Below are 57,671 nucleotides of genomic sequence, written 5' to 3'. Positions count from 1 at the left end.
GCTTCGTGTATGCCACTAGCTGTTGTCCCATCAAGGTATTTAGCGATTAAGGGGTAAAAGTGAAACATGGAAAAGGCTTTTTGCGCCAAGAGAATCTTGCAGCCTGCTTCTTCTTTGACACGGGCCAAAATTTCCAAGTTTTGACGAAGTAAGTTTTCTTCAACCACAAAGGCTGGGGTCGGGACCTTGTCAACCGACCACTGAATTGTCGCCTCTGTCATCTAGTCCACCAAGACTGGGTTAAAGTCTTCTTGCCATGGCAAGCCCCACTCGTTCAAGGCTTCCATGAATGGATCCGGATCCAACTCTTCCACGTTGAAGACGCCTGGTTTTTGCCACTGGCCATTTAACACCAACATGGCACCAATCATGGCTGGAACGCCGGTGGTATAGGAGATGGCTTGTGACCCTACTTCGGCGTAACATGCTTGGTGGTCGCAGACATTGTAGACATAGTAGGTCACGTCCTTGCCGTCTTTCTTGCCTTGGAAGATACAGCCGATATTGGTTTTCCCAACGGTTCTTGGGCCCAAGCTAGCCGGGTCTGGCAGCACCGCTTTCAAGAATTGAAGCGGAATGATTTCCTTGCCTTCGTACATAATTGGCTCAATTGAGGTCATGCCAACATTTTCCAAGCACTTGAGGTGGGTCAAGTAGGATTGGCCAAAGGTCATGAAGAAGCGGATGCGCTTGATACCCTTGATGTTTTGAGCCAGAGATTCCAACTCTTCATGGTAAAGGAGGTACATGTCCTTCTCGCCCACTTGGTCAAAGTCATAGACACGCTTGATTTCCATTGGCTTTGTTTCGACCCACTCGCCATTTTCCCAGTAACGGCCATTGGCAGAGACTTCGCGAATATTGATTTCAGGGTTGAAGTTGGTCGCAAATGGGTAGCCATGGTCACCGCCGTTACAATCCAAGATATCGATGTAGTTGATTTCATCGAAGTAGTGCTTTTGGGCATAGGCCGAGAAGACACCCGTCACTCCTGGGTCAAAACCAGATCCCAAGATGGCTGTGATCCCCGCTTCTTCAAAACGTTTTTTATAGTCCCATTGCCACTTGTACTCGAACTTAGCCGTGTCCTCTGGCTCATAGTTGGCCGTATCCAGGTAGTGGGTCTTGGTCGCCAAGCAAGCATCCATGATGGTCAAATCTTGGTAAGGAAGGGCCAAGTTGATGACGATGTCTGGCTGGAAATCGTTGATCAAAGCGATCAATTCGTCCACATTGTCCGCATCCACTTGAGCCGTTGAAATCTTGCAACCTTGGCCGTCTAATTTTTCTTTCAAGGCATCGCATTTGGACTTGGTCCGTGAGGCGATACAGATTTCATCAAACACCTTGTAGTTTTGAACACATTTGTGGACCGTTACGCTGGCAACCCCGCCAGCTCCAATAATAAGGGCTTTACTCATTTTCTTTCCTTTCTAATTTCTCTATTTGTAGAGATAGAGCATGATTTCACGCAAGAGCTTGCAGGCCAGAGCTGTTGATTGGCCAGATTGGTCATAAATCGGGCAGAGCTCATTCATGTCTGCTGCCACGATATTGAGTTGGCTGATTTTTTCAATCGCAGCCATTAGCTCGGTAAAACGAACGCCTCCGGCTTCTGGTGTGCCGGTTCCCGGAAATTCAGAAGGGTCTAGCACATCTAGGTCCAGGGTGAAGTAGACTGGCTTGTCTTTCAGCTGTTCCACCACTTCTGCCAAGCCATCAAAATTAAACTTCTGCAGGTGGGTATGTCCCTTGGCCCATTCAAATTCTTCCCGCTGGCCAGACCGAATGCCGAATTGGAATATCCGCCCGTCACCCAGCATGTCCCAGCAGCGCTTGATGACACTGGCATGGGACTCACGTACCCCCAAGTAATCCTCCCGTAGGTCCGTGTGGGCGTCGAATTGAATCAAATGAAGGTCAGGATATTTTTCCAACATAGCCTTGACTGGCCCAGCAGTGATAGAGTGCTCACCGCCAATCATGATGGGCAATTTGCCATCGCCTGCAATGGTCGCAACTTGCTCTTCCAGCATCTTGAGGGTCTCGGCGGTATTGCCAAAAGGCAGTTCGATATCCCCTGCATCAAAGACTGCAATGTCTTCTAAATCCTTATCTTGGTAGGGACTGTAGGTCTCAATCCCAAAGCTTTCATTGCGAATAGCCGTGCTGGCAAAGCGCGTTCCTGGCCGAAAAGAGGTCGTACTATCGTAAGGGGCCCCGAAAATCACCATCTTACTGTCTTCATAAGTAGCTTCGCAGCCAATAAAGGTCGTCACATTAGGTTTCACTGGTCAACATCTCCTTGATATAGTTTGGTAGGTAAAAGGCGCCGACATGGATGTCGTCATTGTAGTACTGGGTGGCAATGGCAGAGCGACTTGCAAGTTGGGTACTCTCCTTGGGATTGATGCCCTTGGACGAAAAACCGACCAGAAGATAGCCTGCCGCATAACTCGGTACACTGGTCAGATAGACCGTATTGAGAGGAAAGACAGCCTTTAAGCGGTCACTGATGTGGCGAAAAGCTGTCACATCTTCTTGATAAAAACTATTAGCCTGCTGGCTAATCAGAATGCCATTTTCTGTCAGAGCATTGTAGCAATTGCCATAAAATTCCCTGGTAAAAAGACTTTCGTTTAATCCGAAAGGATTGGCTGAGTCTACAATAATCAGGTCATAGGCATTTTCCTTACGGCGGACAAATTTAAGGGCATCTTGAATATAGAGATTGACCCGCTCATCCTGAAAGGCCATCTTACTTTGAGGAAGGTATTGCTGACAGACTTCTACTGCACGCTGATCCAACTCCACCACATCGATGGTCTCGATCGCATCGTATTTCTCAAGCTCTGTTAAAACCCCACCGTCCAATCCTCCAATCACTAGGACTGATTTGATGTCTGCCTTTGTGTTCATGGGGACATGGACCACCATCTCGCTATAGAAAGACTCGTCCTTCTCTGTTGTAATCAACTCCCCATCCAAAGCCAAAATACGACCATATTCTTTTGAATCAAGGACAGCAATATGCTGGTACTCACTGTGTTCACTGTAGACTTCCCTCTCCACATTGATAGACAATTTGACATTATCCTGATGAAAGTCTGAAAACCATAAATCCATTGTCTAGCCTCCTAATCTTCTTTGACCACATTGATCTGATTGACCTCTGTATCTTCTGTCCCCATCAGGAAACACCCCTTTGCTTTGGCATACTGAATATGCTCAATGACTTCTGCTGTTATCAGCTCCCCAGGTGCTACAATCGGTATTCCTGGCGGATAGCACATGACCATTTCACCCGAAATCCGTCCCTGACTTTCTTCTAGTGGCAGACTAATTTTTTCAGCATAGAAGGCCTTTTGTGGCGAAATCATTACATCGGTCTTTGCGATATCAAAGATGAGGAGCCCTTTCTTTTCCCGTTTGAAACGACGTCGGATTTCAGATAAGGCACTGACCAAACGCTCAATATCATGGATCCTATCCCCTACGGAAATATAGGCCAAGATATTGGCTGTATCGCCAAATTCAACCTGAATATTGTACTCATCGCGGAGCAGGTCATAGACTTCAATGCCTGTTAAACCAAGATTTGTTGTCTTGATGCAGAGCTTGGTCGTATCAAAATCATAAATGCCATTTCGGTCGATAATTTCCGTCGAGTAGGCATAGTAATCGCCGATTTCATTGATTTCGTCTCTCGCATATTGGGCTAGTTGATTGACCTTTTCAAAAATAGCTTCTCCATTAATAACGAGATTCCTACGTGCCAAATCAAGACTAGACATGAGCAGGTAGCTAGCAGAGGTCGTCTGGGTCAGGTTGATAATCTGACGGACATACTCCGGATTGACCTCATTGTTGACCAGTAGGAAAGACGATTGAGTTAGCGACCCACCTGACTTGTGCATGCTGACTGCTGCCATATCGGCGCCCGCATCCATCCCTGAAATGGGCAAGCCTTTTCCAAAATAGAGATGGGCACCGTGGGCTTCATCTGCCAGTACCAAGAGTCCCTTTTTGTGGGCCAAGGCTACAATGCGTCTCAAGTCAGAACAAATCCCATAATAGGTTGGATTATTGACCAAAACCGCCTTGGCATCTGGATGCTCTTCGATCGTTTTTTCCAATTCAGCCAAAGGCATCCCTGTCGAAATTTCTAATTCTTGTTGAAGAGGTGAGGTCACATAGACAGGTATCCCCCCGCACATCACTAGGGCGTTGATGACTGACTTATGCACATTGCGGGGAAGAATGATTTTGTCACCTGCTTTGATCGTCGCAAAAATCATGTTTTGGACAGCTCCCGTTGTCCCGTTGACCATAAAGAAGGCATGCTTGGCCCCAAAAGCTTCTGCCGCCAATTCTTCTGCTTCCTTAATGACCGACACAGGATGACCAAGATTGTCCAGCATTTTCATAGAATTGGCATCCATGGACACCGCCTGCTCCCCTAAAAATGCCGTCAATTCTCGACTAGAGCGCCCTCTCTTATGCCCAGGTACATCAAAAGGAACCACTCTTCTCTCCTTTAATTCCTTAAGAGCCTCAACAATAGGCATTCTGTCTTGATTTTTCATTTCCTCTCCTTTCACCACAAAAAAAACCAAGCATGGCAAAGCACACTTGGATAGTATCGGTTATCATCTACTAAAAAGGCGTACCGATAGCTTAATAAAGCCCAGTTTTTCCGCATCTTATTAGTGTAGAACGTTAGAGTCTATATAGCATGTCTTACTTTTACTACTCTTACCAATCGTTTTCACAAGCGCAATGGTTTGCCATTACGTTATAAAAAATTTGAGTCGATAGCCGTAGCTATCTCTTCAATGGGCGCGAAGCCCCTCTACTAACATCAAATCTGTTCTTTTCACAGTCCCAGCTTGGTTTTAAGCTTCAGCTCACTGGTCCTATTTATCAAAACAGCAATAAGTTTGGCAAAGTAAAACTCGCCTCTCTCGTTCGCAATCTTAACTGCAAGAGTATAGTAACATAAATAAGGTACCATTTCAAGCTTTTATCCTCTATTTTATTATTTTTTGTATCACTTCACTTTTTTTGACCCCAGAAAATCCCCTTATCCAAACAACTAAAATGATGACACTAAACCAAACAGAAGAATAAAGTGTGCTACACTAAAGAAAATTTAGAATCAGAATTAAAGAGATGACAACCATCGTAAAGGGAGAGGTCGGCTATGACTATCAACTCTTGAATCGTACGTTACCGTTTTCTGAGCTACCTATTACTATGTGACAGTATTCTGCTATTTTTCAAACATCTTGAAAAATAGTTAACCCTGCCTATTTAATAATTGTTTAATAAGGATTCGTTTTTCATTGATAGTTGCTCCGCTCTAAACATACAGCCAATCTTTATAGAATAGCATTAGTATCCTTAGTCGCACGTATTCTCGAAATTATTAAAGTTGAATAACTGTAACTAGTCATCTCTTCAAAACTGATTTGATCTAGAAGGCATCCCTGTACCGTGCTACTGGTGATTCTTTACCACATCACCTTAAAATTACACATAAAACGGGGTCCCAAAACTTGGATCCCCGTTTTATGTGTAATTTTTTAGTTTACAAAATCAAGCAATGCCAAGAAGCTGTCTGCTTCAAGAGATGCACCGCCTACAAGAGCACCATCTACGTCTGGACAAGCCATGTAGTCTGCAATGTTTTCTGGTTTAACAGAACCACCGTACTGCACACGCACTTTATCCGCCACATCTTGGCCAAAATCATTTGCCACTACGTCACGGACAGCCTTACACATTTTTTGAGCGTCATCTTGTGTAGCAGACTTCCCTGTACCGATTGCCCAGATTGGCTCATAAGCAATGACAGATGAAGCAACCTGTTCTGCTGTCAAACCTTTGAGGGCCGCTGACACCTGTGCTCCCACAAATTCAACAGCTTTACCAGCTTCATACGTTTCCAAAGACTCCCCACAGCAAATGATTGGTGTCATACCATTACGGAAAATAGCATGCGCTTTTTTGTTAATGTCTTCGTCTGTTTCTTTGAAGTAATCACGACGTTCAGAGTGACCGATAATCACATACTCCACATCAAGAGCCGCAATAGTTGCTGGGCTATTTTCACCCGTATAAGCACCAAAATCTTCAAAATAACAGTTTTGTGCAGCAACCTTAAGTTCAGAACCTGACTTGCGAATGCCTTTTTTCATACCTTCCAAGAAAATCGCAGGAGATCCAATAACAGTATCTACCAAATCTTTTGATGGAATCTTTGTTTGAATAGCTTCAACAAACGCACGCGCATCCTTGTGCGTCTTGTTCATTTTCCAGTTACCAGCAATAATGGGTTTACGTGACATTTCACATACCTCTTTTTCTTTTTATAGTTACCTTATCATTTTACCATAAGATTATCTAGAAATAAAGCCATTTGCGGGTGGTTACTCCAGTTTCAGAAAATTTTCTTCTAGAGTCTCATTCGCACACCTGATCTGCTTATACGTCAAAAAAATGAGGGGGATAATTTCCCACCTCATTTTCTTCTAACGGCTTGAAATACCTTTTTTAAAGCTTTTCCAAAGACCGATGTCATCGGTTTGCAGGATTAGACCTGCATAGGATTTCCCGATGTAGTAAACTAACCCAAAGGAAACAGCAATCAAGATGGCTAAAGAGCCCCAAGCCTCAGCTGTGGAAGCAAAGCCATTGATGACCCGAATCGGCATAAAGAAGGTTGATAGGAAGGGAACAAATGAACCCACCTTCATGATCAGGTTATCACTGCCAGATTGCCCCAGGAACATAGCCCCAAAGAAGGCCACCATAATCACCATCATCACTGGTGACACTGCTTTTTGGACATCCTCCATCCGAGCGACTAGCGACCCACACAGGGCTGCAAATACTACATAGATGAAGAGGCCAAAAATAACAAAGAGCAAGGTATTCAGCGAGAGGTTACCGACTACACTCTGAATCATGCCTAAAAACCCAGCGGAAGCCAGATACTCTTTCGCTAACTGGAAGCCAATGAAGCCACCAACCACATAAATGCCGATATGGGTCGCAATTACAGCCAAGATGCCTAGGATCTTGCCGTAGAAATAAAGCGGTGCAGGAACACTAGAAAAAATAACCTCCATGATTTTGGTTCCTTTCTCACTAGCTACTTCTTGTGCCGTCTGGCTAGAGTAAGTAATCAGAATCATATACATGAAGAAAACTAAGCCAAAATAAGTCACATACTGGCCCAGCTTTTCAAACTCCTTGCCCTCAACGATTTCTTCTGTGAAGTTGAAGGTGGTCGCCAGCGTAGCTACCTGATCAGGGCTGAGGCCAGCCCTTTCCTGATTGAGTTTGTTTTGAGCATTGGTTAAGGCCTGAGTCAGAAAGAGTTTGTCATTCTGAGGCATGATCTCATTGCCATGATAGTTTGCCTGAAGTTGTCCATCTACTTCTTCTACTATCAGATAAGCTGCTATCTCCTCATCCTCCAATGCCTGTTGGGCTGAATCTCGGTCCTTATATTGGTCCGTATAGCCTCCAAGAGCCATCATATCGGATATCAGTTGCTTATCGGAGCTAATCAGTGCCGTTTGACTAGATAGATTACTTTCAGCAGATGATGCGCCTAACATCCCACTCAAAAGACTAAGTCCGATAAAGAGAAAGGGAGCCAAGACCATAAAGAGAAAGGCTAAGGATTTGACCTGTCTCAGGTAGGTTTCTTTCATTACAATTAAAACTTTTTTCATGCGTCAACTCCTGACTTAATTTTGAAGATTTCATCGATGGTTGGAGCCTGCTGGTCGAAGGTCGAGATATAGTGCCCCTGTGTCAAGCGGTCAAAAATCTCTGAACCTGCTCTTTCGTCATCCAAAATCAAGCGCCACAATCCTTGATTGGTCCTAGAGACATGGGTCACATGTGGCAAGCTTTCCAGAGCTTCCCGACTCCAATCACTGGCCACAAATAATCTCGTCTTGCCAAAGCTATTGCGGACCTCTTGGATGGGACCATCTACAACCACCTGTCCATCACGGATCATTACGACCTCATCGCAAAGTTCCTCCACATTAGTCATCACATGGTCGGAGAAAATAATAGCTGCGCCTCGCGCTTTTTCAGCCAAGATAACTTCTTTTAGCAGAGCTGTGTTGACAGGATCGAGCCCACTAAAAGGTTCATCTAAAATGATCAAATCCGGCTCATGAATCAGGGTTGCGATCAGTTGAACCTTCTGTTGATTCCCTTTTGACAAGGCCTTAATCTTATCGGTCAACTTGCCCTTGACCTGCAGGCGTTCCATCCAAAGCGGTAACCGCTCGGCAATGTCCTTCTTGCTGAGGCCTTTAAGAGTCGCCAAGTAAGTAACCTGGTCCTTGACAGTTAGCTTGGGCATAAGGCTTCGCTCCTCAGGCAAATAACCGATGCGCTCAAAGGTCTCCATTGTGATATCTTTACCATCAAAAGCAATCGTTCCCTGACTCTCTACAAACTTCAAGATAGAGTGAAATAGCGTCGTCTTACCAGCCCCATTTTTTCCAATCAAACCAACGATATGTCCTTTAGGCACCTGCATATCAATGCCATGCAAGACCTGGTGACTACCATAGCTCTTCTTGACTTTTTCTAATGTCAGCATAAACTCCTCCTATAAATATTGTATTAATATATATATATATTACCATTGTAGCACTTTTAAGAAGAAATTTCAAGATTTTATGAAACCATTTTCCTAACTGTCTAGATTTTGTTATAATAGAGGCATGAAAACCTATGAAAAAGTTTACCAACTCCTATCGACTACGACAGACTACCTCAGTGGCGAGCAACTTGCTGAGCAACTCAATCTTTCACGGACCAGCATCTGGAAAGCCATTCAACAGCTAGAGAAACAAGGCTTGGTCATTGAATCGACCAAGCACTTGGGCTATCGCCTACGGGAGGGAGATCTGTTACTGCCCGATGAACTCAGTGACCAATTAGGCCTTGAGGTGGTCTACACCCAGGACAGTCAGTCGACTCAAATGGATGCTAAGAAAGGCATCGAGGCAGGCCATGAAGGCAACTGTCTCTATCTTGCTCCCAGCCAGGGCGGGGCCAGAGGTCGCTTTGGTAGGGCCTTCTTTGCGCCTAAACACGGTGGCATCTACATGTCCCTCCACCTAAAACCTATGCTGGCCCATGCAGAACTGCCTTCCTATACCCTCCTAGTTGCAGCTAGTATTGTCAAGGCTATCCAAGACCTGACTGGCATTGAAACCCAGATCAAGTGGGTCAATGACATCTATCTAGGACAAAAGAAAATTGCTGGAATCTTGACAGAAGCCATCACATCTGTAGAAACAGGAGTCATCACAGACATCATCATCGGTGTTGGTTTAAACTTTCTGGTCAAGGCATTTCCAGAAGAACTGGCAAATAAGGCAACCAGTCTTTTTGAAGAAAGACCTAACATCAGCCGTAACGACCTCATCCTTGCCATCTGGAAAACTTTTTTCGAGACCCCTGAAGATACCCTCATCCAGTTCTATAAGGAACATTCTCTTGTTCTCGGCAAAACGGTTACCTTCCAAAAAAATGGGCAGTCCCTCACTGGCCGAGCCACCGCACTCAACGATCAAGGGCAGCTGCAAATCATCTTACTAGATGGGCAGGAACTCTGGCTCAATAGCGGTGAAATTAGCCTGACTTCTTGGACAAATGAAAACAAACCAGACTAAGAAAACCCTGGTTCGTTTTTATTATTCTCTTAAGCCTTTACACCAATAGGAAAATCGGCAAATGAGCCGGTTCTTTTCACTCAATAGCGACATTGCATAACCATAACGGGTATATACTAAAGAAAGTACCAATAAGCCCTCTACATGATCCCATTAGTTGAGCGCTAAATATATAGAGCATCCAAAGTAACTTGAGGTGAGCGCATGTTGCTATTCAATCAGTCACCTGTTTTTGAGAAATTCCTGATCCCATGCAATAACACGTCTTCGAAAACCAATTCTGTGAGTCACAGATCGAATGCAGGTGTTAGGAGATAGAAATGAACCAATTATATCCAAGCTTTTATAAATTAACTTCCCAGATGCCGGTAGAACCACCTCAGGAACGTTTCTATGGCTACATCGCCCCTATTATTTAGTTTTTCAACTTGGCTTCTATAGCTCTGATCCACTTGCTTAATTGATAACTCACTCGGAGATTACGAGCTAAGATAGCTCCCCAAAAGATGGCAAAACCAAATCGCCCCGCCATCAGTGCCTCATTGAAAAGATAGGTTGCAATTCCTGTTGACAATGCTAGGAAGATAAATTGATAAAACGGCAAATAGATTTTCATAGTCTTATTATACACTAAAATTTGAAACCGTGTGGTCTTTTTCTCTCAGATAATCTTGATGGCTCGAAAATAAACTGTTACTAAGAAGCCTAATCTATATAGAGCAATAATGCACTCTTTCAAACCATTAACCCACTATGCAAAATAACTTGGACAAATAACGGAAGAGGCATGGTAACGTCCTCCCAGCAACACGAAACAAATAGCAACGTATTCTAATCAAAACCACTAGCTAAAAAATAAGTCTGGCGATAAACGGAAAAGCTCCCAATAGAATTGTAACATGAGGCTTAGCCCCCCACAAATTTAAGCCAATACCCCCATTAACAGAGGCCTCCAAACGATAGATCAAAAACAAGATGAGACAGCTCTTCTCGCCATCATTAGCTAATCTTCGGGCAAACAGTGATCGGTGTCTAATCGCATTTCTGCATCGGAGGTTTCGGTCATGGAGCTGATAATAGGCGCCATGAACTTAGCGACATTCCCCATCGGTCTAACTTCTAGGTTTTGGAAGGCTAGGTTGTCGCAAGCGACATGGTTCCTGCTAGAAACCTTTCAGAAGTCTTTATTTCAGCAGTCATTCTCACACTAAGAGTAATCTTCTAAAATCTTTTGAGTCGACTAAAAGGATGAACCGCCACTGACCTGATAAACTGGTATAACTCATCATCACAGACCTTCTTATCAATGGCAAGGGCCGTATTTCTACCTAAAATCAAATAAAGACCTTTCCTATCCTCAAGTAGACCACGAAATTCTGTGTATTCGTGTGTTATTTTGCCTCTTTTTGAAAAAATCTCAAGATAGTTGTCATAGAAGCAAATGCGTTGCTTTAAGTCATGATACAGCGGATTTTTCCTATAAAACATTTTAAATTGCCAATGCCATATAAGGCAACTCCAAAACTGTTTCAATTTCAAACAAGCGCATTGGGGAGGCCTCATTGGTATTCTATGTTCCATTATTATACCAAAAACCCAGCCATATAGCTGGGTTGGGCTGTATCCTTATCGCACCTCTGCACCGAGTGTGTTGGTCAAAGAGCTAGTGATTTTATCCATAAATGTAGCGACTTCCTCGTCCGTTAGGCTGGCTTCTGGGTTTTGGAAGGTCAGGTTGTAGGCCATGGACTTGGTGCCTGCTGGCAGCTTGTCCCCTTCATAGATATCAAAGAGTTTGATGGCTGTCAGGCGTTTGACCTTAGCTGCTGCGATGGCTTCTAGCACTGCTTGGTGGCTAGTGGCTTTTGGCAAGAGCAGAGCGATGTCACGGCTAACAGCTGGGAACTTGCTGATGTCTGTAAAGATAGCCGCTTCTGGCAGGGCAGCCTCGATCGCTGTCAGGTTGAGCTCAGCCACATAGGTCTCAGGAATATCATAGGCCTTGGCCGTCTGCGGGTGCACCTGACCGATAAAGCCAATGCTGGTGCCATCTGCCAGCTGAATCTCTGCTGTCCGACCTGGGTGCAGGCTAGCCGGCTCTGCCATTGGCACATAAGTCACCTCAAGTCCTAGCTTGGCAAATAGCATCTCCAAGATCCCCTTGGCATAGTAAAAATCGACTGGCACAGCTGGGGTCTGGAAGTCTTTATCTGCCACTAGTCCTGTCAGAGCAAGGGCGAAACTATTGATTTCCGTTGGTAGGTCTTCCTGTGGGTTGCCAGTCTGGGCAAAGGTCTTGCCGATTTCATAGAGGGCAAGGTTCTTATTCTTGCGGTTAACGTTGTAGGCGACGATGTCGAGCATACCAGAGACCATATTTTGACGCAAGACAGAACGATCGACCGTCATCGGCCACATGAGTTCTGTCTGGGCAGTCGGTGCTGGGGTAAAGGCTGTCGCCTTTTCTGGCGTAGTCAGGGCATAAGAGATCACCTCAGTCAAGCCTGCCCCCTCTGCCAAGGTCCGCACCTGACGACGGAGGCGCTGAGTCATCGTCAACTCGCCTGCTGTCCCACCTGTCTCAGGCAGAGTAGTTGGGAGCTTATCATAACCGTAGATACGGGCAATTTCCTCGACCAAATCCGCCTGAATGCTGATGTCCCAGCGGCGTTTTGGCACACTGACCGTAAAGCTGTCGGCTGATCCTTCTAAGCCAAAGCCCAACTGGGCAAAGATAGCCTCAATGTCAGCATAGGTCAAGGCTGTCCCTAAACGACTATTGACATGGGCTAGGGAGCTGGTCACGGCAACTGGTGCAGTGTCCAAGTCACCAGCTGTCACACGACCCGCTGTCGGCTGACCACCTGCTAGCTCTTGCAAAAGCGCTGCTGCCATGTCCAAAGCTTCTGAAACCGTTGCGACATTGACACCTTTTTCAAAACGTGAAGAGCTTTCCGAACGCAGGTTGAGCCTACCAGAGGTCTTACGGATGGACTTGCCATCAAAGACTGCCGCTTCAAGAACGACATTGGTTGATTGGTGATCAATCTCTGTGGCTTGACCACCCATGACACCTGCTAAGGCAACCGCTCGGTCATTGACCGAAATCACGATATCGTCAGTCACCAGCTCACGCTCCTCACCATCAAGAGTGATGATGGTCTCACCGTCCCGAGCCTGACGAGCCACGATGTGGTTGCCGTCAAACTTATCCAAGTCAAAGGCGTGCATGGGCTGTCCGTAATAGAGCAGAATGTAGTTGGTCACATCGACCACGTTGTTGATGGGACGAATACCAGCGTTCATGAGCAGGTTTTGCAGCCATTGCGGGCTCGGGGCGATGGTCACATGTTCCACGATACGGGCTTGGTAGCTCTGCACCTTGTCCGTCTCGATAGCTACCGAAAGCTTATCGGCAGTCTGAACTTGGCTTTCGCTCAGCGATTTTTCCAAAAAATGCACCGACTTACCGTAAATCGCTGCTACTTCGTGAGCAACGCCTCGCATGGAGAGGGCATCGGCACGGTTAGGTGTGATGGAAAGCTCGATGATGGCGTCGTCCATACTCAGATAAGGAAAGACAGAGCGACCAACTTCAGCCTCCTCTGGCAAAATCTGAATACCATCGGCGAACTCCTTGGGCACCACGCTGTCGGAAACGCCCAACTCCCCCAGAGAGCAAATCATGCCAAGAGACTCCAGCCCACGGATTTTGCTCTTTTTAATCTTGTAATTATCAGCAATACGAGCCCCTGGAAGAGCCACCATGACCTTGATGCCTGCACGGACATTAGGCGCTCCACAAATGATTTGGCGGGGTTCACCATCACCAGTGTCCACCTGACAGAGGTGGAGATGGGTGTCAGGCACATTCTCGCAAGAGAGGACATGACCGACCACGATATTGGACAGACCATCAGCAGGCGTCGTCACTCCCTCTACTTCGATACCGGTCGTTGACATTTTTTCGGCTAATTCAGCGACTGGGACATCAATGTCGACCAGCTCTTTTAGCCACTTGTAAGATACTAACATGGGTTCTTCTTTCTGTTTTTTCTTTTTTTGATACTTTTCTTAGGTGGCACGGACGCAAGCAACCGCCTAAAGGCGTTTCATTGCTAACTTCGGAGCCTAAGGTCTCCGAAGTTCCGTCGCGATATCGGTGAGTTCTCACCGATATCACTCTTGCCACAGCGAAAAGTATCAGTTGGCGAGCTAACGCTCGCTTTTTTGCTGAGCAATAAGCGTATTTTCTGCAACAGGCTCGCTTCGCTCGTTTGTTATTCTTGATATGGGACTGGATACACCACTTCAAACTCTTCGCAGACAATGTTTGACTGACCGTTGAAGACAAGTCCTGCTTCTTTGTAATAAGGTTTGAAAAAGTCTTCGTGAACTTGTCGCCAGTAGGCTAGACTGCGGTCGCCCTCGCCTTCTTTGTAGGCATGCTCAGCGGTCACCTCATCAAAGGGCGTGACATAGACCTTGATCACTTTGATCACACAGACAGCATTGCCTTGACCGTCTAAGACAACATCATAGCTGCCTGCTTCTGGCAGAGGGTCATTATCTAGGGCATAGAGGTCATAGCCAGAGGCGGTAGCGGTTTTGGTACCGTCTAGGACTAACTGAGCGAGTTCATCTGGCAAAACGCCGAAGGCCCAAGCCTCATAGTCATCTCCTGCTTGAGGGTTAACTGTCTTATATTCTTTCCATAACTGTTCTGGGGTCATTTGGTAATCCTCCGTTTCATCAGCCAGTCGGTATCAATCTTGTCTCCGACAGGAAATCGGTGCTCTGAAAATTTTTCAAAGCCATACTTGGCATAAAAGGTTTGAGCCTTGTAGTTGTGCTCCCAGACACCGAGCCACACCCAATCCACTTGGCTGTCTTTTGCTGCTTCTAAAGCATAATCAAAGGCTTCTTTACCTAAGCCTAACCCTTGATACTCTTGGAGAACATAAATGCGTTGAACTTCCATGGCTTGATCCAGAACCTGTTCTGTCTGGGCAGCTTTCCAGTTGAGTTTGAGATAACCTGCAATTTGATCATTGATCAAAATAAAGTCAACTTCTGTATCAGGATCTTTCAGTTCATCCTCCAAGACAGGCAAGGCATAGGCCTCTTCAAAAAAGGCTTGTAACTGCTCAGGACTATTGTCATGACCAAAGGTCTCCGTAAATGTCTGCTCCGCTATTTCCTTTAAAATATCAACCTCGTCTAATCGAACAGGCCGAATACCAACTGTTTTGACCATGAAACTTTCCTCCTACTTAAACTGCTCCGAGAAGCGGGCGTCGCCTTGGTAGAAGCCACGGATATCGTTGATGCCGTAGCGCAACATGGCAATCCGCTCCTGACCAAGACCAAAGGCAAAGCCAGAATAAACCTCGGGGTCAATGCCACTCATCTCCAGCACACGCGGGTGAACCATACCAGCCCCCAAAATCTCAATCCAGCCCGTCTTTTTGCATACGTTACAGCCGTCACCGCCACATTTGAAGCAGGACACATCGACCTCAACCGACGGCTCTGTAAATGGGAAGTAAGACGGGCGCAGGCGAATCTTGCGGTCCTCACCGAACATCTTCTTGATAATCATCTCAAGCGTGCCCTTGAGGTCACCCATGGAGATGTTCTCACCGACCACGAGCCCCTCAATCTGATGGAACTGGTGGCTATGGGTCGCATCATCAGTATCACGACGGAAAACCCGCCCCGGTGAAATCATCTTGAGCGGTCCTTGACTAAAGTCATGCTGGTCCATGGTTCTGGCCTGAACAGGGCTGGTGTGGGTGCGAAGCAAGATGTCTTCGGTGATGTAGAAGGTGTCCTGCATGTCTCGAGCTGGGTGGTCCTTAGGCAGGTTCATCCGCTCAAAGTTATAATAGTCCTTCTCCACCTCATACCCATCGACAATCTGGAAGCCCATACCGAGGAAAATGTCTTCAATCTCCTCGCTGGTCTGGGTCAAGACATGACGATTGCCCTGCTTGATCGGGCGACCTGGCAAGGTGACATCGAGGCTTTCAGCAGCTAACTTGGCTTCAATGGCTGCCTCCTCCAAGAGTTTGGCAGCGTCGTCAAAGGCAGCTGTCAGCACATCACGCACCTCATTGACCATCTTACCGACAATCGGCTTCTGATCGTTGGACAAGTCTTTTAAGCCTTTCAGCAATTCGGTCAGGGAGCCTTTTTTCCCAAGAACCTGCACCTTAAGGTCTTGGAGGTCCTTGACATTCTCGTGCCGAATGTCCTTGAGTTTGGCAACGGTCGTCGCCTGTAAATCTTTGAGTTGTGTTTGTAAATCCATAATTTTCCTTTCTATCATTAAACTGGTCCGGTTGGTAAGTAAAAACGGTGAAGCTAGGTCATAAATGCTATCTCTTGAAGATGTTTTAAGAACACAGTTGACAATTAATGTACAGGATTCCCAATAAACGATCTCGCTAAAGAGTCGCGACTATCGGCAACTTGGGTCCTTTCGCTCCTTAGCTATCTGCTCACGTTCGACTTTCAAAGCTCGTACCTTCCACAATCGCTTCTCTGACTGTGGAAGCCTTTTGGGGCAGGACGACGAATTTTAAGGTTCTGTCTCACTCCCCAAAAAAACGTGCCAATACTCCTCTATCACTAGCGGAGCGTTGACACGCGGTACCATCCGTTTTTATCTGCTCGGCGCAGACCTTAATTAATAACCTTATGCTGAGTGAATTCAGTAAAGTTTCACTGGTTGAGCTTGCAGTCATGACTCAACTCCCTGGACAGTTTCCCTAAACATACTAGTCTCAAAGGTTGTTATTCAATTGTTTTTTATTTTAGCAAAAAATAATCAAAGTCGCAAGTCCTAGGCCAGGCTTTGACACGGCGCATGCAGGATGAAAATACATCCCCCTCTTCAAATCACATACCTTTTAGAACATTTCGTGAAAAGAGTTTGCTTTTAGTCAATCATCTGCTCATTTCGTTAGAATTATACCATAATTTTCATCTTAAAAACTAAACCGACATCTGAAACTTCACTGACCGAAAACTGAATTTTCTTTATCCCTTTGCTGTTCAGGAGTTGAGTCCTTAGCCTTCTCAACATAATCCATTCGTCATGCAAAATGGCTTTAGAGGAGCATACTGTTTTTAAAAGTACCAATTGTCACCCGTGTGAAAAAATGCACCCGGCAAATATCCCAATGCAGTAACCAATAGCTAAAGAATGAGGCAATTGAAATAGTCTTAAAACCAGACCATAACGGTCACTATAGCATTTAATGGTATTTAGTCACTTCTCCTGTTTCGTAATCTAAACTGAGACCATTTTGAACATTAGGAACAAAAACATTAAATTCAAGGCTACCATCCGAAGACTTCGCTTCTAGTTGACGACCAACAGCAACAAGGTCGTCCGCATCAGCATAAATTAAGGTTACTCGCATACGCACTCGTTTATTTTGATCAAGGACTTTGCGCACCAACGTCTCATAGTAATTTTGTCCAGTTGAATACTCTTCATAAGCCTGATTAGACCATGACGTTTGAACGGCTATATTTTTAGGATTAGCAGTTGATGCATCAAACTCTTTCAATCCACCAGCTAAGGCATAACCGATTAAATGTCCTCGGTCTACCGCATGATCATACTCTCCCTCTAGCCCATGAACTTGATCCCAACCAGCAGGTGTCCAATCCATTCTTCCAGAACCATTTTGCTCTCGCTTTTGGTATTGCCGGGTAGCTTTTGAAAGCAAGGCATTAGCTACGGTAGGAACTTCTTGGCCTTCAATTATCTTGGTTTTATTATCTACATAAGGAAGAGAGGACACTTCCGCATCTAAATCCGTTTTATTTTGGTTGAGGATAAATGCGCCCGAACCGTTCCACTGAATTGGCTGGGGTAATTGAGCACGAACTTCTTCGACCAAGACAGAGCTAGCTAAGCATTCGTCCGGTGTCTCCTGCCAAGATGACGTCTGATAGACAGGAATAGTCACATCATAGTGGGGGCGATGATCAGTGAGAATGCCCGTTTCCTTGACCCCATACCCTGATAGCGCCAAAACAAGGGCCAATAAAGCACCCCAAAGCGTTTTTGGTTTCTTTGTTTGTTTCATCTTTTCTCCAATGAAAAAGCAGGCTTAGCCTACTTTCCAGTAAATTTACCAATCAATTCCTGCCATTTTGCAGGCGATAGGATAGACCACATGGAATCACCATCTCCAATGACACCATAACCGACCATCAGACCAACAGCAAATAGCAAACAGGCAGCTAAGACGATTAAAAGAAGGATGATCAGCTGTTGAACAACGTATTGACTACTTTGACGACTAGGCTTCATTCGTTTCCTCCTGCGACATTCGTCTGATATCTGCTCCTAGTTGAGCTAATTTTTCATGAAAACGGTAATAACCGCGATCCAAATGAATCAATTTCCCAACCCGTGTCTCCCCTTCTGCTACGAGGCCGGTCAAAATGAGAGCTGCTGACGCCCGCAAATCGGTTGACAGAACTGGCGCTCCTTGAAGAGGACTCCCACCATGAATCAAAGCTGTATCTCTTAAAATCTCTGAATGCAATCCCATCCGACGCAGTTCTTCAAGATGTTGAAAACGGTTCTCAAAAACTGTCTCAATCATGGTCGATTCTCCCTGGACAACAGCCATCAAGGCAGTCATCTGCGCCTGCATATCGGTCGGAAAACCTGGATGAGGTTGTGTTTTGACCGTAACAGGTTTCAACTTTGTGACATCCGACTGTATCCGAATCCCTTCAGCTTCTTCCGTGACATCTACTCCCATCTCTAGCAATTTAGCCAGTAACGGACGATTGTGTTCCCATACAGCATCTTTAATCAAAACATCCCCACTGGTCATAGCAGCAGCTACCATAAAGGTTCCAGCCTCAATACGGTCTTGAACCACATGATGTTCAGCACCATGCATCCGCTCCACGCCTGCTATGGTCAGGGTATCAGTTCCTGCTCCCTTGACCTTGGCTCCCATCTTGTTGAGAAGGTTTGCTAAATCTACTATCTCAGGCTCACGAGCAGCATTTTCAATAGTGGTAACTCCTTGGGCTAGAGTAGCTGCCATCATAAGATTCTGGGTCGCTCCTACACTTGGAAAATCCATATAGATATAGGCACCTTTCAGGCCATCTGTCTTAGCTTCAATATAGCCATGCGTCTGATGAATGGTCGCTCCCATGGCTTCTAAGCCTTTGAGGTGAAGGTCAATCGGCCGAGACCCAATCGTACAGCCCCCTGGCATGGATACCTTAGCATAATGATTACGTGCCAATAAAGGGCCTAATACCACAATTGAAGCCCGCATTTGACTAACATAACGATAGGGCGCTTCTCCATGCAGTGGCTGAGTCGCATCAACTATAATTTGATTCATGGCCTCATCAAAGACGACCTCGGTGTTAAGGCCACGTACTACATTGTTCATGGTGAAAACATCCGACAAAATAGGAACATTTGTCAGTTTTGTTTGCCCCTCACTAGCTAGAATAGTTGCTGCTAAAATGGGTAAAACTGCATTTTTGGCCCCTTCAATGGTGACTTGACCAGATAAGCGAGTTGCACCACCTGTGATTAGTATTTCTTCCATTTCTGATTCCTTCATCTCTCATTTCATCATACATTCTAAGGTTTTCCATAGCCATCAAAATGTTAGATTAATCTTTTACTAAAGAAAAGCCACTGTTAAACTGCGCCCGATGCTTAACAAATCCAGAAGCAAATGGCTCACTAAAAATCCCAATCCCATACTGAATAAAAGGACCAAGAGCCTTAAGCGCCCAATGTTTTCAGCATGGATTTTGGTAAACTTAGACCAATCCACCACTGTTGTCAACAAGTGATAGGATAGAGCCACACACAGTATATGGCTAGTTAACATTAAGGTTGTGGTATACATGATTTGATTATACCAAAAACAGAGGCAAAAGGCTCACATTTACTTCCAAAGCAATGATAAAAAAAATCTGGCCCACCCCAGATTTTTTTTATCATCGTAAATCAATGTGTTTGCTTAATTTTTCCATAAGAATGGCGCCCACCATCAGAGAGCCGAATTCGCCAAGACCAGTCGTTAGCCAAGTCACGAAAAATGGGACTTGGTAAAGGTAATTCAACTCCCAAGCAATAGTAAACATGCTCAAGGAAAAGAATAGCGCAAAATAAAAGAAGGCTTTATTGATCAGACCATTAAAAAGATAGGTCTTCATATAGCGCTCAAACAGAAAAACACCCAGAGTCAGAAAAACCAACGTTGAGGCTCCACCGACAACCATATCTATCCAACCATAACCGATAAAATTAGCAATCATACATCCTAGTGTAACTCCGCTAATGTACTTTTTGTTATAAAAGGCTGTAAAGTTCATCATTTCTGAAATTCGGAACTGGTAAGCCCCAAAAGAAATAGCATTCAGAGGAGGGGTCAGCGTCAACACGATGTAGATCGCAGCAACCATTGCTATTTGAGCAAGATCAAGTGGTGTCCATTTCTTCATATAAAAACTCCTTTGGCGGCTTTACCGCTTGTAATATGCTTGACAAAAGGTAGGAAGTGTCAAGGGTTGTTCTAAAACAACGTTCCTAGTATAGCATAATATCTCAAAAAATGGTAGACTAGTCCCACGAAAAATCCATTAAAAAACGAACGGTTCGCTTATTTATTTTTAGCAACTTGACAAAATTGGTTTTTTTACCATAATCCTGGTTCTACAAATAACCTATGAGCCTCTTTTTGCTGCTCTTGTTGCGAATATCACAGCCATCTTATTTGCTTTTGTGGTTAACGACAAGTTTATCTTCACGCAACAAAGAACTAGCTGGCCAAGTCGGTTGATGAAATTTCTTTAGCGCGCATTTCTACCGTTCTTCTTGATCTGTTCTTAACCCTTATTTTGACGAAAGTTTCCCCAGAACTTATCGGTCAGTATGTCAATCATAGCCCTAAAACAATTGATGATGTGGTTTCTCTTATCGGTCTGTTTTTTTCTTCATTAGCCTCAATTATCTGTTGAGCAAACTCTTTATTTTTAAAGATAGTCAACCTCCTGGGGCCACCAGTTTCAGCTCGAGAACCATAAAACGCTTTCGGGTAACCATCAGATTTCTATGTCACAATTTACCAAATAGCACTAAGCCCAGAGCAATCCAAAAGCAGGACTTGCTCGTCAAGCCTAACTTAAGCAAAAACACTCCTTGAGCTGTCTCAACAAGGTTCAAGGAGTGTTTCATTATAGTCAAAAAAAACTTATTGGATAGAGGTTAGGCCTTTTATTGAGGGGTCGAAGCCATCCAATCTTTAGGGACACCAAGGAAACCTTAGAGATTAAGATCACTCGTCAAACCAACGCCTAGTAGAGGTGGTATAATGATGGCCGCTTCCATTTTCACTTATCTGTCTGACACGCTATGTCTATTGCGGGCGCATAGAGGAATTGTCTGAGTTAGAATAATCCAAAATGCCACTAATATTCAAACATGATAAGGGACTCCATACACTTACCAATTCATCAATCTCGGTGAAGACTAGCTTAAATGCTCCTCTCTTTTAGAAAAGACCCGTAATGTTTCCCGATGCATCAATATCAATCTTTTCACTAGCAGGCACTTTAGGTAGACCTGGCATGGTCATGATAGTACCCGTCAATGCGACGATAAAGCCTGCACCAGCAGACACTTTTAGGTTACTGATTTTAACCGTGAAGTCCTCGGGTGCTCCAAGTAGCAATGGATTGTCTGAGAAGGAGTATTGGGTCTTAGCCATACAGATGGGATAGTGGCCAAATCCAAGTCTCTCCAAGTCAGCCAACTCTTTCTTAGCTGTCGGACTGAGTTTTACGCCTTTTCCGCCGTAAACTCTGGTGACAATTTTATTGAGCTTGGTCTCGATAGAATCTTCGCTATCGTAGACAAAGTTGACGTTATTTTTGCCTTCGGCCAACTTGACGACTGCTTCTGCCAAATCGCGGCCACCTGCTCCGCCATTTGCCCAAACATCAGAAATCACGACTTGGGTACCGCGTTTGGCACAGGCATCATACACAGCTTGCAATTCTGCTTCTGTGTCCAGCGGAAACTTGTTAATCGCCACAACTGCTGGCAAACCATAGACGTCTTGAATAGTCTTCAGGTGTCTTTCTAGGTTTGGTAGGCCATCAAGGACTGCTTGCACATTTTCACTACCAAGTTCTGTCTTAGCTACGCCACCATGCATCTTGAGAGCACGAATGGTCGCCACAAGGACCACAGCTGATGGACGAAGTCCTGACAAACGACACTTAATATCAATGAATTTCTCAGCACCAAGGTCCGCGCCAAAACCAGCTTCTGTGACCACATAGTCCGCATATTTGAGGGCCAATTTAGTCGCCAGCACACTATTACAGCCATGGGCAATATTGGCAAATGGACCACCGTGTATAAAGGCTGGTGTGTGCTCCAAGGTCTGAACCAAGTTTGGATTGATGGCTTCTTTGAGAAGAACCGCCATAGCTCCTGCCGCCTTCAAATCACGAGCGGTCACAGGTTCCCCCTGGTAGTTGTAGCCAATGATAATCTTTTCCAACCGTTCTTTCAAATCAAGGATATTCTCGGACAAGCAAAGAATGGCCATGATTTCCGATGCAACGGTGATATCATAGCCATCTTCCCGTGGCACACCATTAGCCTTGCCCTGTAACCCATTGACAATGTGGCGAAGCTGGCGGTCATTCATATCTACGACCCGCTTCCAAGTGATCCGACGACTGTCAATTCCAAGGGGATTTCCGTGGTGAATGTGGTTGTCAATCATGGCAGCAAGTAAGTTATTAGCCGCACTAATCGCATGAAAGTCTCCTGTAAAATGAAGGTTAATATCTTCCATTGGAACAACCTGAGCACGGCCTCCACCTGCTGCACCACCCTTAATGCCAAAGACAGGGCCTAGAGATGGCTCACGCAGTGCAATGGCCGCTTTTTTACCAATATGGGATAGGGCATCTGCTAATCCCACAGAGGTCGTTGTTTTTCCTTCACCCGCTGGTGTGGGCGAAATAGCTGTCACCAAAATCAATTTCCCATCTGGCTTATCTTTAAGGGCTTCTAGCTGATCTAAGTCAACTTTAGCCTTGTATTTTCCAAAAAGTGATAGATTTTCTTCTGAGATTCCGATACGTTTGGCAACCTCTACAATAGATTCCATTTCAACGGAATGCGCAATTTCAATGTCTGATACCATATAAGACACTCCTATCTGTAAACTCTTTAAACAGGCCTGATAAATGCCTCTACTAAAACGATACCTTCTCTCCACAGGGTTGCCTTTTACTTGTCATCTGCCATAAAGGTTCAAGCCTTAACCCCTACTAGAGCCATAATGACATCACGCCAGTCCTCCTTGGCTAACAGATGGCTCAACTGTAAAAAATAACTGGAAACAGCTAGATTTTTTCCAAAACACAAAAAGGACTCATCTTGGTTTTTCTGTCCTCCAGAATCCTAAAATGGTTCCTTTTCTGCAAGTTAGACATACAGCAGTCTAAGACCTTGTACTAGTCATGCGCAACAGTACACTCGTCCCAATGGTCCTCGTGCTTGTGGTGCAAATGCCCATCGTGCACATAGTCTACATGGTCGCCGTGTTGGATGGCCTCATGACCACATCCTTCTCCATGTTCATGGTCATGGTTTTCATGGATAATGTGATCAGCCGTCTCTACCACATGGGCTTCATCCCAATGACCATCATGTTCATGATGAATATGTCCATCGTGCACATAGTCCACATGGTCCCCATGTTGAATGACCTCATGGCCACACCCTTCTCCGTGCTGATGAGGATGGTCCTCATGTGTATGATGTTCTCCGCCGTGATGTGACATAAGTTTGTCCTCCTTTTTTATATGTCCTAATACTCTTATTATATCATTTCTACAGGGGATGTCTAGACATTTCCTAGAGTTAACCCAGGATATCAGCACGAAGAAAATGTCTGCAACTATTTTGGAGTCGCTCGTATTTGTCAGAAATTTCCCTGAAACGAACTTGGGGTAGTCGAAATTTTAGCCATTGCAATCACATTATATAAATTTCACCCCCAAAACTCATCTTTTGTCTGAGATTTAGCCTTCTGAGAACTAATTTTTCTGCTTACTTTGGCTCTGTAGTGTTAACGTCCTACTATATAATATTCTTTTTACAAACCTAACGGACCACCTCCACTGACCACTTTCTTAATCCCTTAAATCGGATGGCACCATCTTGATCAGTTCGGTAAACCGTCATGTTTTGGTTGGCAAATCGCTCCAAGGTCTCCTTGTGGGGATGTTTATAGCGATTGTTTTTTCCCGCAGAGACTAGCGCAATTTTAGCATTGATATGGTCTAAGAACTCAGGATAGGAGGAGCCTTTAGAGCCATGGTGTCCGGCCTTGAGGACATCAACTGGAAGACTAGGGTAGCGTTCAATCAGGTCTAACTCTCCCTCTTCCAAATCCCCTGTAAAAAGGAAGTTGGCTCCTAGGAGTCTCCCATAAAGAACCAGGGAATCATTGTTGCCACCATCACCTGTCTCCCAAGGGTAGAGCACTTGTAGTCGACTGCCCATGATGGGCAAGCTGTCGCCAGCTGTCAGCACGCGCACCTTGACCTTGAGTGCTTTCAGACGGTCGACAAAGTCCGCATTGGTCAAGCTCCCCTGGCTGACTAGGATTTCTCCAATGCTCAACGCCTTAGCAACTTCCTCTAAATCCCCTACATGGTCCGTATCGGTATGGGTTAATACCAGCTGGTCAATCTTTCCCACCCCTCGGCTATGGAGGTAGGGAATTAGCGTTCGTTCTGCATTGCTGGACACCTGCTTTTGGCGCCAGTCCTCCTCAGGCTCAAAACTCACCCTTCCGCCCACATCGATCAGAACTGTCTTTCCTCTTATATCTCGGAGAAATAGACTATCCCCTTGACCGATATCCACCACGGTCACCTCATTTTCCAGCGGGTGTTTGGTGAGGAAAAATAGCAGAGCAAGTAACAGGCTGAGCCCAGCCAAGACTTTTGTCTTCTGGTAATGGTCATAGACCAGCCCCAGTCCTAACAAAAGGGCCAGCAATATCAGTAAACTTGGTTTTCCAAGCACCAGCGGTCGCAGATTCAAAGCCCCTAACCAGCTGATGATTCTTTCTAAGACTTGAAACAAGCTATTCAGCTCTGCTATTGTCCAAAAAGGAGACAGCAAAAAGAGCAGGCTCAAGAGCGGTAAGAAGAGACTGTCAAAGAGGATAGAAAAGGCAAAGGTCAAGAGAATGGAGAGAGGTTGAAAGCTGGCAAAATACCAAATCAGCAAGGGCAGGATCCCTAGAGATAGGGCCAGGGACTCTGTTAAGGTTCTTCTCCAGCCCACCAGGTGGTCAAAGTCCATCAGGGTCAGAATAAAGGCATAGGCAAAGCTCAAAACCCCTCCTGCCGTCAGCAGGAAATTGGGCATGACCAAAAAGCTGAGCAAAACGGTCAAGCCTAGATTATCAAAACCTGATATGCCTTGATTGGCCAAGAGCTTTTGCAAGAGGCTCCGAATCACCGAGGCAGAAAAACCTGTCAACCCCGCATAAACAACAGAAAAAGGCACCTGCAAGATATCAACTAGCTCTTGACGTATACCGCATCTAAGCAGGCCCCTGCGAAACCTGTCCACAAAGAAGCCCACCTGCATCCCAGATAAGGCAAAAAGGTGAATAATGCCTAGACTAGAGTAGATGTCCCCCATCTCTTCAAATTCCTTGTCCAGATCGCCAAAAAGCAAGCCTGTCATGTAGTGCCTCATAGGACTTGGAAACTTCTGTCGGATGTAGACTAAAGCCGAACGCCGCCACTGCGATAGCCAAATCAAGGGATTGAGGGACCGTGACTTTCGAACGTTCTTGATTTCTGCAATCGAAACCGTCGCATAAATTCCTTGGGTCTCCAAATAAGCCTTGTAGTCAAAACCTTGGAAATTACGGCGACCCTCCGCCTCTTTCAACTCCCCTTCTATGGTCAGATCAACCGCCTGAGTCAATCCTTGAAAAAAGGTTTGCTCCTCTTTAGATTTTAACTTGTAAAAGGCTTGGTAGAGCTGGCCATCCTGTTTTCCTCGAAAGGACAAACTGTCTCCATTGATGCGAATGGTATCTGGGATGACCTGCAACTGTTCAATACGGTCTGGGAGAGCTTGCTGCTTTTGCCCCTTTTGGTAAGCCTGACCCACAAAAAGAATCAGAAAAGGAAGAACAGCGGCTAGCAGAAAACGATTGGCCTTCTTGCCCCCTTTCCAATAGAGTCGCCCCAAAACTAAAAGCGCTAGAGTCAGCGTCACAGGGCCTGGAAAGGCTACAAGGTAGTAAAAAACGATCAGAACAAGGGCCAACTGAACCGGAGCCAGGTCCCAGCGCTTAATCCACTGTGACATAGCTTCTGAGATTTTCCAGGGTCTTGTCACCGATACCAGACACCTGATTGAGGTCATCGACCGTTTTAAAGGGACCATTGGCTTCACGGTAGGCAATAATATCCTGAGCCCGCTTGGCCCCAATCCCTGAGATGGTCTGCAGCTGACTAGCATCTGCTGTATTGAGATTGACCAAATCAGCCGTTTCCTTATCTGATGTAGATGGGGCTACTGAAGCAGCCACCACACTAATGGCTTCTTCCTTGGTCGCTACATAGACGACTGCTTCATCGACCAACTTCTGGGCGAGATTGATGGACTTGGGATCAGCCTGCTCTGTCAAACCACCAGCTAGGTCAATCGCATCTGCCACACGACTGGTTGCTGACAATTCATAGAGCCCAGCTTGCTCTACAGCACCTTTGACATCAACCATGATGGTTTGGGGCTTTGACTCAACCTTGTCCGAAGCCTTTTCTGCGATCGGCACCTCATCTTTTGAAGAAGCCTTGGTGCTAGCCAGAGTCAAGACATCTGGTACCTGCTCTGCCTGAGCAGGTTGGTAAACCAGTAGCAAACCACTACCAATAAGCAGGCCCATGACCCCTAAACTGATCCACACCTTGTACTCCTGCCATTTAGCCATCATATTTTCTTTCATATAAGCCTCCTTAACTTCTAATTCGTGGAAAAACGTCGAAAGAAAAGCCAATTGCTAAAAAGAGCTAAAACGCCATTTTTGATTAGAATATGACTCTCCTAAACCCTTCATTTCTGTTATGTTATGAGGCATACGGGCACTCGTTGACCCTGCATCCCCAAAAGAGGCGCGGCCTGTAGCCTCGAAAAGGAGGCTGTGTTAATCTCTTTTTCCGATCCTTAAAAAGTATCTTTTGACGGATTTGTCTCCATTTTCTTCTAAGAATGCTTTTTTTTTGAGCTTTTGTGATATACTAGTCTTGAAAGTAATTAACCAGTTTTGTATAAAGCCGTATAGAAACCGACTCATCCTCCCACGGATCCCTTATGATTTGTTCTCAACATCAACTTTAAAAGAAGGTTTAGCCATGCTAAAAAACATTAGAACACTGGGAAAAACCTACAGCAACCACTTGATTGCTGTGCCCTTACTCATTTGGATCGGGCTATTGCTTCTGCCAGGCCAGTATTTAGGTGACAATTATATGATCCGCAACACCTATATGCTTCAGGTACTTCCGGTTATCGGATGGCTTTGCCTGGGCTTGGGGCTGATTTGCCGTAGTATCAAGTATCTCATTTTCGGCCTGCTCTTCATTTTTGCTTTCTGGGTGACTATGGGACTTGGCTATCTGATTTTAGGCGCTTAATTCAATATAAAAACACCCCTCTCGTCTTGGTCAACCCAATTGGAGCAGGGGTGTTTGCTTTTTAATCGATGTTACGGTGTTTATCAGGGTCCCAGACAAAACTAGCAAGCCAGCTAAAAAGTGCTGTCAGAACGGCCACGATAATAGCCATCAAACCGGCCGGAATCCAAAGCAGCCACATCAAAGGATTTGGTTTCTTGTTATCGTGGACAGGAACCATTTCAGCATCCAGAGCGTCAAAACTAGCTTGGATACGGCGTGTTACTTCTGCAATCCCTTCATCGTTCATCCGTTTGATATCCGAGATGTCAATCGGTTCACCAAAGTTCATGTCAATCCGTTCGCGCTTCAACAATCCCTTAAAGGTCATCGGTCCAACATAAACAGCTGGCTGAATCTTGACCTTGGCCATCTTGGCAATCACTGCCACACCGCCCTTGACTTCTTTGGAATGACGGCTACCTGACGGGAACATCAAGAGAGATTTATTGGTCTTTTTGAGCACATTCACTGGATAACGAATAGCATCTGTGCTAGGATTCTCTCGGTCAATAGGAAAAGCGCCACACATGCGAATCCACCAGCTAACCATACGATTGGTGAAGAGTTCCTTTTTAGCCATAAAAACAAATTGTTTGGGCCTGGTCGCATAGGCCATATAGACCGGATCCCACCAAGTCCTGTGTGGCGCTACGAAAACATAATTCTCCGTTTTAGAAATGATCCGATCAGTATTGTGGTAATGGACATTACCATTGACAATCCACAACACATAAGCAACAAAACCTCGCAAGTAAGTATAAAACACGATTATTCCTCTAGAGCGATAGCAAATCAACCTATCACTTTTTCTACCCTAATATGATATAATTATACCATGACCAATCCAATTTTGAAAGATGGAGAGCGTATTGATCAGCTCTTTTCAACTAATGTGAGAATTATTCAAAACAAGGCCGTCTTCAGCTATTCTGTGGACAGTGTGCTTTTGTCGCGCTTTCCAAAATTTCCCAAGGAAGGCTTAGTGGTCGATCTTTGTGCTGGAAATGGGGCTGTCGGCCTCTTTGCTTCCTCGGCCACCAAGGCCAAAATCATTGGCATCGAGCTTCAAGAACGCTTAGCAGACATGGCCCAACGCTCTATTGCATTAAACAGTTTAGAAAACCAGGTCAGTGTCATTCAAGATGACTTAGCTAATCTTTTGGACCATATTCCACGCGGAAAAGTCGATCTCATTCTCTGCAACCCCCCTTATTTTAAGGCAACGGAAACTTCCAAGAAAAACCTAAGTGAGCACTACCTACTAGCTCGCCACGAAATCACGACAGACCTAGAAGCCATTTGCAAGGTCAGTCAGCAGGCTCTCAAGTCCAACGGACGTTTGGCCATGGTCCATAGACCAGATCGCCTCATCGAAATCATTGAAACCATGCGCAAATATCGCTTGGCTCCCAAACGCCTACAGTTCATTCACCCTAAAGCCGATAAAGAAGCCAACATGATCCTTATTGAAGCCATCAAAGATGGTTCTCCCCAAGGCCTCAAAATCTTGCCTCCTCTAATCGTCCATAATTCTGACGGAAGTTATACATCACAAGTATTTGATATCTACCATGGAAAATAAACCCGCCTACTTTTATGTCCTCAGGTGCTCAGATGATAGTCTCTATACCGGCTACACGACTGACCTTGATAAACGTCTTAAAACCCACAATGCCGGAAAAGGGGCTAAGTACACTCGAGCTAGGCTTCCTGTCAGCCTCCTCTATTCAGAACGTTTTGATAGCAAGCAGGCCGCCATGTCTGCTGAAAGTCATTTCAAACGTAAAAAGCGTTCAGAAAAATTAGCCTATATTGCTGAGCAATCTCTTAAAACTAATCCGGCCAACCATTCTGATAAACTTGACGAAACACAAGCTCAACCTCCTACCTGCTAAAAACATCCTCTGCAAGCTCTCTCCTCTTTCACCTTAAAGAGGATTTTTTAGTAACTCTGTTAAATACGAACATTTTATGTTAAATTAAAAATTTTTGTTTCTATTTTGTTGTTTTTATGGTAGAATTCTTCTACAAATAATTTAAGGAGTTTAAAAATGCCAAATATTCCAAACGATCAGGATAAGATGATTTACGGGATTGAAGATAGACCTCCGCTTCCCATTACCATCATTCTCGCCCTCCAGCATATTCTAGCTGCCTTTGCAGGAATCATTGCTGTACCACTGGTTGTCGGCAGCGCCCTCAATATGAGTGTCCAGGAGATTTCCTTTATGGTCGGAGCTACCATCTTTGCCTCTGGTCTGACGACAATCTTACAATCTAAAGGACTCGGTCCAATTGGTTCCCGGGTTTCTGGTATGATGGGAACTGACTTCACTTTTGTTAATCCTTCCATTAGTGTTGGAGCAAAATTTGGGGTGGCAGGTATTGTTGCAGCCACGATTACAGGATCCTTAGTTGAGATTATTCTCAGCCGTTTTATCAAGCCTCTCATGAAATTCTTTCCTCCCCTCATCACAGGAATTGTCGTTTCCTTGATTGGTATCACCCTTTTACCTGTTAGTATTGACTGGGCGGCTGGAGGCTTTGGTTCAGCCGACTATGGGTCGTTGAAAAACCTCTCTGTTGCTTTTGTGATCATGCTTTTCACCCTCTTTTTGAACCACTTTGGAAAAGGCATGTGGAAAACAGCGGCTGTTTTCATCGGCATCATTTTTGGTTACTTGATCTGTATTCCCTTAGGGATGGTTGACTTGCAAGCCGTGACTGATGCCGCTTGGATTGAAATTCCTCACCCCCTACGTTATGGCTTTCACTTTGATCTAGCTTCCACTCTGTCTTTTGTACCGGCCTATCTCGTTTCGACAATCGGTACTGTCGGTATTATGATGGCGATCGGTGAAGCTTCTCAGGTGAAGGTTAGCAGCGACCGTGCCGCTGCTGGGGTGCTGGCTGATGGGATTGGCTCCATGATTTCTGGACTTTTCGGCGCTGGACCAAACACTTCTTTCTCTCAAAACGTAGGCCTCATTGCCTTAACCAAAGTGGCTAGTCGCCATGTTATGATTGTTGCTGGGATTATCCTAACCCTTTTAGGAGTCTTTCCTAAGCTTAGCTCCCTAATCGCTGTGATGCCACAGCCTGTCTTGGGCGGTGTAGGGGTTATCATGTTCGGCCTTGTTGCTGCCCAAGGTCTCAAGACCTTGACACAAATCAAATTAGGAGACCGTGAGCTCTTGATTATCTCTGTAGCCTTTGCCCTTGGTATAGGGGTTACCGTTCGCCCAGAAATCCTGCAATCTCTGCCAGTAGCTTTGCAAATGGTGCTATCATCAGGCATTTCAACAGGGACTTTAGTGGCCTTAATCTTAAACATCATCTTAAAGGAGAGAAAGGCATGAGCATTCTCAAAGAACGGATCCTAAGAGACGGACAGGTTTTTCCTAATAACGTTTTGAAGGTGGATTCCTTCATGAATCACCAAATCGATCCAGTCGTCATCAAAGAAATTGCCCAGGAGTTTTACCATATTTTCAAGGATCAGGGAATTACAAAAATTTTTACCATCGAGGCTTCTGGTATCGCCCCTGCACTGGCGACAGCTGAATTATTTGAAGTCCCTATGCTCTTTGCCAAAAAAACGCAGCCCTCAACTCTGGCCAACCAAGAACGCTATGAAACAGACATCCACAGCTATACCAAAAATATCACTAGCCGTGTCATCATTTCCAAACAATACTTAACGGCTGAGGACCGTGTTCTTATTATCGATGATTTCTTGGCTAATGGCGAAGCCTGTCTAGGGCTTGTTGACTTAGTTGAGCAAGCAGGTGCCAGCATTGCAGGAATCGGCATCTGCATTGAGAAATCCTTCCAAGTCGGACGCCAAAAGCTAGATGAAAAGGGCATTTCTGTCCATTCAATCTGCCGTATCGCTTCCCTAGATCACCAAACCATCCAATTTCTTGAGAATTACCCCAAATAAAAACAGGTTGCCATTTTACTGGCAGACCTGTTTTTGTATCCATAATTTCATAAAAAATTTAAGAACCTGTATCCATCAAAATGATTTGATCCATGCCCACTACTTTTTCCTCCCTTCTAAACAAACTTTTGCAGGTCTACTGACCATTTAGCTAAAATATCTAACAGCAAAGAGGCGAAAAGAAGCAGGCAAGGGCAAAGTAGCTAGGAATAGCGATTCTAAATCTTGAGATAACGTCTCATTGAGTTAACTGCTCCGAAAGATCCGATCAGGATCCCTATAACAAAGAGGGCAATAACCATTCCAGGGATAAAGTATTTAGGATCGATCATGGACAAATTCTGAGGAATCAACTGAGGATTGAGTGCCGTATAAGCCACATCGTAGCCAAAATAAATCAAGAGTGCTGGGATCACAGCTCCTAATAGACCTACCCAGCCACCTTCCAATAGAAACGGCCCTCTAATATAAGAATTCTTAGCTCCTACTAGTCGCATGATTTGAATTTCACGGCTACGTGAAATAATAGTAATCCGAACAGTATTGGAAATCAAGAAAACAGCTGTAAAGAGCAAGAGAATCGTTGCCACAGCACCCCAAATGCGGATATTCTGTGCCAGTTTGAAGAGATTATCCATTTTGATCCCACCGTACTCAACTTTAGCAACACCATTAATGTCTTCAATCTGCTTAGCTGTTTCTTTGACTACATCTGGCGAAGTCGTATCAATGACATAGGTGTCATACAAAGGATTGGCATCCCCTTCAAAGATACTCCAAGTATTTCCCATCTTCTGCTTGAGCAACTCAAGCTGGTCGTCTTTACTAGAGAAGGTGATTGATTCAATCGTTTTCAGCTCAGCAATCTGGTCATAAACAATATGGTAACTCTCATTTGGAACAGTTTCCCCCATATCGTTAACCCTAGTCTCTTGATTATCTGTTGAATCCACTCGCAAGAAAACGTTGATTCGGACATTATTTTCAATATCCGTGGCAATCTTAGCTGTATTCAAGATCACAGAAGCAAAAATCCCTACCAGGGTCAAGGTTATCGTTACCGTACTGATTGCAGCAACCGTCATCCAGCCATTGCGCTTGAGGCTTAAAATAGACTCCCAAAGATGGCGGAAAAATCTTCTAATCATTGTAACCGTACTCTCCTTCCGCTTCATCTCGGACTACACGCCCGTTCTCGATGGCAATAACCCGGTGGCGAAGGGTATTGACAATCTGGCTATTATGCGTTGCCATGAGGACCGTCGTTCCCTGAAGGTTAATGCGCTCTAAGAGATGCATGACCTCCCAAGAATTCTCAGGATCTAGGTTACCTGTCGGTTCATCAGCGATCAAAACTTTAGGATTGTTAGCAATCGCACGTGCAATCGCTATCCGTTGCTGTTCTCCACCTGACAATTCGTTTGGAAAAGAACGAACCTTATGCTTTAAGCCTACCAAGTCCAAAACTTCCATGACCCTTTTCTTGATCACGTGTGGACGTTCCCCAATGACCTGCATCGCATAGGCAATATTTTCATAAACTGTCTTGCGTGGCAAGAGTTTGTAATCTTGGAAAACAACTCCAACCGAACGTCGCAAATAGGGGACATCCTTCTTTTTGATCTTTAGTAAGTCAAAGCCAGCTACCTTGAGACGTCCCTTATCAATTGTGACCTCACGGTAGAGGCTGCGGATAAAGGTTGACTTCCCTGCACCTGACGGACCTACAATATAGGCAAACTCCCCTGGCTCAATGCTAACACTGATTCCTCTCAGGGCTGTTGTGCCATTGTCATACTTCTTGACAACGTCACGCATTTCAATAATTCCCATAGTAAAATCCTGTAAAAACAGTTCCTTTCAAAAATTGTGAGACAGTTTTATTGATCGTTTAAACGCCACTTGAGATAAGCGTCGATAAACCCATCAATTTCTCCGTCCATAACCTTATCAACTTGAGCAACTTCATAATTGTTCCGGTGGTCTTTGACCATAGTATAAGGCGTAAAAACATAGGAACGGATTTGACTGCCCCATGTGATTTCACGCTTATCTCCCTTGAGCGCACTCACTTCAGCCGCCTTTTTCTCCTGCTCAAGCTGATATAATTTAGCCTGGAGCAATTTCATGGCGCGGTCACGGTTACCATACTGGGTCCGATCAACAGTAGATTGGGTCACAATCCCTGTTGGCAAGTGGGTCAAGCGAACTCCCGTCGAAACCTTGTTAACGTTCTGACCACCTGCTCCTCCTGATCGGAAGGTATCCATCTTGACTTCATCATCACGGATTTCAACCTCTATGGTATCATCCAATTCTGGCATCACTTCTACCGAAGCAAATGAAGTGTGGCGGCGTTTGGCAGAATCAAAGGGAGAAATCCGAACCAAACGATGCACGCCCATCTCAGATTTCAAAAGACCGTAGGCGTTCACTCCAGTAAACCCTAAAGTCACGGACTTGATGCCCGCCTCATCACCTGCTTGATAATCTAAAACCTCAACTCCAAAGCCTTTGGCATTGCCAAAACGCTGATACATCCGCAGAAGCATCTCTCCCCAGTCCTGAGCTTCTGTACCGCCAGACCCTGGATGGATTTCCAGAATAGCATTATTGTGGTCATAAGGCTCGCTCAAGAGCAAGGTCATCTCATAGTTGCTCAGCAGCTGATCAAGCTCCCTCAGGTGCTCAGTCAAATCGCTTCTAAGACTCTCATCCTCTGCTAACATCTCTAGGTAAAGCTCGCTTTCCTCATGCAATTCCTCCATCTTGTGGAAATTGTCATAAGTCATTTTTAGCGCATTGAGTTCTTGCGATGTCTTTTGGGCAGCTTGGTTATCGTTCCAAAAATCAGGCTCAGTCATCTTATTTTCCAAGATGGCGATGTCTTCCTCCAAGCGATCTAAGTCAAAGAGACCCCCTGAATGAAGCTAATTTGGCACGGTTGTCATCTATTTTCTGTCTGATTTCAGCAGTATCCATAAGGCCTCCATTCTAATCTATCTCGTTATTATATCACAAACTAGCGTATTTTGCCAAGAAAGCACGTTGCTCTTCTAAAATCCCTGGATGGTCCGTCTCTATCCCAGCTACCAGCTCAATCATGGCTGGGTTTGGCTGCTTGGCTAACTCCCCCAAGGCCCAGATGGCCGTTGCCACATGGATATCATTTTGCCTCTTATCAATGATTTCAAGCATTTTGGGAATAGCAGAGCGGTCATTGGCATTAGCAAGCGCAATGATAACATTACGTTGCAAGATGTTTTTACCTCTCCAGGCACCTGCAATATGCCCAAATTTGGCCTTAAAGTCACCATTTGACAACTCCAAAAACGGCAATAATTTTGGATGGGCCAATTCTGGATCAATTTCTGTTGCCAAGGGATTATTGATTCCCTTATTATAAGGACAACAAATCTGACAAATATCACAGCCATAGATAACCGTCTTAATTTTCTTACGAAATTCCAAATCCATCATGCCCTTGTCCTGAGTCTGAAAAGACAGACAGCGACGAGCGTTCATAGTACCGTCACCAATCAAACAAGAGGTTGGGCAAGCATCCAGACACCTCGTACAGTCCCCACAGTCATAATCCACTGGCTGATCCGGGGCAATGTCCAGATTGGTAATCAATTCCCCTAAAAACATATAAGAGCCAAATTCCTTAGATATAACCAAGCCATTTTTCCCAATAAAGCCAATACCTGCCCGTCTAGCAACTGCTGTGTCCACAAGAGCTCCAGTATCCACCATACCCTTGTATTCAAAGTCAGCTGTCAAGGCCTCTATCCCTCTGGCTAATTTATCTAATTTCTCCTGAAGCACATAGTGGTAATCCAGTCCCCAAGAGTTGGGCGTGAATTTTCCACGCTTGTAAGCCGTCTTAGGCGGATGGATAGGAAGCTTATGCGGGTAAGCAACAGCAATCGAAATGATAGTCTTAGCAGACGCCAAAGAAAGGCGCGGCTTAACCCGCTCCTCAATGTTTTTATGTTCAAATCCTGAATTGCGCCCTTCTTCTACCGAGGCTATCAGTGACTTTTCCAAATAGGCAAAGTCATCCGCTGTTGTAAACCCGATTTTAGAAATCCCAATTTCCCGACTGAGGGCAATAATATCTTCCTTGAGTCCCATATAGTTATTGTAGCACAGGCTAGTCAATTATCCAATCCTTCTATAATATTCTTATAACGTTCTAGGCAAAGTCCAACGAGCAGGCATTACCCGTTCGTTGAATTTACTATATTAGAACACTCATACCGTTCAACTGTTCTTAAATCTAACTAACCTCTTTCTTATTCCTTCCATTTTAATATCGCCACCAAGCTCAAGCTAAGCATGCCAAGCATAGTTAAGCGTGCTAATACCGCTTGATCACCTGTTTTCAGCAATGGTTTAGTTGACACAACAATTTCTGGTACTGCTATTGTCTGAGAATACGTTACAACTGGTTAATTATTATTTGCTGCTTCACTTGGATTTGGATATGGACTGAAATCCAACGGAACTGTGCCCTTATCCCATTCATCCTGACTGCTTAACCCATCGCAATTTTGGATGCTATCAAAGACCCGAGTTGGCGATAGAACCCAAACTGGTTCTTGGTTTTTTACTAGCCTTAAAAATCATAGGTTATCCATCAAATTTCATCTCTACTCCAGATATGACAGTTGTCAAACTAGGTTTACCAATGTTGGACCGTCACTCATTGCTTGATTTTGCAATATTAACACCTATACAAAAAACGCAACTTCTTCACAGGTCAGCTTCCTATCCTCTTTCAAGACGGAGTTCTTCTCATTATCTTTAACGCAGTTCAATGCCTCACTAATCGCTGTATCTAGGTAACGCTTAGGATTCTTGAGATCTTTCTGAATTCCCTCCACATTTCAGAAAAGACTACTCTCCTCGAAGTATTCTTTATTGTAAAAAATTGTTTACAATGTTTGGTAAAAGCTCACAATTCTTTTCTAACTAGTTATTTTTTCATTATCAGTCTTAGCCAAAATTTACCATTACTATTTCACTCCGTTTCATAGCTAGTCTCCGTCTATCACACTTATAGATTACTTTTTCTTTTCAAATCACTAAAAATAAATTATTTTTATAAATTTTGTGCTCTATTTCTTCATCTCACATCTAATTGCTTTATAATAGATAACAGAGCAATTCTTCCATGTACCATTATCCAGTTAATCTTTTAGAAAGATGTTCGGCCTCTGGCTGGATAAACCTACAATAGTTTATGCTCTCCTTCATCTTAACTAAAAATGATAGTACTAGAATATGGCATATGGAAACAATGGCTCAATCTGTAATCTATAAATAGTTGGAGGATTTTTGAATGTCACAGTCAATAACAAGTTATGGCACCGCTTTTAGAAAGTTACGCCAACAACGTGGTTATAAGCTCAAGGAAGCTGCTGAAGGTATTGTCAGTCCGCAATTTCTCAGCCGATTTGAAAGAGATCTCGCGGGTATCTCAATTGATAAATTTGGACGACTCCTCGTCCGAATCGGTGCAAGTTGGAATGATTTTCTACGGTGCTATAAAGGCGATAGCATTACACAATTGATCAGTACCTTGGAAGATTTCAACGAACTTTACGATGCGAGGGACTTCTATCAGTTAGCACAATCTGCAAGGAATGCTGTTAACCAAAGCTACACAGACCACAATCTGCTTCAGCGCTTAATTAACGATATGATTGATGCCCATTTAGCCATTCTGAATCAACAAACGGACCAATATCAGAACAAATTTTCTTTTTTGAATAACTACCTTTCTTCAGTTGACACATGGGGTGATTTAGAATGGTTTTTGTACTCCTTTATCCTAGACGAATGTCCTGTTTCTATGGTAACGTTCAGAACCAGACAAGCCATTACCTTACTTAGTGCTTGTGAACCATCTTGCATGACTCCCAAAGCCCTTATGAGAGTTATTTTCCATGGTATCCGGTTTCTCTACCAAAATTCCTTACTAGACGAGGCAGAAGCTATCATTAAAGCTTTTGATAAAGCGATAAAATGTGCCAAGTACACAACTTATATCAATGAGCACCTAGCACTAAAATGCTATAGCGCCATTATCATGGTTCTACGCCACCAACCAGAGGGACTAGAGCTAGCCAAGTCCTGTATGACCTTGTTTGAACTATTCGAAACCGATTTAGAAATTTCCCATCTCAACCTCTCAAAAAATAGGTTCTTTACCTTTATCGAAAAACATCGCGACAAATCGATTCCGTTTGAATGGTAGAAAACACTTTATAAAATCTGTACAGAAAAGTATTGCCTTTTCACTGTTGGAAGTCCTCATAAGAACGCCTTTTTTAGCTTCTTTAGGGATAGCAGGTAGTGTAGATTTGCGTCTTGGTTTAAATTTTACAGCTCTAGCCAGATCAATGGGAGCGATAGAAAGGTATCCTTTACGGATGTGCCGATAGACAGTTGAGGAGCTGATATCAAGGGTATGAGTTTTAAGGATGTGATAGATGTGCTGTCCCTTTTTCACACCATCAGAAATGACTTTATCCATGTCCCAGAATGTTTGAGAGTTGAGGGGTGTTCCTTCTCGAGCCTCAACGAGGGTTTGTTCGTATTGTTTTTGAGCATGTTTAGCGAGGTATAAGATTTTCTTGTAGCCACAGTTTTGTCTTCTCTTAGGACAGCTGTTACAGACAAAGGGAGCTTTATCAAGGAAAAGACAAGGAAGAATGTCACTAGTAGAAGAGCGGACCTGTCTGTTACGTTTGACCTCTTTGGAAACGGTAGTAGGATTTTTTAGGATAGTTTGTCCAATGGCTTTGAAGGTTTCTCCACGTTCTAAGCCAAGTTGGATGTCATTGCGGTCTGAGAGGGTAAGGTGTTTATATTTTGCCATAGTAAGGACTCATTTCTAGTACAAACGTCTCAGACTTAATTCCACCATAAAAATCCGTTTTAGGCTAAAGCTAAAGTGGAACTTACTTTGGGAAATTAGCGTTCCGTAATTTTTTTCGATTTATCCGTTTTTTAGTTGAAAAGAGAAACAAAAAGGAGTAGAATAATTTCTTTAGAAGAAAGGAAGGTTCAAATGAAAAAAGGATTTGATAGCGAGACCTATCTGGAGGAACAGAGCCGTTTTATCATGGAGCGTGTCAATGCACATGATAAGCTCTATCTGGAGTTTGGTGGCAAGTTAATCGGTGATTTTCACGCCATGCGTGTATTGCCTGGTTTCGACCCAGATGGTAAGGTTAAATTGCTTCACCGCTTGCGGGAACAAGCCGAGATTATTATCTGTATCTACGCTGGTGATCTCGAAAGCAATAAGGTGCGTGGTGACCTTGGTATCACCTATGACCGCGACTTGCTTCGGATGATCGACGATCTTCGTTATTGGGATTTGAGCATCAACAGTGTCCTCATCACACGCTACACCGGTCAGCCGGCAGCAACTCAATTTAAGGCAAAATTAGAGCGTCACGGCCTCAAGGTCTACACCCATGGCTACACTGAGGGCTATCCGTTCGATGTGGATACCATTGTTAGCGATGCTGGGTATGGGCAAAATGCTTTTATCGAGACAACTAGACCCCTAGTCATCGTGACAGCACCAGGTGCTAACAGCGGTAAATTAGCAACTTGCCTCAGCCAGCTCTACCACGAAACCAGACTTGGCAGAAAAGCTGGATATGCAAAATTTGAAACCTTCCCCGTCTGGAATTTGCCTCTCAAGCATCCTGTCAATGTAGCCTATGAATCCGCTACTGCTGATTTAGAGGATGTCAACCTCATCGACCCCTATCATTTAGAAAAATACGGTGTCACAACAGTTAACTACAACCGAGATATTGAGGCCTTCCCCCTCTTAAGGCGTATTTTGACTAAAATCAACGGTTCTGACATCCCTTATTATTCTCCGACTGACATGGGAGTCAACCGTGTCGGCTCTGCCATTTTTGATGATGAAGTGGTCCAAGAAGCTGCGAAACAGGAAATCATCCGTCGCTACTATGCGCTGCAAGTGGACTATAAAAAAGGAATCGTTAGCCTAGAAGCTGCTCAAAGGGGCAAACTCATCATGGATGAGATGGGATTGAGTCCTAAGAATCGCCCAGTCGTAGCCGCAGCGAACCAAAGAAGTCAAGCCATCAAGGAACCTGTCGTTGCTATACAATTGCCAGATGGCCGGATTATCACAGGTAAGCGAAGCCAAAGCATGACTTCTGCTGCTGCTTGTCTGCTCAACTGCCTCAAAGCTTTAGCGAATATCAGTGAAGACCTCCACTTGATGCCTCCTGTAATCTTAGACGCTATCAATAAACTCAATCACAACCAATTCCAACATGAGGACAAAATCATTGACAGCAAGGAGGCGCTGATTGCCCTCAGCATGTCAGCAGTGACCAATCCCTCTGCTGAAGCTGCTCTTCAACAGTTGGAGCATTTGCGACACCTGCAAGCCCACAGTAGTGCTATCCTGCCTTCTGCCGACGAAGCTGTTTTTAGGGACCTAGCTATTATGGTAACGAGTGAACCTAAATTTGCAACCGAAAGCCTCTTTTACGGCAATTAAGCCTCAACGGTAGTCAAGTTAAATAACCTCTTTTTCGAGGCTGGGACAAAAGTTCTAACCTCTCAAGTGATTTTTAATTTTCAAACAAGGCGCAGTGGTTGAGTGGGCTCCTAATTCGCTGACTTATAAGCTTTTACAGCCCTAACGAATGAGGGAAATATCTTTCCCAAATTTCCAACCTCAAACAGTCACTTCCCTGACTGTTTAAGCTATGCGAAGGTGGGCTAACGACTCATCGAATTCTGGCGAATTACCGATTTTTCTCCCACTTCCCATTTCCCAAGATACAGTCCTAAAGAAACACTATCCACCACTGCTTAGTCGAGCCGTGCTGAAGTCTATTAAAGAGCTAGTCATTTGATTGACTAGCTCTTTATTACATCTAGAGTAAGGCGATGAAAAGGCAACAGTTTTCTGTACAGAAATTATAAAGTGTTTTTCTTAAACAATCACTCTCCTAGTCATCGGTGTTTGATAGTTGAGGCTGCCGTGAATACGATGATGGTTCCACCAGTGGACATCGTCTTTCGTTTTAAGAGTGAGCTCTTCCAGGGTATGGAAATTCTCCTGTTGAATAAATTCAATTTTAAATGACCGATAGGTGCTTTCAGCCACGGCATTGTCATAAGGGCAACTAGCTTGACTAAGAGAACGGGTCGCTAGCATCTCATCAATCAGCTGATGATCGAACTCCTTGCTCCGATCCGAGTAGAAGAGGTTGACCTTGGTCAGGGCATAAGGAATACTTTGAATGGCTTGTTTGACGATCTCTGCAGTCTTGTACCAGCCAACCGCTAGACCAATGATTTCTCGATGAAAGAGGTTGATCATGAGGCAAACGTAAGCCCAAAGCTGATCAACACGGACATAGGTCAATTCCGTGACAAGGGCTTCTAAAGGCTAGTGTTGGTCGAATTGTCGATTTAAGAGATTAGCCTCGTGCTTCCCTTTAGAACGAGGCTTGAAGGCAGCTTTCAGGCATTTCTTGATTTTCCTAGTCCCGTATCTGAACTTGCTTTCAGAGAAAATGGTTCTAACCTTTCCTTTTTGTATTTATCTTTATTAGCGGCGATTACTTCCCTTTTGGCGCCATAACACCTGTGCTTGCTTTAGGATATCGACCTGCATTTCAAGCTCTTTGTTTCGCTTTCTAAGAGCTATCAGCTCCCGCTGTTCATCGGTAAGATTATCAATTGATTTAAAAGATCCCGTTGTTTTAGCTTGTCTCACCCACTTGTCAAAGGTCGAAGGGTTAACTCATATTCTTTGATCAGCGCACTTCGTTTCATACCCGCATTGTGAAGGTCAACGATTTGTTGTTTGAAATCATCCGTGAAGTGACGACGTATTTTTCTAGACATAAAGGAGTTCTCTTTTCTTTAGTTCAGTGTAGAACACTTTATTCTTTTGTCTGGTTTAGTGTAACCGATTCAATCATCAGAAAATAGACAGAGAACAACTTTGATTCCCTGTCTATGTTGCTATCATAAGTTTTTTATCAATAGACTTTTAAAATGACCGACTGCGCAGTGTTCCTGTCCATCTGGGAGCGTTTGAAAGAGATAACTTAGAAGAGTTCTTTGTAGTAGGAGATGGTTTCTTCCAGGGTTGGTGTAAACGGATTTCCAGGCGCACAAGCGTCAATCAGGGCATTCTTAGACAGGTATTCAAAGTCGAAGTCGTCTTCTTTAATGCCCAACTCTGTCAGTTTTTTCGGAATGCCCACCGTAGCAGAAAGTTTTTCGATTTCAGCAATGGCATAGTCTGCACACTCTTCGTCTGTTTTGCCATCGATTTGCATGCCAAGCGCTTTGGCCACATTGCGGAAGGCAACTGGTACACGTTTGGCATTTTCACGTTCGATGATTGGCAACAACATGGCACAGCAAACACCGTGTGGCAAATGATACACAGCTCCGAGCTGGTGAGCCATAGAGTGCACATAGCCAAGACCGGCATTGTTGAAGGCCATACCACCAAGGAAAATGGCATTGACCATAGCTTCACGCGCTTCGATGTCTTGACCATTTGCCACAGCGCGAGGGAGGTATTCTTTGATGAGTTCAATGGCTCCGATAGAGAGTTTCTTGGTCACATCGTAAGCACCTGGGGTTACCAAAGCTTCGATGGCATGGGTCATGGCATCCATACCTGTTGCTGCAGTCAGATTAGCTGGTTTAGACAACATGAGTTCTGGATCGTTGACTGACATGATGGCTAGGCTGTTTTTATCTACCATAACCATCTTGACCTTGCGTTCTTCGTCCGTAATCACGTAGTTGATGGTGATTTCAGCTGAAGTTCCTGCAGTTGTATTGATGGCCACAACTGGCAAGCCCTTGTTGGCAGACTTGTGCAAACCTTCTAAGTCTTGTGGAGTGACATCATTGGTTGCCATCACAGAGATACAGCTAGCCGCATCCTGAGGAGAACCACCACCGACAGAGACGATAAAGTCACAGTCGCTCTCTTTCAAAACAGCCAAACCATCGTAGACATTCTTGCAAGATGGGTTTGGATCCACATCCTCAAAGACAATGTAGTCAATACCCGCTGCTGTTAGGGGAGCTGTCACTTTTGGCAATATCTCGCTAGAAGCTATAAAATGGTCTGTCACCACAAGAGCTTTCTTGAACCCTAGATCTTTAACATAGTCACCAAATTCATTAATGACTCCACGGCCGATGAGGTTGACTGCAGGAACATAAAAAGTTGACATGGGTAATTCTCCTTAATATATTATTTTTTGGTTACGTTTACATTATACCTTTTTGAAGAGGTTTCTTCAAGCAAGAAATGTGATTTTTTTCACTTTATTTGCTAACTATTAAGAGCGACCTGCGCTCTCAACAATCTTTCAGAGACTAAGCAATACGCCTCGTCTATTTAAATGATTTGAACAAAAGGGTGAATGAAGAAGAGGGAAAATAACTGAACATCTCCCCTTGCGACCGACTCGAGACAAAAGGCTCACTTATCCCTCTCTCTTCTATTAGTTAGAAGCTTTTCTGATTCCTTATAGGTCTAGAAAACCTTCCTGTGGTTTTTGACCGAAATAATCCGCAATATCTTGCAACTCTTGGTCTGTGATTTCCTGAAGAATTTGTCCACCTTGAGCCCCAACTTGTGAGAAAATCATAGCAGCCTTTTCAATCACTTCAACTAAACCATAAGTCTCGTCAAGACTAACGCCAGAAGCAAAGAGGCCATGATGTGGCCAGAGGACCGCTTGGAAGTTAGCCATTTTTTCAGATGTCTTAACCCCGATTTCATTAGTCCCTGGGGTCATATAAGGAATAATCCCAATCCCTTCTGGGAAGACCACGATAGATTCTGCTTGCATTTTCCAAAGAATCCGTGAAAAATGGCGTTCATCTAGCGGTTGGGTAAAACTCATCGCAATGAGATTGGTTGGATGGCAATGGAAAATCACACGTTGAGCAGGATTAACCTTGAGCCGTTCAATATGACTCATGAGGTGACTTGGAAACTCTGAGGTCGGTTTACCGCCATCTTCAAATCCCCAAACAATGTCATAACGTTGCCCATCATCGGAAATTTTAACCAAGCCTAAATCCAAGTTCGGACGGCTATAAACATTACGGAAGTAACGGCCTGTCCCAGTCACCAGATAATAGTAGCCCGCAAGTGCGGAAGCGTCAAAACCAAGTTCATAAGTCGCTTTGACCTCTTGGACGTCTTCGTAAACCGCTACTTCTTCTGGTAGGAGACGGTAAGATACATTGCCACCATTACGCTCATCCCAGTAACGGAGGTAAGATTCACGTGTCACTTCACGCATATTCAATACATAAGGGGAGTCAATAAATTTAGTCATAGTGATGATGTGAAGGGCCATAGAGAAGCGACCGAACAAAGGGTTACTATCAGCGATTTTTCTATAAAATCACTTTTTCAGTCACTTCCAATCCGAGTCGACTAGCTCGGTACGCCCTCCTTCCTTTCTTTCTATCAGTTATTTTTCACTTTTATAAGCTTTTGAAGAAAGCTAGCCTTACACTCAGCCTTCAACTAGTGCATACAGGAGCTATCGCTTAACCGCGTTCTGCTAGGACAGCTTGTTCGTAGTCTTGAACTTCTTTCAGCCAATCCAATCCAACTGGCACGCCATTTTGCTCACAGAAATAATTCCAAACATCTGCATAAGGGAAATCCTTCAATTCTTCTGTGTAAGCCAAGCGAGACGTCAAGTCAAATTTGTTCTCTAAGGCTTTCAGTTGCTCTGTGGGTTCAAGAAGCGCCTTAAGTAGGGCTTTTTGTGTATTACGAGTTCCAATCACCCAAGCTGCAATACGGTTAATCGTCGCATCGAAGAAATCCAGACCGATCACCGTCTTGTCCAGTAAACCGTTTCGGACAATTTCCTTCGCAATATCTTGCAGTTCATCATCCATAATCACCACATGATCAGAATCCCAACGCACAGGACGTGAAACATGGAGCATGAGGGCTTTTTCACTAAAGAGTGACAGCGAAGACAGCTTATTGGAAATAACTTCTGTGGGATGGAAGTGCCCAGCATCTAAAAGAATAGCCTTGTTGCGTGTCAAACCGTAGCCCATATAAAACTCGTGAGACCCCACTGTATAGGCTTCTGCTCCCAGTCCAAAAAGCTTGCTTTCAACAGTATCTACGTTGTACTTCTCATCAATTTCTATTGAGAAAATCTCATCCAAGGATTCCATGAGGCGTTTACGAGGGGACAAACGGTCAACAGGATTGTCCTTGAACCCATCTGGCACCCAAAAATTGGTGTAGCAGGTCTGGCCCAATTCTTTTCCGAAATACTCAGCCACTCGGCGACTACGTTTCCCGTGCTCAATCCAATACTCACGGACCGCCTTATCTGGGTGAGAAAGTGTCAGACCATCTTTCATCATCGGGTGTGAGAAGAAGGTCGGGTTAAAGTCTAAACCAAGACCTTGTTCCTTGGCCCAAGCTACCCATTTTTCAAAGTGTTTAGGTTCGATTTGATTTAAATCAATCGCCTCATCAGTATCTAGGTAAATCGCATGGAGGTTCAGTTTATGCTTACCGGGAATCAGTGAATAAGCCTTCTCCAAATCTGCACGAAGCTGTTCTGGCGTATGCGCAGCCCCGGGATAGTTCCCTGTGGACATGATGCCACCTGTTGTTTCACCATCTGGGTTTAGGAACCCTTTAACATCATCTCCCTGCCAACAATGCATGGAAATCTTGATCTCTTCTAATGTCTTGAGAGCAGCATCTGTATCAACACCGATGCTGGCATACTTAGCTTTGGCCTCTTGATAACGTTGGTCGATTGTAGTCATGATAAGTCTCCTGTTTTACAAATGATTTGAATAGGGTACGCAATCGGCAAAGGATGTCTTGCGTGTTAAGCGTTTGGGGACGGCAATTGATATGCCTTCCTGCTTTTTTAGAATACCGTTTCCTGGTATCTTTTGAGATGATCACCCTCAGCCAAGGCTTGTGGTTCAAAGGTGTCTAGCGGTTGATGTTCAACTAGCCATTGTCGAGCTTCTGCTAAGTCCTTCAACTGACTAGATGCAATCATCTGAACCATGATGTTACCGATGGCTGTCGCTTCGCCAGGGCCAGCGATGACTGGTTTACCGATCAAGTTGGCTGTCAATTGGTTCAATAAGGCAACATTGCTGCCACCTCCCACAATGTGAAGCACCTGGAGGGATTTTCCAGTCAAGCTCTCCAACACTTGCCACTCGTGCGCATAGGCCAAGGCTAGGTTAGAATAGACGCACATGACCAGCTCACCCACTGTCTCTGGGACAATTTGCCCGCTCTCACGACAGGCCGCTTGGATTTCCGTAATCATATTGTCTGGGTTAGTAAACCGGTCGTCGTTTAGGTTGATATACTGCAAGAAGGGCTCGACTTCCTTAGCCTGCTCTGCCATTTCCGCAAAAGAATACTGATAATCTAGCATCCGAGCAATCTCTTGAACAGCCCACATGCCGGTGATATTTTTGAGGAATCGATAGGTCTGGTAGGCTCCCCATTCATTGGTGTAGTTCTCTTGGAAAGCAGCCTCCGTCACGATCGGTTGATCTGTTTCCACCCCAATGAGGGACCACGTTCCGCTAGAGATATAGGCGTAATTGTCCCTAATAGCCGGCACACCGACCACTGCTGAAGCGGTGTCATGGGTCGCCACCGCAATGACCTGAGTCTGCGGCAAATCGTAAGTCTCATAGAGTTCTGGTCTCAATTCGCCAATGATTTGACCAGTTTCGATCAAGTCAGGGAGCTTGTCCAAGGCAAGCCCTGCAAGAGCCAACAAGTCTTGATCGTAAGTGCGACTATGGATATTGAGGTACTGAGTCGTCGAGGCATTGGTCACTTCCCCTGTCTTTTGACCCGTCAAGTGATAGGCGATATAGTCTGGAATCATGAGAAGCGACTGGGCTCGCTCCAGCCATTCCTTGTCTTCAGCATAGACCTGATAAAGCGTGTTAAAGTTCAAAAACTGAATGCCCGTCTTATCATAAATCTTAGCTTTAGGAACCTTTTCAAAGACCTGGTCCATAACTCCCTGAGTCCTACTATCCCGGTAGGCAATCGGTTCTGCCAAGAGTTGCCCTTCCTCATCAAGAAGAACATAATCCACCGCCCATGTATCAATACCAACCGTACAAGCCTCTATTCCTCTGGCCTTAACTTTTTCTAAACCAACCAGAATCTCTTCGATCAGTTTAGTCAAGTGCCATCGGTCATGGCCATCCTGCTTGGTAAATCCATTTTTAAAACGATGAATTTCGACTAACTCAAGGGTCTGGCTAGTATCTGCCAAAATGACACGGCCACTGGAGGCTCCGATGTCAACTGCAACATGATAGGTCATCGATCACCCTTCTTTCTGATTGTTATCGTTTACAGTTATTAGTTTACCATTTGGAGGCATTGTGGTACAATGTCCTTAAAACAGAAAGGTTGTATCAAATTTACAGGTTTAGAAGGCGATAGATGAATCAACTCAATGACTGGCTCTTTCAACATACAGAGCACGAAGACAGGCAACTCAATGAACAGCATTTTGTCAGTGACTTTAAAGAATTAGAACAGGTTGATAGCCTCACAGTCCCCATCATCAGCCAGCACATTTTCGGGACCAATAAGGACGTCTATATCAGCAAGCACAGCCGATTTGCAAATTACCCAGCCCACGCTCACCAGTTTTTAGAGATTAACTATGTCTATCATGGCAGCTGCCGACAGATCATCAACGGTAAAGACTATACCTTTCAGGCTGGGGACATTATTCTCATGGATACAGACAGTGTCCACTCCATCCAAGCCCTTGGCGAAGAAGATATCCTGCTTAACATTCTCTTCCAAGACAAGGCTATTTCGCTAGAATGGCTAAGCCAACTCCAAAGCCACAACAGCCTCATTTACCAACTCCTGCTGAGTGAAACCTTATTGGAAAAAGAGCAGAGCAACTTTGCCATTTTTCCTGCAGATAAAACCAAACACGTCCTACCACTCTTGGATCAACTCTTGGAGGAATATTTCTTCCCAGGCGATTTTTCGGATAAAATAATCAGTCACTACCTGTCCATCCTCATGTACCACCTAGCTCGTACCCTCTCTCAGGTCAAGCAGGAAACCCTACTTGATAAGACCAGTGACCCCTATACCAAGGTGCTGGAGATGATTGATCGGGATTATGAAACCTTAGATCTTAGCTCCCTGGCCAACAAGTTAAATTTTAACAAAAACTACCTGAGCAATTTAATCAAGCAACGCAGTGGCAAAACGTTTACCCAGCTCCTCCACCAAAAACGCCTCTCACGCGCCAAGCTCCTGATCGAATCCACACTACTCCCCATCCATGAGATTGCTCAACAAACTGGTTTTTCAAATCGAACCTTCTTTTACAAAAAATTTGAAGAAGCCTATGGGATTAAACCAGGGGACCTGCGACAATAACCTGCTCATCAGACGATCAGCAGGTTATTTCTGAGCTATTTTAGCAAATATAACTATCCACTGTACTCAAAGAAAATCAAGAATCAATAAAGACAGATTTTTAACCTCAAATTCAAGAAAGTTTGGTTAATATCTACACCAGTTTAGAAAAAATAGTATCTATTTTCTTTCTGAATGCACAACTAATAACAAATAAATAGAAGGGCAAAAAAGTGAGAGAGTGAGTGTTCTCAAGGCCAGAAAATAGGGGAAATTTCGTTTCCTTCGTTTGCTAGGATTGTTCAGTTGATAAAATCAACATATCAGTGGACGAATCCCTTGTAACTCACATTTTCTTACCTTCAAGACTTATAGGCCTCGAAGTATTCAACTACAGTTTATTGATTACTTCTTCAAAAACTGTTGAATGGCTAGAACTCCTATACCAGCCTTCGTCTAATTTATATGATGACAAACAAACACCTCCACTAGAAAATCTAGCGGAGAGGCTTGATCACAAATTATTTTTCTGCTCTTGTCATAGCTAATTGCGGACTTAGAGGAACCCAAATCGGAATAAAGAAATACCAAATTTTCCAATTATAGTGTTCATAATTTTGGAGAAAATACACAAAACCAAAGATAGATAAGGGAATTAAAACACCATCCAATAACATCAGAAAACTGTCAACCTCAAAAAAGTCAAGCTTACCGAGCAGAAAAAGGCTGAAGCGAAACAGTTCTAACATTCTATAAATCTGAAATAAGCGCATTTCCCCTCCTCCTTTCATCTTTTAAAAAATCCTCAATTGACCATCAAAGAAACGCCTCTTCTCTGATTAGCAACCAGTTCAACCATTGTAATAGAATTGGCTATGAGCAGTTTTATTACTAAATGCTCTTTCATAATATCCCTTACAATACCATTATATACTATTTTTCTTCAGTCGTAAACGGTTTCATCTTTAAGCTATAAGGAAATGCACTGGGGACTGAACCAGTCTGGATTAAATTGTTTCTGTCCGAGATCAGAAATAATGGGATTGCGTGGAAAATCGCATTCTAGTAAATTAACAATTTTTGTGTCACTCTCTTTTGACACCACCTACTTGCAGGACGGTGCTTATCTAACTCCTTCCCCTTCCTCTTGATTCAGAGCATCAATCACTGCTTCATATAGAGGTCTCGCTTCAGGCGCAGCTCCCAAGACCTCGACCAAGGTCATGCCACGCGCCATATCAATCATCGGATTATCCAGCATACCTGGGGCCATTTGATTAAAGAGGTCTATTGCCAGAGGTTGATCCAAAATTTCACCAAAGGTACAGTCTAAACTAAAACGTGCTAGGGTTAAGTCTGTCGCCGTGTCGTATTCGTAACGATAGGTTCCTGATCCAAGTTCCACCACCTCATCTTTTTCTGGAAGATAAAGCTGGGCTGTCGTATTTGCTGGAACAGTAACCTCAACCACAATCCGACCTCCACGGCAAATCCAGTGGCTAGCAATCTCGCCGTAAGGTGTCTCAAGTGTCGCTGTCACCTCATCAATTCCTTTGACAAAGCGGGGCTGGACGGCAAAGGTCTTATAGCCTGGACTGGTCTGATAAATTCCAGCCACCTTGCGGTACATCCAGTCACCGATGGAGCCATAGGCATAGTGATTGAGCGAGTTCATGCCCGATTCATCGAAGCTGCCATCTGGTTTGATCGAATTCCACCGCTCCCAAATGGTCGTCGCTCCCATATTGACCGCATAGAGCCACGATGGGTAGTCCTCACGCATGAGGAGGATCCCTGCTAAGTCATGCGCCCCATTTTCAGACAGGACATGGTTGATGTAGGGCGTCCCCACAAATCCTGTCGCCAGATGATTTTTATGATTTTCGATATTGGTCACCAGGGTCTTCATGATCCGCTCACGGTCCTCAGGACGCGCCAGATTAAAGTGGAGGGATAAGATGGCTCCCGTTTGCGTTTCGCTGACAATACGACCTGTTTTGGTGTAATATTCGTCTTGGAAAGCAGCTAAAACCTCTTCATAGAGCTGAGCATAGCGTTCGGCTTCTTTGTCTTTGGATAATAGCAGAGCTGTTTGACGGACAAGATCTGTCACGTAGAGGTAGTAAGCATTGGCAATCAAGTACTTATCCGTCGCCCCTGTACGGTCTGCACTTTCTTCCTTATCTAAGGCCAACCAGTCACCATATTGGAAACCAGTCATCCAAAGGCCATTGTCACCCGTATGGTTGGTGATATAGTCCACCCACTCGTGCATGACCTGCCAAGACTCTTCTAAAATGCGGAGGTCTCCGTAAGTCTGATAAATCACCCAAGGAACAATGACCGCCACATCCGACCAAGCTGATGAACTATATGACCCCAGAATATCTGGTACCACGTGTGGCACCCCTTTTTCAAGAGAGGAGTCTGCTGCCACATCCTTCATCCATTTGCTGAAAAATGGTGCCACATTATAGTTATAGGCAGCTGTCCAAGAGAAGACCTGGGCATCTCCTGTCCAACCCAAGCGCTCGTCTCGCTGCGGGCAATCCGTCGGCACATCCAAGAAATTTCCGCGCTGCCCCCAGCGAATATTGCTCTGCAATTGATTGATCTTAGGATTGGAGGTTGTGAAGGTTCCAGTCGGTGTCATGTCAGAGTGCAGGACACAGGCGATGAAGGTTGCTTCAGTATCTTCAAAACCTGAGAGGCGGATGTAACGAAAACCATGGAAGGTAAAGTGCGGGCGAAAAACTTGCTCAGTCCCATCACAGATATAGGTATCGACAGAAATTGCTTGACGCAAGGTTTCCTTGTAGAAATTCCCGTCCTTGTCCAAGGTTTCGGCGTGCTCGATGATCAGTTTTTGCCCAGGCCGGCCTTTGACGCGCAGCTCAACCCAGCCTGTCATATTTTGCCCAAAATCAAGGACTCGCTCACCTGCTGGTGTCACGAAATCATCAACCACTTCCAGCCGCTCAGTCATACGGATTGGCTCGTTTTCTTGGGCAACCAAGATAGATTTGTCAAATGGCAAAACAGTGACTTCTCCTGATTGTTTCGAATGGTCAAAGGTATTGATGGTTTCGCCAAGGTAAATTTCACTGGATTGGATAGCTCCAGTCTCCACAGACCAGGTTTCATCAGTAGCAATGGTTTCTTTAGTACCGTCTTCGTAGGTCAAGTTTAACTGCAAAAGAGCACCGACACAATCACCATAGTGGTGGTTTTTCATTTCAAAGCCCATGATACCTGCGTACCAGCCCTGGCCGACTGTGATGGCCAATTCATTTTGTTCAATCAGTTGCTCAGTCACATCATAAATTTGATACTGGAGCCGTTTGTGATAGCTGGTCCAACCCGGTGCTAGGTAGTCCTCGCCGACTTTTTGCCCGTTTAACTCTAACTCATAGACACCCTGAGCAGTGACATAGACCGTCGCTTTCTTAATCGTCTTATTGACCGTAAAGCTTTTTTTAAAAATCGGCGGAGCAATCACTGATTCATCAAAGTTATGTCCAATCATCTCAGCCACAAAATCTTCTGGGTCAAAAATACCAGTTGTAAAGTTGGTGATGGCCTCTGCCGACTGACCGTGATTATTTGAGACGGTAATGGTCACTTGGTATTCTGTCTCGTCTTTCAGGGCTTGCCCAGCGTATTCCACTAAAATCGACTGGTCAGAAACGACCTTTCCTGTTTCCCAGACAGGGATATCTCCCTTTCTCACGGTGATTTGATAAGAGGTCTGGACTGTATTTTCTTGGTCAGTAGATAATTTCCAGGAAAACCGAGGCTGTCTAACGGCTAGACCAAGTGGTTCTTGCTGGTAATCGATTGTTACATCATAGAGTTTCATGGTTCTCTCCTTCTCTTTAAATAGTCAAGGATTGAAAATATCTCGTTTCAATCCTTGATTCTTATTTAGACTTTAAGTTCTAGGACCTTGTCTGCTGGAGTGACATGTGTTGTTGCCACAGATTTAATCTCTTTATAATCGTTAGTGTTGGTCACCAGAACAACCGTTGTATCGCTGAGGCCAGCGGCAGCAATTTTCTCAAGATCAAAGCTACCGATGACATCACCTGCTTTTACCTGATCCCCTTGTGCAACAGTGAGGTTGAAACCATCCCCATTCATGGTTACCGTATTAATACCAATGTGGACAAAGACTTCTGCTCCGTTTGGACTCAGAATAGTCAAGGCATGACCTGTCGCAAAGGCTAGACTTACCTGGCCATCTACTGGTGCGTAAAGCATGCCTTGGCTAGGCTTGATGGCAAGTCCTTGGCCAATGACACCATTTGAGAAGGCTGGGTCATTGACCTCTTTCAAGGTGAAGGTTTGACCTGCAACTGGTGCTAGAACAACCGCATCACTGACGGTAGCTGGCTTATCAAGAATAGGAGCATACTCCTCTGACTGACCCCCAGCTCGCCGCTCTGCTATGCCCGCATAAATCTCAAACATGCGAGATTCCAAGTCAAATTGACGCAAACTCAAATACATTACTAAAGCCAATAGGAGTGGCACATAGATAGAGAAAGTATAAATAGCTTGTCGAACTGCCGGTGTCGCTACTGCTGCTGTTCCATCATAATTCGCCAGTGCTAAGCACCATCCAACAAGAGAGGCCCCGATACCAGAACCGATTTTATTGGCAAAACTTTGGGCACTTGATGAGCGACCAACCATTTTTACACCAAATTTATAATCATTATAATCAACAACCATAGCCATTAAAACACCTGTCAATGCCATGAGTGGGATTCCGGCAAAACCAGTAATCAAGCCCAGTGCTGTGTTGAAAACAAAATTTGTTGGATTGATGATTCGCACAGCCGTACAGATAGCAGTAATCAAAGACATATTTTTCATGAGTTTGGTTGGACCAAATTTTTTAACGAGTGGTGTGATAAGTGCAAATCCCAAGATTGTTGGAATCAACCCCAGCGCACCACCAATAGCAACTAAGTTTTCATTGCCGTAAATCCATTTGGCATAGTAGATACCCGATGCCCCACTGATACCAAAAGATAGCTGGAGAGCAAAATTCACAATGAGTAACAACACCCAATATTTATTTTGGAAAAGTTTAGGGAGAGAATCTTTGAAGGACATTTGAGGCTCTATACCGCTATCTTGAGATACTTCTGTAGTATGATGCGTTGCAGATTCACGCGCATAACGATAACAAATCATCATAGCTAGCGCCACCAAGGCACCGAAAACAGCACCCAACTTAATCCATGCTGACTGACTTCCGCCGAGCATATTCGTCACCGGGATAACAAGAATAGCAATGAACATACCTGAAACGTAACCAGACGCAGCACGCCATGTTCCAATATAAGAACGTTCTTCTTGACTATTAGTTCGAACGATTTGTAGAGACGCGTACGGAATTGAAATTGCGGTAAAAAGTACTGACATCAAAAGGAAGTTTGTTCCTAACACATAGGCTAGTTGAAGTGCATCGCTTCCTTTGGGAACTGTAAATAGCATAGCTAGAAGGACACCAGCCAGCACGCCTGCTCTCAATAGCCAAGGACGATATTTTTCCTTACCTGTAGGCGTATTATCAACGATATTTCCCATAAAAATATCAGTAAAAGCATCTAAGATTTTGTTAATCATGAAGATGGTGGCAATAGCCCCAGCTGCCATACCGACTTTATCCGTGTAGAAGAACGTCAGTTGTCCTATGAGACCACTGATAACATTTAACGAGAATTGTCCAAGCGAGTCAGCAAAATAATCCCATACCCTCATCACTTTTTGAATACCGTCACGGTCACAGCGGATAGCATTCTTATCTTTTTTGACTTTTTTAGCCATAATGAGCCCCTTTATTGTTTTTCTAATTTATTAACTATTGAGTGCATCGACCAGTTGCTGTAACATAGGTTTTTCTATCCCTGGGACGAAGCTAAGCAGTTGACGAAGAGGCATGCCTTCCATCATTGCAGCCATCATTTGATCACTGACAGCATCACCACCGCTATTTTCAGCTACCTCTGCTGCTTCTGGATTCTCCATCACGCTTCCCATGGCTTGTTCCAAAATTATCTTCCCTCTTGGATCAGCCATGATTTCACCCATGGTTGAGTTTAGGGTATAGACTTTTGGCAACGGCTGACCTGGGGTCACATGCACGATGGTGCTAGCGATTGTTTCCTCAGCCGAACGGTCAAAGCTGATCTCGTAGTCCAGATCCTCCACATACCAGTCATGGATTTCTGTTTCCCAGTAGGCAAAGGCGCGCTTATCCAGTTCAAAGGTTACCGTTTTCGTTTCACCTTTTGCTAATTGGATCTTATCAAACGCTCTCAATTCCTTAAGCGGACGAATGAGACGGCTGTCCACAGGTGACACGTAGAGCTGAACCACTTCTTTACCAGCCATTGAGCCAGTATTTGTAACATCAATCGAAACGCTAACTGTTTCTTGATCTGACAATTGCTCTTTATCAACCGTTAGATTGCTATAAGCAAAGCTGGTATAGGACAAACCGTGCCCGAAGGGGAACAAGACTGCTTGATCTTTTGAGGTGTAGTAACGGTAGCCCACAAAGACGCCTTCTGTATAGACAGACTTGTCCTTTTCACCACCAAAGGTCAGGTAGGCTGGAGTATCTTCCAAACGCAACGGGAAGGTCTCAGCCAAGCGTCCGCTCGGATTGACCTGGCCATAGAGGACATTGACGGTTGCAGCTCCTATAGCTTGACCACCCAGATAGACCTCCAAGACGCCTTTTACCTGATCGATCCAAGGCATCTCAACTGGAGACCCGTTATGCAAGACAACAATAATATTTTCTTGAACGCTTGCGACCGCTTCAATCAGAGCAACTTGGTTAGCAGGCATTCTCAGATGCTTTCTGTCATACCCTTCTGATTCAAAGCTATCGGGTAAACCAACAAAGAGCACAGCAATATTAGCTTCTCTAGCCCGTTCAACAGCTTCTGCTTGAAGGGCCTCATCAATCTCTTCGGACTGGTCATCAAAGCCGCGAGCATAGGTCACGTTCTCACCAGCCACTGATAGGGCTGACGTGACCTTGTGGCTGTTAATATGAGAACTCCCTCCACCCTGATAACGTGGTTGCTCTGCATATTGCCCAATAAAAGCAACCTGCTGAGAGCTAGTAAGCGGAAGAATGGCTTCTTCATTCTTCAACAGTACAATGGACTCTTCTGCAAGCTGACGTGCGACTTCGTGGTCGGCCTCTCTGTCAAATACAGCTGAGAAATCCCGGTTTTCTTCGTAACGGTAGAGGATGGTCAAGAGACGTTCCACAGCTTGGTCAAGGACAGCTGGATCCAAGTCTCCTGACTGAACGGCCGCAAGGATTTCTTGCTCATTGCTGAGGTTGCCCCCAGGCATCTCCAATTCACAGCCCGCCTTGAGGGCTGCAACCCGGTCATTCATGGCTCCCCAGTCAGTCACCACATAGCCGTCAAAGCCCCATTCCTTACGTAGGACATCGGTTAGCATGGCTTCATTTTCGCAGAGGTAGGTCCCATTCAGCTTGTTGTAACTGTTCATGATGGTCCAGGGCTTAACCTTTTTGACCATTCCTTCAAAGGATGCCAGATAAATTTCACGTAAGGTTCGCTCATCCACAATGGAGTCGCTGGTCACGCGATGAAATTCTTGGTTGTTGGCTAAAAAATGCTTGGGACTGGTTCCGATGTGTTTGGATTGAACAGCCTTCACATAGGCCGTCGCCATCTCTGAAGAAAGCAAGGGATCTTCGGAAAAATATTCAAAATTTCGGCCACATAGAGGCGAACGCTTGATGTTCATAGCAGGCCCCAAAATAACTCCTACATCTTCCGCTTGACATTCCCTGCCTAGGGTCTCTCCCAGTAGGCTGGCTGCTTCTCGGCTAAAACTGGATGCAATCGCTGATCCTGCTGGAAAACAAACAGCTGGGATACTATTATTGATGCCTAGATGGTCCCCTCCCTGATCTTGCTTACGCAGGCCATGTGGCCCATCCGAAAGCATCATTGCCGGAATATTGAGGCGCTCAATCGCCTTAGTCCGCCAAAAGTCCTTTCCTGAACAAAGGGATGCTTTTTCTTCTAGGGTCAACTCAGCCAGAAGGGCTTTGATTTGCTCAGTGGTCATGTTTTTCCTCACTTGTCTTTTTCTCGCTTTTATATTACACTATTGCGTAAGCGTTATATTGTAATTTTAGACGATTTTTTGTAATTATTGATGATGTTTAGGAGGCTTTCATGGATTCAAGTCAGATCACAAGATTTTGCCAACAATTTTTCCAAGCGACCTATATTCCTATCACCCATTTGAGGTTTCCTGCTACCTTGCTAACTAGCCAACCCCAATTTTCCCAGAATTTAGAGCTATCTCAAAAACTATCCCAAAGAGTTTACTTTGAAGAAGACAAGCAGTATTTCCTTTCTGACTCCTTTGCCTTCTTTGGCTATGTCCCTCTGGTCCAAGGCGATGAGTATTTAGTGATTGGTCCCATCTTTAGTACGCCAATCTCGCCCCAGCACCTCTCGCTTTTTATCAAGGAGTTTGATATTAAGCCTCACGAAGAGGAATTTATCGAAAGGCTCTTCCAAAACACACCGACCTTCTCCTTGAAGCAATGTCTGAGCCTCCTATCCTTTTTAGAGCTAATTTGCAATCAAAGAAGCGTCTCCTTCCAAATGCCAGCAGAGGATGCTCCTAAGCAAAAGGCCCTGAACATTGAACTCTCACGTTTGGTCACGGAAAATCGTGAAGAAGCCTTTATTCACAACAGTTACCAATTTGAAAAAGCCCTGCACCATGCTCTATCCAAGGGTAACAGGACATTGGTCTTAAAGATTCTTACCGAAGCTGGTCAGATTACGAATGGCATCATTGCGGACAATACCCTAAGGCAACAAAAAAACACCTTCATTGTAGCTGTCACTCTGGCGACTAGAGCTGCGATTGAAGGTGGTCTGGAGATTGAGCATGCTTATAGCCTCAGTGATTTGTACATCCAGGAATGTGAACGCCTGGAATCTGTTGAAGAAATCATCTCCTTGACTAGTCTGATGTATTTGGATTTCACAGAGCGTGTTTCAAAAAGCCAGTTCAACCAAGAGCTCAGCTCAGATATTTTCAGGGCGGTTCAATTTATTCAAAGTAATGTCAATCAACCCATTCAGGTAGAGGATGTAGCCCGAGTGACAGGCTACAGTTATTCCCATTTCAAAACCCTTTTCAAATCCGAAATCAAGATGCCTATTTCCACCTTTATTACCAAGACAAAGTTAGATACCGCCAGGGAACTCCTAGCCTACTCCGACTATTCACTCAGCTACATCAGCAACTATCTCTGCTTTTCCTCTCAGTCGTATTTTCAAAACCAATTCAAGAAGTTCTTTGGAACAACCCCTTTGAAATACCGGCAAGAGCACCAGTTACTAGATAATCACTAACGGGCTTCAAGTCATTCATGCCTATAAACCTTCGCGATATCCCAAATAATCTAAGGCAAGATCCTAAGCCAAACAGAAAAAGCGAACGCTATAGTATTCTATTCACGAGAAAACTATAGTGTTCGCTTTTTTAGGCTCTATAATTTCTGTAGTGGGTAAATCCACCTCGGAGATTATGGAGCCTTTTTGAGTATGAAAAAAGCCCCATATGACCTATAATGAAAAGCAATCAAACCACTCATTAGAAAGAATCATATGGA

At 44.5% G+C, this 57,671-nt stretch carries 47 protein-coding genes, 2 pseudogenes and 1 riboswitch (1 of these 50 running past the window's edge); of the genes and pseudogenes, 11 read left to right on the top strand and 38 right to left on the bottom strand.

What is annotated here, in order from left to right; genetic code table 11:
* The 8 genes from nspC to HF992_RS04150 form a co-directional block, all read right to left on the bottom strand.
* On the bottom strand, positions 1–221 hold the beginning of the coding sequence (gene nspC / locus HF992_RS04185) for a carboxynorspermidine decarboxylase (protein ID WP_168548807.1). The gene continues 931 nt to the left of window position 1, outside the view; only the first 221 of its 1,152 coding nucleotides appear in the window; the start codon lies at positions 219–221; its stop codon lies beyond the left edge, outside the window.
* On the bottom strand, positions 222–1,421 hold the full coding sequence (locus tag HF992_RS04180) for a saccharopine dehydrogenase family protein (RefSeq protein WP_168548806.1): 1,200 nt from the start codon (positions 1,419–1,421) through the stop codon (positions 222–224).
* A 21-nt stretch (positions 1,422–1,442) separates the two neighbouring features.
* A complete protein-coding gene (speB, locus tag HF992_RS04175; protein ID WP_168548805.1) occupies positions 1,443–2,291 on the bottom strand; it encodes an agmatinase in 849 nt (282 codons plus the stop codon).
* Positions 2,281–3,126: a polyamine aminopropyltransferase gene (gene speE, locus HF992_RS04170; protein WP_168548804.1), complete on the bottom strand. Its 846-nt coding sequence runs from the start codon at positions 3,124–3,126 to the stop codon at positions 2,281–2,283. The genes speB and speE overlap by 11 nt, the downstream gene beginning before the upstream one ends.
* An 11-nt stretch (positions 3,127–3,137) precedes the next feature.
* Positions 3,138–4,586 (bottom strand): aminotransferase class I/II-fold pyridoxal phosphate-dependent enzyme, encoded by a 1,449-nt coding sequence (locus tag HF992_RS04165; protein ID WP_168548803.1) that lies wholly within the window; start codon positions 4,584–4,586, stop codon positions 3,138–3,140.
* A 999-nt stretch (positions 4,587–5,585) separates the two neighbouring features.
* Positions 5,586–6,350, bottom strand: a complete 765-nt coding sequence (tpiA, locus tag HF992_RS04160) for a triose-phosphate isomerase (RefSeq protein WP_168548802.1) — start codon at positions 6,348–6,350, stop codon at positions 5,586–5,588.
* A gap of 183 nt (positions 6,351–6,533) precedes the next feature.
* The gene (locus HF992_RS04155) at positions 6,534–7,745 is read right to left on the bottom strand and encodes an ABC transporter permease (protein ID WP_168548801.1); all 1,212 of its coding nucleotides are present in this window, start codon (positions 7,743–7,745) and stop codon (positions 6,534–6,536) included.
* Entirely contained in the window at positions 7,742–8,635 is an 894-nt protein-coding gene (locus HF992_RS04150; RefSeq protein WP_168548800.1) for an ABC transporter ATP-binding protein, read from the bottom strand. The genes HF992_RS04155 and HF992_RS04150 overlap by 4 nt, the downstream gene beginning before the upstream one ends.
* 124 nt (positions 8,636–8,759) lie before the next feature.
* Between HF992_RS04150 and birA the strand changes: the two genes are divergently transcribed.
* On the top strand, positions 8,760–9,716 hold the full coding sequence (gene birA, locus HF992_RS04145; RefSeq protein WP_168548799.1) for a bifunctional biotin--[acetyl-CoA-carboxylase] ligase/biotin operon repressor BirA: 957 nt from the start codon (positions 8,760–8,762) through the stop codon (positions 9,714–9,716).
* 415 nt (positions 9,717–10,131) lie between these two features.
* Here birA and HF992_RS04140 read toward each other — a convergent pair whose 3' ends face one another.
* The 11 genes from HF992_RS04140 to HF992_RS04090 all read right to left on the bottom strand — a co-directional run bounded on the left by HF992_RS04140 (position 10,132) and on the right by HF992_RS04090 (position 20,231).
* Entirely contained in the window at positions 10,132–10,332 is a 201-nt protein-coding gene (locus HF992_RS04140) for a DUF3272 family protein (RefSeq protein ID WP_168548798.1), read from the bottom strand.
* A gap of 605 nt (positions 10,333–10,937) precedes the next feature.
* Positions 10,938–11,204, bottom strand: coding sequence for a YcxB family protein (locus HF992_RS12350; protein ID WP_168548797.1), 267 nt, complete (start codon positions 11,202–11,204; stop codon positions 10,938–10,940).
* 138 nt (positions 11,205–11,342) lie between these two features.
* Positions 11,343–13,751, bottom strand: coding sequence for a phenylalanine--tRNA ligase subunit beta (gene pheT / locus HF992_RS04130; RefSeq protein ID WP_168548796.1), 2,409 nt, complete (start codon positions 13,749–13,751; stop codon positions 11,343–11,345).
* 245 nt (positions 13,752–13,996) lie between these two features.
* Entirely contained in the window at positions 13,997–14,449 is a 453-nt protein-coding gene (locus HF992_RS04125) for an ASCH domain-containing protein (RefSeq protein WP_168548795.1), read from the bottom strand.
* Complete coding sequence (locus HF992_RS04120) at positions 14,446–14,973, bottom strand: GNAT family N-acetyltransferase (RefSeq protein ID WP_168548794.1); 528 nt, start codon at positions 14,971–14,973, stop codon at positions 14,446–14,448. The genes HF992_RS04125 and HF992_RS04120 overlap by 4 nt, the downstream gene beginning before the upstream one ends.
* Positions 14,974–14,985: 12 nt before the next feature.
* A complete protein-coding gene (pheS, locus tag HF992_RS04115; RefSeq protein ID WP_168548793.1) occupies positions 14,986–16,029 on the bottom strand; it encodes a phenylalanine--tRNA ligase subunit alpha in 1,044 nt (347 codons plus the stop codon).
* A gap of 949 nt (positions 16,030–16,978) precedes the next feature.
* On the bottom strand, positions 16,979–17,821 hold the full coding sequence (locus HF992_RS04110; RefSeq protein ID WP_168548792.1) for a DNA/RNA non-specific endonuclease: 843 nt from the start codon (positions 17,819–17,821) through the stop codon (positions 16,979–16,981).
* 29 nt (positions 17,822–17,850) lie between these two features.
* Positions 17,851–18,048 carry a DNA-directed RNA polymerase subunit beta gene (locus HF992_RS04105; RefSeq protein WP_168548791.1) on the bottom strand — a complete coding sequence of 66 codons (198 nt, stop codon included), beginning with the start codon at positions 18,046–18,048 and terminating at the stop codon, positions 17,851–17,853.
* Positions 18,038–19,324 carry a UDP-N-acetylglucosamine 1-carboxyvinyltransferase gene (gene murA / locus HF992_RS04100; RefSeq protein WP_168548790.1) on the bottom strand — a complete coding sequence of 429 codons (1,287 nt, stop codon included), beginning with the start codon at positions 19,322–19,324 and terminating at the stop codon, positions 18,038–18,040. The genes HF992_RS04105 and murA overlap by 11 nt, the downstream gene beginning before the upstream one ends.
* Before the next feature lie 78 nt (positions 19,325–19,402).
* Positions 19,403–19,615, bottom strand: a complete 213-nt coding sequence (locus tag HF992_RS04095) for a DUF1146 family protein (RefSeq protein ID WP_246201235.1) — start codon at positions 19,613–19,615, stop codon at positions 19,403–19,405.
* Positions 19,616–19,724: 109 nt separating this feature from the next.
* Positions 19,725–20,231 (bottom strand): QueT transporter family protein, encoded by a 507-nt coding sequence (locus HF992_RS04090; RefSeq protein ID WP_168548788.1) that lies wholly within the window; start codon positions 20,229–20,231, stop codon positions 19,725–19,727.
* A riboswitch (PreQ1 riboswitch) is annotated at positions 20,231–20,329 on the bottom strand. (Overlaps the previous gene by 1 nt.)
* 86 nt (positions 20,330–20,415) lie before the next feature.
* On the opposite strand from HF992_RS04090, the gene HF992_RS12345 reads away from it, so the two are divergent.
* Entirely contained in the window at positions 20,416–20,583 is a 168-nt protein-coding gene (locus HF992_RS12345; RefSeq protein WP_168548899.1) for a GtrA family protein, read from the top strand.
* A 697-nt stretch (positions 20,584–21,280) separates the two neighbouring features.
* Here HF992_RS12345 and HF992_RS04080 read toward each other — a convergent pair.
* The 4 genes from HF992_RS04080 to HF992_RS04065 all read right to left on the bottom strand — a co-directional run bounded on the left by HF992_RS04080 (position 21,281) and on the right by HF992_RS04065 (position 26,794).
* A complete protein-coding gene (locus HF992_RS04080) occupies positions 21,281–22,951 on the bottom strand; it encodes a formate--tetrahydrofolate ligase (RefSeq protein WP_168548787.1) in 1,671 nt (556 codons plus the stop codon).
* A 313-nt stretch (positions 22,952–23,264) separates the two neighbouring features.
* Complete coding sequence (locus tag HF992_RS04075) at positions 23,265–23,594, bottom strand: hypothetical protein (protein ID WP_168548786.1); 330 nt, start codon at positions 23,592–23,594, stop codon at positions 23,265–23,267.
* A gap of 322 nt (positions 23,595–23,916) precedes the next feature.
* The gene (locus HF992_RS04070) at positions 23,917–26,154 is read right to left on the bottom strand and encodes a DNA internalization-related competence protein ComEC/Rec2 (protein WP_168548785.1); all 2,238 of its coding nucleotides are present in this window, start codon (positions 26,152–26,154) and stop codon (positions 23,917–23,919) included.
* On the bottom strand, positions 26,138–26,794 hold the full coding sequence (locus tag HF992_RS04065) for a helix-hairpin-helix domain-containing protein (RefSeq protein WP_168548784.1): 657 nt from the start codon (positions 26,792–26,794) through the stop codon (positions 26,138–26,140). Before HF992_RS04065 ends, HF992_RS04070 begins: the two co-directional genes overlap by 17 nt.
* 406 nt (positions 26,795–27,200) lie before the next feature.
* Here HF992_RS04065 and HF992_RS04060 point away from each other — a divergent pair, with 406 nt between their 5' ends.
* Complete coding sequence (locus HF992_RS04060; RefSeq protein WP_168548783.1) at positions 27,201–27,482, top strand: hypothetical protein; 282 nt, start codon at positions 27,201–27,203, stop codon at positions 27,480–27,482.
* A gap of 61 nt (positions 27,483–27,543) precedes the next feature.
* Here the strand turns inward: HF992_RS04060 and HF992_RS04055 are convergent, their stop codons facing one another.
* Positions 27,544–28,290 (bottom strand): 1-acyl-sn-glycerol-3-phosphate acyltransferase, encoded by a 747-nt coding sequence (locus tag HF992_RS04055; protein ID WP_168548782.1) that lies wholly within the window; start codon positions 28,288–28,290, stop codon positions 27,544–27,546.
* Positions 28,291–28,359: 69 nt separating this feature from the next.
* Here HF992_RS04055 and HF992_RS04050 point away from each other — a divergent pair, with 69 nt between their 5' ends.
* The 4 genes from HF992_RS04050 (at position 28,360) to HF992_RS04035 (ending at position 31,467) form a co-directional block, all read left to right on the top strand.
* Positions 28,360–29,106, top strand: a complete 747-nt coding sequence (locus HF992_RS04050) for a tRNA1(Val) (adenine(37)-N6)-methyltransferase (protein ID WP_168548781.1) — start codon at positions 28,360–28,362, stop codon at positions 29,104–29,106.
* On the top strand, positions 29,096–29,419 hold the full coding sequence (locus HF992_RS04045) for a GIY-YIG nuclease family protein (protein WP_168548780.1): 324 nt from the start codon (positions 29,096–29,098) through the stop codon (positions 29,417–29,419). Before HF992_RS04050 ends, HF992_RS04045 begins: the two co-directional genes overlap by 11 nt.
* A gap of 156 nt (positions 29,420–29,575) precedes the next feature.
* Positions 29,576–30,883 (top strand): nucleobase:cation symporter-2 family protein, encoded by a 1,308-nt coding sequence (locus HF992_RS04040; RefSeq protein ID WP_168548779.1) that lies wholly within the window; start codon positions 29,576–29,578, stop codon positions 30,881–30,883.
* A complete protein-coding gene (locus HF992_RS04035) occupies positions 30,880–31,467 on the top strand; it encodes a xanthine phosphoribosyltransferase (protein ID WP_168548778.1) in 588 nt (195 codons plus the stop codon). Before HF992_RS04040 ends, HF992_RS04035 begins: the two co-directional genes overlap by 4 nt.
* A 218-nt stretch (positions 31,468–31,685) precedes the next feature.
* On the opposite strand, the gene ftsX is transcribed toward HF992_RS04035, so the two are convergent.
* The 4 genes from ftsX to queG all read right to left on the bottom strand — a co-directional run bounded on the left by ftsX (position 31,686) and on the right by queG (position 35,604).
* Entirely contained in the window at positions 31,686–32,615 is a 930-nt protein-coding gene (gene ftsX, locus HF992_RS04030; protein WP_168548777.1) for a permease-like cell division protein FtsX, read from the bottom strand.
* Positions 32,608–33,300, bottom strand: a complete 693-nt coding sequence (gene ftsE, locus HF992_RS04025) for a cell division ATP-binding protein FtsE (protein ID WP_168548776.1) — start codon at positions 33,298–33,300, stop codon at positions 32,608–32,610. Before ftsE ends, ftsX begins: the two co-directional genes overlap by 8 nt.
* A 47-nt stretch (positions 33,301–33,347) precedes the next feature.
* Positions 33,348–34,449 (bottom strand): peptide chain release factor 2 gene (gene prfB / locus HF992_RS04020; protein ID WP_168548775.1). Its coding sequence is split into 2 segments (ribosomal slippage): positions 33,348–34,376 and positions 34,378–34,449, totalling 1,101 coding nucleotides; the frame shifts between segments, so codons are not numbered across the junction.
* A gap of 33 nt (positions 34,450–34,482) precedes the next feature.
* Positions 34,483–35,604, bottom strand: a complete 1,122-nt coding sequence (gene queG, locus HF992_RS04015) for a tRNA epoxyqueuosine(34) reductase QueG (RefSeq protein ID WP_168548898.1) — start codon at positions 35,602–35,604, stop codon at positions 34,483–34,485.
* Positions 35,605–36,814: 1,210 nt separating this feature from the next.
* On the opposite strand from queG, the gene HF992_RS04010 reads away from it, so the two are divergent.
* Entirely contained in the window at positions 36,815–37,732 is a 918-nt protein-coding gene (locus HF992_RS04010; RefSeq protein WP_168548774.1) for a helix-turn-helix domain-containing protein, read from the top strand.
* Between the two features lie 46 nt (positions 37,733–37,778).
* On the opposite strand, the pseudogene HF992_RS04005 reads toward HF992_RS04010, so the two are convergent.
* Positions 37,779–38,356 (bottom strand): annotated as a pseudogene (locus tag HF992_RS04005) (helix-turn-helix domain-containing protein); the annotation flags it as partial.
* Positions 38,357–38,548: 192 nt separating this feature from the next.
* Between HF992_RS04005 and HF992_RS04000 the strand changes: the two are divergent.
* Positions 38,549–40,033: a DUF1846 domain-containing protein gene (locus tag HF992_RS04000; RefSeq protein ID WP_168548773.1), complete on the top strand. Its 1,485-nt coding sequence runs from the start codon at positions 38,549–38,551 to the stop codon at positions 40,031–40,033.
* 441 nt (positions 40,034–40,474) lie between these two features.
* Here the strand turns inward: HF992_RS04000 and HF992_RS03995 are convergent.
* From HF992_RS03995 to rhaB, 5 genes and pseudogenes are all read right to left on the bottom strand, one after another.
* Positions 40,475–41,394 (bottom strand): annotated as a pseudogene (locus tag HF992_RS03995) (integrase core domain-containing protein).
* A gap of 206 nt (positions 41,395–41,600) precedes the next feature.
* The gene (locus HF992_RS03990) at positions 41,601–42,752 is read right to left on the bottom strand and encodes an iron-containing alcohol dehydrogenase (RefSeq protein WP_168548772.1); all 1,152 of its coding nucleotides are present in this window, start codon (positions 42,750–42,752) and stop codon (positions 41,601–41,603) included.
* Between the two features lie 297 nt (positions 42,753–43,049).
* Positions 43,050–43,871, bottom strand: a complete 822-nt coding sequence (gene rhaD / locus HF992_RS03985) for a rhamnulose-1-phosphate aldolase (RefSeq protein WP_168548897.1) — start codon at positions 43,869–43,871, stop codon at positions 43,050–43,052.
* Positions 43,872–44,088: 217 nt separating this feature from the next.
* Positions 44,089–45,348, bottom strand: coding sequence for an L-rhamnose isomerase (gene rhaA, locus HF992_RS03980; protein ID WP_168548771.1), 1,260 nt, complete (start codon positions 45,346–45,348; stop codon positions 44,089–44,091).
* A 107-nt stretch (positions 45,349–45,455) separates the two neighbouring features.
* Positions 45,456–46,898: a rhamnulokinase gene (rhaB, locus tag HF992_RS03975; RefSeq protein ID WP_168548770.1), complete on the bottom strand. Its 1,443-nt coding sequence runs from the start codon at positions 46,896–46,898 to the stop codon at positions 45,456–45,458.
* A 122-nt stretch (positions 46,899–47,020) separates the two neighbouring features.
* On the opposite strand from rhaB, the gene HF992_RS03970 reads away from it, so the two are divergent.
* Positions 47,021–47,986: an AraC family transcriptional regulator gene (locus HF992_RS03970; RefSeq protein ID WP_168548769.1), complete on the top strand. Its 966-nt coding sequence runs from the start codon at positions 47,021–47,023 to the stop codon at positions 47,984–47,986.
* Between the two features lie 500 nt (positions 47,987–48,486).
* On the opposite strand, the gene HF992_RS03965 is transcribed toward HF992_RS03970, so the two are convergent.
* From HF992_RS03965 to HF992_RS03950, 4 genes are all read right to left on the bottom strand, one after another.
* Positions 48,487–48,738 (bottom strand): hypothetical protein, encoded by a 252-nt coding sequence (locus tag HF992_RS03965; RefSeq protein WP_168548768.1) that lies wholly within the window; start codon positions 48,736–48,738, stop codon positions 48,487–48,489.
* Positions 48,739–49,088: 350 nt separating this feature from the next.
* Complete coding sequence (locus HF992_RS03960; protein WP_168548767.1) at positions 49,089–51,824, bottom strand: family 78 glycoside hydrolase catalytic domain; 2,736 nt, start codon at positions 51,822–51,824, stop codon at positions 49,089–49,091.
* Positions 51,825–51,889: 65 nt separating this feature from the next.
* Positions 51,890–53,803: a glycoside-pentoside-hexuronide (GPH):cation symporter gene (locus HF992_RS11945; protein WP_246201230.1), complete on the bottom strand. Its 1,914-nt coding sequence runs from the start codon at positions 53,801–53,803 to the stop codon at positions 51,890–51,892.
* Between the two features lie 30 nt (positions 53,804–53,833).
* Positions 53,834–56,101 (bottom strand): glycoside hydrolase family 3 C-terminal domain-containing protein, encoded by a 2,268-nt coding sequence (locus HF992_RS03950; RefSeq protein WP_168548766.1) that lies wholly within the window; start codon positions 56,099–56,101, stop codon positions 53,834–53,836.
* 110 nt (positions 56,102–56,211) lie between these two features.
* Between HF992_RS03950 and HF992_RS03945 the strand changes: the two genes are divergently transcribed.
* Entirely contained in the window at positions 56,212–57,411 is a 1,200-nt protein-coding gene (locus HF992_RS03945; protein ID WP_168548765.1) for a helix-turn-helix domain-containing protein, read from the top strand.
* Positions 57,412–57,671: the final 260 nt, after the last annotated feature.

The sequence above is a fragment of the Streptococcus ovuberis genome (assembly GCF_012396585.1).
In the GTDB taxonomy this organism is placed as follows: Bacteria; Bacillota; Bacilli; order Lactobacillales; family Streptococcaceae; genus Streptococcus; species Streptococcus ovuberis.
Note: the sequence above shows the minus strand (reverse complement) of the source record. Positions and strands in the feature narration are given on the sequence as shown.

What these genes read in the sequence shown, in the direction of transcription:
- HF992_RS04060 (WP_168548783.1), top strand. Translation starts at nt 27,201, where the DNA reads ATGCTAAAAAACATTAGAACACTGGGAAAAACCTACAGCAACCACTTG.
- HF992_RS03970 (WP_168548769.1), top strand. Translation starts at nt 47,021, where the DNA reads ATGAATCAACTCAATGACTGGCTCTTTCAACATACAGAGCACGAAGAC.
- HF992_RS03945 (WP_168548765.1), top strand. Translation starts at nt 56,212, where the DNA reads ATGGATTCAAGTCAGATCACAAGATTTTGCCAACAATTTTTCCAAGCG.
- rhaD (WP_168548897.1), bottom strand. Translation starts at nt 43,871, where the DNA reads ATGACTAAATTTATTGACTCCCCTTATGTATTGAATATGCGTGAAGTG.
- HF992_RS04120 (WP_168548794.1), bottom strand. Translation starts at nt 14,973, where the DNA reads ATGGTCAAAACAGTTGGTATTCGGCCTGTTCGATTAGACGAGGTTGAT.
- HF992_RS04035 (WP_168548778.1), top strand. Translation starts at nt 30,880, where the DNA reads ATGAGCATTCTCAAAGAACGGATCCTAAGAGACGGACAGGTTTTTCCT.
- HF992_RS04125 (WP_168548795.1), bottom strand. Translation starts at nt 14,449, where the DNA reads ATGACCCCAGAACAGTTATGGAAAGAATATAAGACAGTTAACCCTCAA.
- HF992_RS03950 (WP_168548766.1), bottom strand. Translation starts at nt 56,101, where the DNA reads ATGACCACTGAGCAAATCAAAGCCCTTCTGGCTGAGTTGACCCTAGAA.
- speE (WP_168548804.1), bottom strand. Translation starts at nt 3,126, where the DNA reads ATGGATTTATGGTTTTCAGACTTTCATCAGGATAATGTCAAATTGTCT.
- queG (WP_168548898.1), bottom strand. Translation starts at nt 35,604, where the DNA reads ATGGGACTCAAGGAAGATATTATTGCCCTCAGTCGGGAAATTGGGATT.
- HF992_RS11945 (WP_246201230.1), bottom strand. Translation starts at nt 53,803, where the DNA reads ATGGCTAAAAAAGTCAAAAAAGATAAGAATGCTATCCGCTGTGACCGT.
- HF992_RS04040 (WP_168548779.1), top strand. Translation starts at nt 29,576, where the DNA reads ATGCCAAATATTCCAAACGATCAGGATAAGATGATTTACGGGATTGAA.
- rhaA (WP_168548771.1), bottom strand. Translation starts at nt 45,348, where the DNA reads ATGACTACAATCGACCAACGTTATCAAGAGGCCAAAGCTAAGTATGCC.
- HF992_RS04045 (WP_168548780.1), top strand. Translation starts at nt 29,096, where the DNA reads ATGGAAAATAAACCCGCCTACTTTTATGTCCTCAGGTGCTCAGATGAT.
- HF992_RS04095 (WP_246201235.1), bottom strand. Translation starts at nt 19,615, where the DNA reads ATGTTAACTAGCCATATACTGTGTGTGGCTCTATCCTATCACTTGTTG.
- HF992_RS12350 (WP_168548797.1), bottom strand. Translation starts at nt 11,204, where the DNA reads ATGTTTTATAGGAAAAATCCGCTGTATCATGACTTAAAGCAACGCATT.
- HF992_RS04140 (WP_168548798.1), bottom strand. Translation starts at nt 10,332, where the DNA reads ATGAAAATCTATTTGCCGTTTTATCAATTTATCTTCCTAGCATTGTCA.
- HF992_RS04070 (WP_168548785.1), bottom strand. Translation starts at nt 26,154, where the DNA reads ATGTCACAGTGGATTAAGCGCTGGGACCTGGCTCCGGTTCAGTTGGCC.
- HF992_RS04180 (WP_168548806.1), bottom strand. Translation starts at nt 1,421, where the DNA reads ATGAGTAAAGCCCTTATTATTGGAGCTGGCGGGGTTGCCAGCGTAACG.
- pheS (WP_168548793.1), bottom strand. Translation starts at nt 16,029, where the DNA reads ATGGATTTACAAACACAACTCAAAGATTTACAGGCGACGACCGTTGCC.
- ftsE (WP_168548776.1), bottom strand. Translation starts at nt 33,300, where the DNA reads ATGGGAATTATTGAAATGCGTGACGTTGTCAAGAAGTATGACAATGGC.
- ftsX (WP_168548777.1), bottom strand. Translation starts at nt 32,615, where the DNA reads ATGATTAGAAGATTTTTCCGCCATCTTTGGGAGTCTATTTTAAGCCTC.
- HF992_RS04075 (WP_168548786.1), bottom strand. Translation starts at nt 23,594, where the DNA reads ATGTCACATCACGGCGGAGAACATCATACACATGAGGACCATCCTCAT.
- HF992_RS03960 (WP_168548767.1), bottom strand. Translation starts at nt 51,824, where the DNA reads ATGAAACTCTATGATGTAACAATCGATTACCAGCAAGAACCACTTGGT.
- HF992_RS04165 (WP_168548803.1), bottom strand. Translation starts at nt 4,586, where the DNA reads ATGAAAAATCAAGACAGAATGCCTATTGTTGAGGCTCTTAAGGAATTA.
- birA (WP_168548799.1), top strand. Translation starts at nt 8,760, where the DNA reads ATGAAAACCTATGAAAAAGTTTACCAACTCCTATCGACTACGACAGAC.
- tpiA (WP_168548802.1), bottom strand. Translation starts at nt 6,350, where the DNA reads ATGTCACGTAAACCCATTATTGCTGGTAACTGGAAAATGAACAAGACG.
- pheT (WP_168548796.1), bottom strand. Translation starts at nt 13,751, where the DNA reads ATGTTAGTATCTTACAAGTGGCTAAAAGAGCTGGTCGACATTGATGTC.
- HF992_RS04150 (WP_168548800.1), bottom strand. Translation starts at nt 8,635, where the DNA reads ATGCTGACATTAGAAAAAGTCAAGAAGAGCTATGGTAGTCACCAGGTC.
- HF992_RS04010 (WP_168548774.1), top strand. Translation starts at nt 36,815, where the DNA reads ATGTCACAGTCAATAACAAGTTATGGCACCGCTTTTAGAAAGTTACGC.
- HF992_RS04155 (WP_168548801.1), bottom strand. Translation starts at nt 7,745, where the DNA reads ATGAAAAAAGTTTTAATTGTAATGAAAGAAACCTACCTGAGACAGGTC.
- HF992_RS04090 (WP_168548788.1), bottom strand. Translation starts at nt 20,231, where the DNA reads ATGAAGAAATGGACACCACTTGATCTTGCTCAAATAGCAATGGTTGCT.
- murA (WP_168548790.1), bottom strand. Translation starts at nt 19,324, where the DNA reads ATGGAAGAAATACTAATCACAGGTGGTGCAACTCGCTTATCTGGTCAA.
- HF992_RS04000 (WP_168548773.1), top strand. Translation starts at nt 38,549, where the DNA reads ATGAAAAAAGGATTTGATAGCGAGACCTATCTGGAGGAACAGAGCCGT.
- HF992_RS04110 (WP_168548792.1), bottom strand. Translation starts at nt 17,821, where the DNA reads ATGAAACAAACAAAGAAACCAAAAACGCTTTGGGGTGCTTTATTGGCC.
- HF992_RS04080 (WP_168548787.1), bottom strand. Translation starts at nt 22,951, where the DNA reads ATGGTATCAGACATTGAAATTGCGCATTCCGTTGAAATGGAATCTATT.
- HF992_RS04065 (WP_168548784.1), bottom strand. Translation starts at nt 26,794, where the DNA reads ATGAAAGAAAATATGATGGCTAAATGGCAGGAGTACAAGGTGTGGATC.
- HF992_RS04105 (WP_168548791.1), bottom strand. Translation starts at nt 18,048, where the DNA reads ATGAAGCCTAGTCGTCAAAGTAGTCAATACGTTGTTCAACAGCTGATC.
- rhaB (WP_168548770.1), bottom strand. Translation starts at nt 46,898, where the DNA reads ATGACCTATCATGTTGCAGTTGACATCGGAGCCTCCAGTGGCCGTGTC.
- HF992_RS04050 (WP_168548781.1), top strand. Translation starts at nt 28,360, where the DNA reads ATGACCAATCCAATTTTGAAAGATGGAGAGCGTATTGATCAGCTCTTT.
- HF992_RS03990 (WP_168548772.1), bottom strand. Translation starts at nt 42,752, where the DNA reads ATGTCAACTTTTTATGTTCCTGCAGTCAACCTCATCGGCCGTGGAGTC.
- HF992_RS03965 (WP_168548768.1), bottom strand. Translation starts at nt 48,738, where the DNA reads ATGCGCTTATTTCAGATTTATAGAATGTTAGAACTGTTTCGCTTCAGC.